The 44,546-nt window shown below is 67.2% G+C and carries 22 protein-coding genes and 1 pseudogene; 7 read left to right on the top strand and 16 right to left on the bottom strand.

Annotated elements, in window-relative coordinates; all coding sequences use genetic code 11:
* Positions 1–508: pseudogene (locus Q0627_RS14785) on the bottom strand (excinuclease ABC subunit A); the annotation flags it as partial.
* 93 nt (positions 509–601) lie between these two features.
* Between Q0627_RS14785 and Q0627_RS14780 the strand changes: the two are divergent.
* Positions 602–1,315 carry an MBL fold metallo-hydrolase gene (locus Q0627_RS14780; protein WP_298811025.1) on the top strand — a complete coding sequence of 238 codons (714 nt, stop codon included), beginning with the start codon at positions 602–604 and terminating at the stop codon, positions 1,313–1,315.
* A gap of 48 nt (positions 1,316–1,363) precedes the next feature.
* Positions 1,364–3,709 carry an ATP-binding domain-containing protein gene (locus tag Q0627_RS14775; RefSeq protein WP_291014117.1) on the top strand — a complete coding sequence of 782 codons (2,346 nt, stop codon included), beginning with the start codon at positions 1,364–1,366 and terminating at the stop codon, positions 3,707–3,709.
* Between the two features lie 12 nt (positions 3,710–3,721).
* On the opposite strand, the gene Q0627_RS14770 is transcribed toward Q0627_RS14775, so the two are convergent.
* Together Q0627_RS14770 and uvrB are read right to left on the bottom strand one after the other, a co-directional pair.
* On the bottom strand, positions 3,722–4,162 hold the full coding sequence (locus tag Q0627_RS14770; protein ID WP_291014115.1) for a universal stress protein: 441 nt from the start codon (positions 4,160–4,162) through the stop codon (positions 3,722–3,724).
* A gap of 238 nt (positions 4,163–4,400) precedes the next feature.
* Positions 4,401–6,557 carry an excinuclease ABC subunit UvrB gene (gene uvrB / locus Q0627_RS14765; RefSeq protein ID WP_291014113.1) on the bottom strand — a complete coding sequence of 719 codons (2,157 nt, stop codon included), beginning with the start codon at positions 6,555–6,557 and terminating at the stop codon, positions 4,401–4,403.
* 75 nt (positions 6,558–6,632) lie between these two features.
* On the opposite strand from uvrB, the gene Q0627_RS14760 reads away from it, so the two are divergent.
* Positions 6,633–7,163: a DUF402 domain-containing protein gene (locus Q0627_RS14760; RefSeq protein WP_298811020.1), complete on the top strand. Its 531-nt coding sequence runs from the start codon at positions 6,633–6,635 to the stop codon at positions 7,161–7,163.
* Positions 7,164–7,176: 13 nt separating this feature from the next.
* On the opposite strand, the gene coaE is transcribed toward Q0627_RS14760, so the two are convergent.
* Both coaE and rpsA read right to left on the bottom strand, forming a co-directional pair.
* On the bottom strand, positions 7,177–8,073 hold the full coding sequence (gene coaE, locus Q0627_RS14755; RefSeq protein WP_291014107.1) for a dephospho-CoA kinase: 897 nt from the start codon (positions 8,071–8,073) through the stop codon (positions 7,177–7,179).
* Between the two features lie 118 nt (positions 8,074–8,191).
* Complete coding sequence (gene rpsA, locus Q0627_RS14750) at positions 8,192–9,670, bottom strand: 30S ribosomal protein S1 (RefSeq protein WP_298811018.1); 1,479 nt, start codon at positions 9,668–9,670, stop codon at positions 8,192–8,194.
* Positions 9,671–9,905: 235 nt separating this feature from the next.
* Here rpsA and Q0627_RS14745 point away from each other — a divergent pair, with 235 nt between their 5' ends.
* Positions 9,906–10,730, top strand: a complete 825-nt coding sequence (locus Q0627_RS14745; protein WP_298811016.1) for a class I SAM-dependent methyltransferase — start codon at positions 9,906–9,908, stop codon at positions 10,728–10,730.
* Positions 10,731–10,734: 4 nt separating this feature from the next.
* On the opposite strand, the gene Q0627_RS14740 is transcribed toward Q0627_RS14745, so the two are convergent.
* Positions 10,735–11,598, bottom strand: coding sequence for a glycosyltransferase family 2 protein (locus Q0627_RS14740; RefSeq protein ID WP_298811013.1), 864 nt, complete (start codon positions 11,596–11,598; stop codon positions 10,735–10,737).
* Positions 11,595–29,297: a non-ribosomal peptide synthetase gene (locus tag Q0627_RS14735; RefSeq protein WP_298811010.1), complete on the bottom strand. Its 17,703-nt coding sequence runs from the start codon at positions 29,295–29,297 to the stop codon at positions 11,595–11,597. The genes Q0627_RS14740 and Q0627_RS14735 overlap by 4 nt, the downstream gene beginning before the upstream one ends.
* A 286-nt stretch (positions 29,298–29,583) precedes the next feature.
* Here Q0627_RS14735 and Q0627_RS14730 point away from each other — a divergent pair, with 286 nt between their 5' ends.
* The 3 genes from Q0627_RS14730 to Q0627_RS14720 are packed head-to-tail and all read left to right on the top strand — an operon-like array spanning position 29,584 to position 32,353.
* On the top strand, positions 29,584–30,585 hold the full coding sequence (locus Q0627_RS14730; protein WP_291016076.1) for an ATP-binding cassette domain-containing protein: 1,002 nt from the start codon (positions 29,584–29,586) through the stop codon (positions 30,583–30,585).
* Complete coding sequence (locus tag Q0627_RS14725; RefSeq protein ID WP_298811007.1) at positions 30,582–31,430, top strand: ABC transporter permease; 849 nt, start codon at positions 30,582–30,584, stop codon at positions 31,428–31,430. The genes Q0627_RS14730 and Q0627_RS14725 overlap by 4 nt, the downstream gene beginning before the upstream one ends.
* Positions 31,427–32,353 carry an ABC transporter permease gene (locus tag Q0627_RS14720; RefSeq protein WP_291016073.1) on the top strand — a complete coding sequence of 309 codons (927 nt, stop codon included), beginning with the start codon at positions 31,427–31,429 and terminating at the stop codon, positions 32,351–32,353. Before Q0627_RS14725 ends, Q0627_RS14720 begins: the two co-directional genes overlap by 4 nt.
* 62 nt (positions 32,354–32,415) lie before the next feature.
* Here Q0627_RS14720 and Q0627_RS14715 read toward each other — a convergent pair whose 3' ends face one another.
* The 9 genes from Q0627_RS14715 to polA all read right to left on the bottom strand — a co-directional run.
* A complete protein-coding gene (locus Q0627_RS14715; protein WP_291016072.1) occupies positions 32,416–33,342 on the bottom strand; it encodes a glycosyltransferase family 2 protein in 927 nt (308 codons plus the stop codon).
* 8 nt (positions 33,343–33,350) lie between these two features.
* Positions 33,351–34,298, bottom strand: a complete 948-nt coding sequence (locus Q0627_RS14710) for a glycosyltransferase (RefSeq protein ID WP_291016071.1) — start codon at positions 34,296–34,298, stop codon at positions 33,351–33,353.
* Positions 34,295–36,898 carry an alpha/beta fold hydrolase gene (locus Q0627_RS14705; protein ID WP_298811003.1) on the bottom strand — a complete coding sequence of 868 codons (2,604 nt, stop codon included), beginning with the start codon at positions 36,896–36,898 and terminating at the stop codon, positions 34,295–34,297. Before Q0627_RS14705 ends, Q0627_RS14710 begins: the two co-directional genes overlap by 4 nt.
* Positions 36,899–36,921: 23 nt before the next feature.
* Positions 36,922–37,947, bottom strand: a complete 1,026-nt coding sequence (locus Q0627_RS14700; RefSeq protein WP_298811000.1) for an alpha/beta hydrolase family protein — start codon at positions 37,945–37,947, stop codon at positions 36,922–36,924.
* Positions 37,948–38,035: 88 nt separating this feature from the next.
* Positions 38,036–38,788 carry an amino acid ABC transporter ATP-binding protein gene (locus Q0627_RS14695; RefSeq protein ID WP_298811030.1) on the bottom strand — a complete coding sequence of 251 codons (753 nt, stop codon included), beginning with the start codon at positions 38,786–38,788 and terminating at the stop codon, positions 38,036–38,038.
* Positions 38,789–38,805: 17 nt separating this feature from the next.
* Complete coding sequence (locus Q0627_RS14690; RefSeq protein WP_298811028.1) at positions 38,806–39,732, bottom strand: amino acid ABC transporter permease; 927 nt, start codon at positions 39,730–39,732, stop codon at positions 38,806–38,808.
* Between the two features lie 54 nt (positions 39,733–39,786).
* Positions 39,787–40,671: an ABC transporter substrate-binding protein gene (locus Q0627_RS14685; protein WP_291010980.1), complete on the bottom strand. Its 885-nt coding sequence runs from the start codon at positions 40,669–40,671 to the stop codon at positions 39,787–39,789.
* Between the two features lie 162 nt (positions 40,672–40,833).
* Positions 40,834–41,943 (bottom strand): isocitrate/isopropylmalate dehydrogenase family protein, encoded by a 1,110-nt coding sequence (locus Q0627_RS14680; RefSeq protein ID WP_298810994.1) that lies wholly within the window; start codon positions 41,941–41,943, stop codon positions 40,834–40,836.
* Positions 41,943–44,546: DNA polymerase I (gene polA, locus Q0627_RS14675; RefSeq protein WP_298810991.1), on the bottom strand; the 2,604-nt coding region annotated here is incomplete at its 5' end. The genes Q0627_RS14680 and polA, both read right to left, overlap by 1 nt.

Raw genomic sequence — 44,546 nt, 5'->3', positions numbered from 1 at the left:
GTTCGGCGAACAGGTCGACGAACTCGCCCTTGCGGGTGCGCACCACCGGCGCGAGTACCTGGAACCGGGTGCCTTCACCCATCTCCAGCACCTGGTCGACGATCTGCTGCGGGGTCTGTTTGGCGATCAGTTCGCCGCATTCGGGGCAGTGCGCCTTACCCGCCCGCGCGTACAGCAGACGCAGGTAGTCGTACACCTCGGTAATGGTGCCGACAGTGGAGCGGGGGTTGCGATTGGTGGACTTCTGGTCGATCGACACCGCCGGCGACAGACCCTCGATGAAGTCGACGTCGGGTTTGTCCATCTGCCCGAGGAACTGCCGGGCATAGGCCGACAACGATTCGACGTAGCGGCGCTGGCCTTCGGCGAAGATCGTGTCGAACGCGAGCGACGACTTGCCCGACCCGGACAGCCCGGTGAAGACGATCAGGCTCTCGCGTGGCAAATCCACGTCGATTCCGCGCAGGTTGTGCTCGCGCGCCCCGCGAACGATCAGACGGTCAACCACTGGCACTTCCTCAACTCACTAGGCGAACAGACGTGCGATCGGCTCTCCACTGTACCCCGCATCGGGTGCTGCTCCGCGGGATAACCTGACCACATGAGCACGCAGCCCACAGCCATCTCCGACACATACACCGGTGACCTGTCACAATCACCCGATCCGCAACGGCGCACGCTGGATTCGGCGACGATCGTGAAGTTGTCCGTCGGCCCGATGGACAACAACGTGTACATCGTGACCAGCCGCGCGACCGGCGACCAACTCATCATCGACGCCGCCAACGACGCGGACCGGATTCTCGCGACGGTGGCCGCCACCGGCGGGCGCCCCGCGCTGCTGTTCACGACGCATCACCACTTCGATCACTGGCAGGCATTGACCGAAGTCGCGGCTGCCCTGAAGGTGCCGACAGCGGCGGGTCGTCTCGACGCGGCCGAGCTTCCCGTCACCCCCGACCGCCTCGTTGACGACGGCGACCGGATCGTCGTGGGCGACCTCACCTTGGATGCTATCCACCTGGTGGGGCATACCCCTGGATCGATCGCGCTGGCGCTGACCGACGGCGATCGGGGTGAGCGCAGCGACGGGGGCGGTGACACCGTGCACCTGTTCACCGGCGACTGCCTGTTCCCCGGCGGGGTCGGCAAGACCTGGAAGGACGGTGACTTCGAGATTCTCCTGGAGGACGTGTCCGAGAAACTGTTCGGCCGCTACGGCGACAACACCGTGATCTACCCGGGGCACGGCAAGGACACCACGCTGGGAGCCGAAAGGCCGCACCTGGACGAGTGGCGCGAGCGTGGCTGGTAGGAACTCGTCTCGCCGGGGTACGGCCGATTCGCGGGTAAACTGGATCGAATGTGCGTCTCAGATGGGCCCGGATCAGCGGTGACCACCCAGCACGACGATCTCGGCACAGCCGACGGTTCTGACTCAGGGGTGATCTCTGTGTCGCCCGTCGCAGTGGAGCAGGAGCATCTCGACCTGACGTATGCGCGTCTGGACCGGATGCGTGCCACGACCAACCGGCGGCTCGCGGCAGCCCTGCGGGAGGATGGCGACTCCCCTCAGGCATTGTCCGAACGTGAGTCGTACGAACGCCTGTACACCGAGGATCTCACCAAATTCGATGCGGCCGAACACAATCTGTATTTTGGCCGACTTGATCTCGATGACGGCGAGATCCGGCGTATCGGGCGCATCGGCATCCTCGATGACGACGACGCCGACAGCACCCTGCTGCTCGATTGGCGCGCTCCCCTCTCGCGCCCGTTCTATCTCGCCACCCCGGCAGCCCCCGAATCGGTGGAGATGCGGCGCCACATCCGGACTCGCAACCGCACGGTACGGGCTGTCAACGACGAGTACCTGACCGGCGATCGCGCCGGCGCTGATCCCTCGTCGCACGGTGATGTGGTCAACGAGTCGGCATTGGTCGCCGCACTCAACGCCGCCCGCACCGGCGAGATGACCGACATCGTCGAAACGATCCAGCGCGAGCAGGACATCATCATCCGGTCGACGCACCGCGGTGTGACCGTCATCCAGGGCGGCCCGGGAACGGGCAAGACGGCGGTGGCATTGCACCGTGCCGCGTACCTGCTGTACACGCATCGGGACACTTTGTCGCGCAGCGGAATCCTGATCGTCGGACCCAACGACGACTTCCTCGAGTACATCGGTCAGGTGCTGCCGTCGCTGGGCGAGTCGGGGGTTCTGCTGTCGACGATCGGCGACTTGTTCCCGGCGGTGAGCGCGGGGGCCACCGACAGCCGCGAGGCCATGGCGGTCAAGGGCAATCTGCGCATGGTGGACGTGATCAAACGGACGGTGCGCTCCTACCAGTCCCTGCCATCGAGTCCGGTGCCGGTCACGTTCGACACCTACGAGGTGCAGATCACTTCGGATCTGGTGAAAACGGCCCGCGCCAAGGCCCGTGGCTCCCGCAAGGCACACAATCAGGCGCAGCGGATCTTCGTGCGGGCCGGGCTCGACGGCCTCGCACACGCCCACGCGCGAACGATCGGCGCCAGCCTGATCGACGGTTCGCAGCTCCTGAGTCCCGGCGACATCTCCGACATCCGGGACGAGATGGCACAGGACCCCGATATTCGGAGGGAACTGCTGCGCTTCTGGCCGACGCTGTCGCCCCTCGATGTCTTGCGCGATCTGTACGGCGATCCGGCCGCGATCCGTCGGGCCTCCCCCGGCTGGTCCGACTTCGACCGCGATGCCCTCCACCGCACCACCGCGGCACGACCCGAGGGCGCCGACCTGTCCCCTGCCGACGTCCCGCTGCTCGACGAGATCGCCGAGCTCATCGGTTTCGGCACCGAGGACGACGAGCGAGAGCAGCAGGCCCGTTGGCGCAGGCAGCTCGCCGAGGCTCAGGAGGCGCTCGACATCCTGACCGGCTCGGCACCGCAGGACCTCGAGGACGACCTCGATCCCGAGATTCTGATGGCCTACGACCTGATCGACGCCGAACAACTCGCACAGCGCCAGACCCGGCGCCGCAATCTCACCACCGCCGAACGCGCCGTCGGCGACCGGCAGTGGGCGTTCGGTCATGTGATCGTCGACGAGGCGCAGGAGTTGTCGGCGATGGCGTGGCGGATGCTGATGCGGCGGATTCCCAACCGCTGGATGACGATCATCGGGGACACCGCCCAGACCGGCGATCTCGCCGGCACCCGATCGTGGCAGGACGTGCTGGAACCGTACGTGGCCAAGCGGTGGCAGCTGCGTGAGCTGACGGTCAACTATCGCACTCCCGCCGAGATCACGCGCTACGCCAATCGCGTTCTGCACCACATCAATCCGGAACACTCGCCGCCGACATCGTTGCGCAGCAACGGAATAGAGCCGTATGCGGTCATGGGCTCGCCGCTGGCCGCGGCGGTCGTCGGGGCGCTGGGCGACTGGCCGGGCCTGACCGCGGTCATCGCACCCGACGACGAATGCGCCCCCATCATCGCCGCGCTCGACACCGGTGTCGCGGCAACCGCCGATGTGCGGGTGCTGACGGTGACGACGTGCAAGGGCCTCGAGTTCGACAATGTGGTGGTCGTCGAACCTGCGGCGATCCTGCGGCAGTCCCCACGCGGTCACAGCGACCTCTACGTGGCTCTCACCCGCGCAACACAGCGGCTCGTCGTTGTGCACGACGAGCCGCTGTGTGAAGAACTGTCAGATCTGCCCTGAGACGGGCAGAGCCTACGTGGTGTGGACGATCAGGACGTCCGAGGCCGACTTACGCGCGACGTCGGCGGGAACCGAACCCAGCAGACGTCCGGCGATCGAGTTGAGTCCGCGGTTGCCCACAACCAGCAGGTCGGCCGAGACATCGGTGACCAGTTGCAGCAGAGCGTCGACCGGGGCGCCCTTGACCGGACGCAACACCACGTTGACGGCGCCGGCCTTGGCGGCACGTTCCTTGGCCGTCCGCAGCACCTCTTCAGTGGGCGTGGAGCCCTGGATCTGGTAGGCCTCGTCCTTCAAGATGTCGGCAGCCTCGCCCGGTCCCCGGTCATTGGGAAGGTACGCGCATGCGATGACGAGTTTGCCGTCCCCGGCCAAAGCACCCGCACGTTCCACCGCCCTCAGCGACGACTCAGAACCGTCGGTGCCGACGACGATCGTTTGGTATGCGCTCATCCATATCCTCCATAGCTCGGCTTGTCGCCATAGGTCGATTATCACCGGCCGGTCGACCGGCTGGAGTGCCAGGTGGATATGCCCGCCTGACGAACCCCTTGATTCGCGACAGTAGCGGGAGGGTAACAGTTTTGTCGCCGATTCGTGGCGATCAGCACATCGGCACGCCGATAGTCATCCAGAACGGACCATGTGTCCGCTGACTCCCGGACCACCATGGCATGACTTGCCGGGGACACTACCGGATACCGGCCGCGTCCATACCCCGAAGTTCCTTCTTCAGGTCGGCGATCTCGTCGCGTAGCCGGCCTGCCAGTTCGAACTGCAGGTCACGGGCCGCACTCATCATCTGTTCGGTGAGCTGGCCGACGAGATCGGCCAACTCGGCACGCGGCATCGCCGACGTGTCACGCTTCTCGATCACCCCGGCGCTGCCCTTCGCTTTGGAGACCTCGCCCTGGGCACGACGGCCCCGGCTCGCGTTACGGCCCGAACCGCCGACCGCCACCGTGTCCTCGGCCTCCCGGTACACCTGATCGAGAATGTCGGCGATCTTCTTACGCAGCGGCTGCGGGTCGATGCCGTGTTCGGTGTTGTAGGCGATCTGCTTCTCGCGGCGCCGCTCTGTCTCCTCGATGGCATTGCGCATCGAGTCGGTGATCTTGTCGGCGTACATGTGCACCTGCCCGGACACGTTGCGGGCGGCGCGGCCGATCGTCTGGATCAGCGAGGTGGTGCTGCGCAGGAATCCCTCCTTGTCGGCGTCGAGGATCGCCACCAGCGACACCTCCGGCAGGTCGAGGCCCTCGCGGAGCAGGTTGATGCCCACCAGCACGTCGTACTCGCCGGTGCGCAGCTGACGCAGCAACTCGACACGGCGTAGCGTGTCGACCTCCGAATGCAGGTAGCGCACCCGGATACCGAGTTCGAGCAGATAGTCGGTCAGATCCTCGGACATCTTCTTGGTGAGCGTGGTGACCAGCACCCGTTCGTCACGTTCGGTGCGCACCCGGATCTCGTGGATCAGGTCGTCGATCTGCCCCTTGGTCGGTTTGACGATCACCTCGGGATCGACCAGGCCCGTGGGCCGGATCACCTGCTCGACGAACTCGCCCTGGGACTGTCCGAGCTCGTACGCCCCCGGCGTGGCCGACAGGTAGACGGTCTGCCCGATCCGGTCGACGAACTCGTCCCAGGTGAGCGGCCGGTTGTCGACGGCCGACGGCAGCCGGAATCCGTAGTCGACGAGGTTGCGTTTGCGGGACATGTCGCCCTCGTACATCGCGCCGATCTGCGGCACCGTCACATGCGACTCATCGATCACCAACAGGAAGTCGTCGGGGAAGTAGTCGATGAGCGTGGCCGGCGCGCTACCGGCCGGACGGCCGTCGATGTGCCGCGAGTAGTTCTCGATGCCCGAGCAGAATCCCACCTGCCGCATCATTTCCAGGTCGTAGCTGGTGCGCATCCGAAGTCGTTGTGCCTCAAGCAGTTTACCCTTGGCCTCCAGATCGGCGAGGCGCTGCTCAAGCTCCTCCTCGATGCCGGCCATCGCCTTCTCCATCCGCTCCGGTCCCGCAACGTAGTGCGTGGCCGGGAAGATCCGCAGCGAATCCACCTCCCGCACGACATCTCCCGTGAGCGGATGCAGGTAGTAGAGCGCCTCCACTTCGTCACCGAAGAACTCGATGCGCACCGCGAGTTCCTCGTACGACGGGATGATCTCGACGGTGTCGCCGCGGACCCGGAAGCCGCCACGCGTGAACGACATGTCGTTGCGCGTGTACTGCACGTCCACCAGCAGCCGCAGCAGCGCGTCACGGTCGACGTCCTGCCCCACCGACAGCTCGACGGACCGGTCCAGATAGGACTGCGGTGTACCCAGACCGTAGATGCACGAGACCGACGCGACCACCACCACGTCACGCCGCGAAAGCAGATTGGACGTGGCCGAATGCCGCAGCCGCTCCACGTCGTCGTTGATCGAGGAGTCCTTCTCGATATAGGTATCGGTCTGCGCGATGTACGCCTCGGGTTGGTAGTAGTCGTAGTACGAGACGAAGTACTCGACGGCGTTGCCCGGTAACATCTCACGCAGTTCGTTGGCCAGCTGCGCGGCCAAGGTCTTGTTCGGTGCCATCACCAGGGTGGGCCGCTGGACCCGTTCGATGAGCCAGGCGGTGGTAGCCGATTTACCTGTACCCGTCGCACCGAGCAGCACGATGTCCTTCTCCCCGGCCTTCAGCCGCCGTTCGAGATCGTCGATCGCCTGTGGCTGGTCGCCCGCCGGCTCGTACTCGCTGACCACCTCGAAGTCCCCGCCGGTGCGGGCGATGTCGCCGACGGGCCGGAACTCGGAATGCGCGATCACCGGATGTTCTGCTGCAAACGCCATAGCGCCAGGGTAAACCCGATCTAGGACAGGTTCGTTCCTCAGCAGTCGTCAGACCCGCCCGATAGGGTTTCGACCATGACCGACGCAGTGCACCCGCCCAAGTACGAGGTCTTCGACGTCCCCGCGATGACCAACACCGACAACAAGGGCTTTGTGCGTCCGGTGCAGGAGTACCGCGAGACTTCGTACGGCCTGTACATGTCGCGGACGGCCGACCACGCCAAGTTCAATCACATGCAGACGTGGCTGCTCCCTGCGCTGGGATTGCGCGCCAACATCTTTCACTTCACCGAGGGACACCGGCCGGGGCAGCGTCTCTATATCGATGTCGGCCGGTTCCGCGGTCCCGACGACGCCGGTCGCTGGCATGCCACCGACTGGTATCTGGACCTGGTCGACGTGCCGCCGCGGCCGCTCGAGCTGATCGACGTCGACGAGTTGTTCGACGCCTGTTCGGCCGGCCTGCTCAGTACCGCGGATGCGCAGGAGGCGGTGTTCGTGGCGACTCGCGCGCTGGTGGGTGCGGCCGACCACGATCACCGCGTTCAGGACTGGCTCGACGCGCAGGTCGGTGAACCTCTGACCTGGCTCGATTTCGAGCGCTGACCGGCTATCGGGCCTACGTGGTGACGCTCACCGCTGCGGGCCGACCGGCATCGGCCGAGATGAACTGTCCCGGCGCCGCGGCGGCGAAGCCACCGGCCGGCAAGGCCCGGGCAATCGCCAGCGCTGCGTCGTCGTCTCGGGCGACCACGTGCACAGACGTCACCGGGTCGCTCGATCGCACCTCGACCGTCGTCGCGTTGGCGCCGCACAGTGCCCACAGCCGGTTGGTCAGGCGCGAGCTGAGCGATGCCTGGTCGGGATCCTGCGCGACCAGCGCCGGGTCCGGCGTCACGACCTGCCCCAGTCGCACCGCGGCTTCGAGCGGGACCAGCCGCTCATCCCACAGCCGCGCCGCCGCGTCGGCGAGTTGCTCCGGTGTACCCGAGTTGTCGAGCCAGGCGTCGGCGACCGCGCGCCGTTGATCGTCGGTGGCCTGGGCGGCGATCCGGGCGCGCGCATCGGCCTCGTCGAGGCCGCGGGAGGTGGTGAGCCGGTGGACGCGCAGTTCTTCGTCGGCCCCGACGATCACCACGAAATGGAAGAACGGTGCCGAATGATTCTCAACGAGCAGTGGGATGTCTTGCACCACAATCGCATCCGTGGGCGCAGCATCGAGGAGCGCCTGGGTGCGCGCGCCGATCAGCGGGTGGGTGATGGCGTTGAGCTTCTGCCGCTGCTCGTCGTCGGAGAACGCCTTCGCCGCGAGCGCAGGCCGGTCGAGCGATCCGTCGGCGGCCAGGATCTCCTGCCCGAAGGCGTCCACCAGTTGGCGCAGGCCTTCCGATCCCGGTTCCACCACCTCGCGGGCGATCTTGTCGGCATCGATAAGGTACGCGCCCCGGTCGGTGAACGTCTTGGCAACGGTCGACTTGCCCGCGCCGATGCCCCCGGTCAATCCCACTCTGATCACGCCGTCCAGTCTGGCAGACCGGTATGTCCGCGATCACAGTGGTACGTGTCGGTACGCCGATGACAACAGCGCCCCGGCTCGTGGTGAGCCGGGGCGCTGTTGCTATGCGGTGATGCGATCAGGCGTTGCCCGAGAGCTTCTCGCGCAGTGCGGCGAGCTGCTCGTCGCTCGCCAGCGAACCGCCCGACGATGCGCCGGTCGAGGACGACGACGATCCGCCACGGTTGCCACCCTCAGAGGAGGACGACGAGTAGTCCGACGGTGCGGCAGCGGCCTCGGCGGCTGCGGCGGCGAACTTCTCCATCTGGGTGGTGTGCATCTTGTGGCGACGCTCGGCCTCGGCGTAGCGGGCTTCCCATTCCTTCTGCTGGGTTTCGAAGCCTTCGAGCCATTCGTTGGTCTCGGCGTCGAAGCCCTCGGGGAAGATGTAGTTGCCCTGCTCGTCGTAGCTGTCGGCCATGCCGTACTTCGACGGGTCGAACTCTTCGGTGTAGTCCTCGTTGGCCTGCTTGAGGCTCAGCGAGATCCTGCGACGCTCCAGGTCGATGTCGATGACCTTGACCATGGCGTCGTCACCGACGGCGACAACCTGATCCGGCACCTCGACGTGACGCTCGGCCAGCTCGGAGATGTGGACCAGACCCTCGATGCCCTCGTCGACGCGGACGAACGCACCGAACGGCACCAGCTTGGTGACCTTGCCGGGCACGATCTGACCGATGGCGTGGGTGCGGGCGAACTGACGCCACGGGTCTTCCTGGGTGGCCTTGAGCGACAGCGACACGCGCTCGCGGTCCAGGTCGACGTCGAGGACCTCGACGGTGACCTCGTCGCCCACGGCGACAACCTCGGACGGGTGGTCGATGTGCTTCCAGGACAGCTCGGAGACGTGCACCAGGCCGTCGACGCCGCCGAGATCGACGAATGCGCCGAAGTTGACGATCGAGGACACGACGCCCTTGCGGACCTGGCCCTTCTGCAGCTGGTGCAGGAACTCGCTGCGGACCTCGGACTGGGTCTGCTCGAGCCAGGCACGACGCGACAGGACCACGTTGTTGCGGTTCTTGTCGAGCTCGATGATCTTGGCCTCGATCTCCTTGCCGATGTACGGCTGGAGGTCGCGGACGCGACGCATCTCCACCAGCGAGGCGGGGAGGAAGCCACGCAGGCCGATGTCGAGGATCAGGCCGCCCTTGACGACCTCGATGACGGTGCCCTTGACGGCCTCGTCCTTCTCCTTGAGCTCCTCGATGGTGCCCCAGGCCCGCTCGTACTGAGCGCGCTTCTTGGACAGGATCAGGCGGCCTTCTTTGTCCTCCTTGGTGAGGACCAGCGCCTCGACCTCGTCACCGACGTTGACGACCTCGGAGGGATCGACGTCGTGCTTGATCGACAGTTCGCGGGACGGGATGACGCCTTCGGTCTTGTAACCGATGTCGAGCAGAACCTCGTCGCGGTCCACCTTGACGATGGTGCCTTCCACGATGTCGCCATCGTTGAAGTACTTGATCGTGGAGTCGATGGCGGCGAGGAAGTCCTCGGCCGAGCCGATATCGTTGACGGCTACTTGCGGCGAGGAAATCGTGGGGGACGACATATGTTGAGTTGCTCCGGACAGGGTTGTAGTAGGTACTGAAATGTCTGATTGTCGCTCACAGTGACCCGCGTCCGGCCGCCACGGAGTCGGGCAGAACCGGGTGCGAAAACACTCCGAACCACGCGCAAAATCGTACGCGCGCGCAATCAAGGCTACTCCAGGCGCGTTGTGCTGGGCAAATGAGCTGCGCACCCACCGCGACCGGCATGTGCACGCGCCCTACACTGGGCGTGCCATGAGTCCTGATCAACCGCACCTGCCGCGCCCGTTGGCCGATATCGACTCGACGGTCAGCGAACACGCGTCCCGCTGGTGGTGGGACCACGACGCCGACGACTACCACGACGAACACGGTGATTTCCTGGGCGCGGCCCGCCCGGGCGGCGAGTTCCGGTGGTGCCCGGAAGGACTCACCGAAGCCGAGGCCGGGTTGCTCGGACCGGTGGAGGGCAGGTCGGTCCTGGAGGTGGGCTGTGGTTCAGCGCCGTGCGCCCGATGGCTGACCGCCCGGGGAGCCCATGTGATCGGACTCGACCTGTCGCGAGAGATGCTGCGGCACGGCCTCAATGCGATCGCCGGCGACGACGCGCCCACGCCCCTCGTCCAGGCGACCGCCGAGTCGCTACCGTTCGCCGACGCCTCGTTCGACGTCGCGTTCTCCTCGTTCGGCGCGATACCCTTCGTCGCCGATTCGGCGCTCGCAATGGGCGAGGTGGCGCGCGTCCTGCGGCCCGGCGGGCGGTGGGTGTTCTCGGTCAATCATCCGATGCGGTGGATGTTTCCCGACGACCCCGGCCCGGCCGGACTCACGGTATCCATTCCGTACTTCAGCCGCACCCCGTACCGCGAGACCGACGACGACGGCAACGTCACCTACGTCGAACACCACCGCACGATCGGTGACCGCGTACGCGAGATCGTCGGGGCGGGACTGATCCTCGACGACATCATCGAACCCGAATGGCCGGACGGTTTCGAGGAAACGTGGGGCCAGTGGAGTCCGTTGCGCGGCAGCTACTTTCCCGGAACGGCGATCTTCTGCTCACACAAGCCGGGTTGAATCGTCACAGGTAGACGACACGGTATTTGACGCTTCCCCACAGCCTGCCGACGAGATTGCCGGTGATCCAGACCCATTCGCCGCGACGGCGCCGCGACCACGCCCACGGCCACACCGGCAACAGCACGAGTACGACCCCGGCATGGATCGACGTCCACCACCACTGTCTGCCCGGCGCACCGTATTGCTTGGCGACCCGCGCCTCCTCGCGTCCGTACTCGACCACCTGATTCCACGACTCGCGCATTCCGGTGCGGTACCGGTAGGCGACCATCGCCTCGGGTGCCCAGCCGAATCGGTACCCGGATGTCTGTATGCGCCAGCAGAACTCGACGTCGCCGCCGGCCGTCGGATAGGTCTCGTCCCAGCCCCCGACGGCGTCGAACACCGACCGCCGCACACCCAGGTTGCAGCCGAAGGTGATGGGCAGGAACCTACCGAGGACCTCAGGTTCACGCGGATCGCCCAGCGCCCGCCATGATGCGACGACCGGATCGTTGAGACTGTCCCGTTCCAGTGGTCCGCCGACGATATCGGCATCGGCGGCGGCCCGGGACATCGCCGACAACCAGCCCGGATGGACCGCGTCGTCCTGATCGCAATAGACGATGAAGTCGTAGGCGGCGGCACGGGTGCCGACATTCCTCGCATGGGAGGTTCCGGCCACGTCCGACGAGTCGATCCACCGCAGTGCCAGCCGCTCGCGATACCTATGGCCGTCGATATGCTCCCGGAGCGCGGCACTGCCCTCGTTGTCGCTGACGATCACCTCGAACTCACCGGTGAAGTCCTGAGCGGCGAGCGCAGCCAATTGGTCGTCGAGCACGGGCAGTCCCGCGTAGTAGGCGATGACGACGGAGATGTTCACCGCAACAGTGCTCGCAGTTCCCCGACGGTGGGCCCGCCGGTCGCCGTCTCCCCCGTTGCCGCGGCGAGGACCGCGAGTAGTCCGCGGACCACCGAATCCGCGCTCGTGCGGGAGTGCAGCGCGACGGGGTACAGCAGCGTGCCCCGCATTCCCACGGGGATCAGGCCATCGCGCAGTTCGACAATGGTGAACTCCAGTTCGTGTTTGGCTTCGTTGCCGGGGATCGTCTCGCGCCGCACACGTACCGTGCCGAGGTCGATCTCGGCGCCATCGGCCTCGTCGACGGTCGCCTCCTGCAGGATCAGGGTGGCCGGGAAGATCGGGTCGCCGGAGCATCCGGCGGCGTCCTTCTCGATGCCCGCGGCCTCGAGCAGGTCGGGGACGGAGATGTCGGGGTGCGCAAGCCCGGCGAGCAACTGCGCGCCGACTTCGCCGACCAGGTCGGCGAATGTACGGGAATCCGCCGCGTCCAGGAGCATCGGCAGATCTTCGGAGAAGTTGCCGATGACCTCGGCGAGCGCGGTGCGTGCCCGGTTCGCATTGGCAGTGGCGACCCGCACCTGCGGATCTCCGGCCCGGTGCGCCAATACGACGGCAAATGCCGCCTGAAGCACCGCGAACGCTCCCACGCCCGAGGACCGCGCGAAATCGTCTATCGCAGTGTGCAGTTCGGAGTCGATACCGAACTCAATGACGCCGGCGTCGGCATCCCATCGGGGCCGGGCATCACCTGCGACCGCGTTGCGCCGGTGCCGCGCCGCGGCATCCGCGCCGTCGATATCCAGCCGGTTCGTCCAATACGACAGTTGCCGCGTGAACTCGGGTGTGCGATGTCCAGGAGTTCCGAGCATCTCCCGTTTCCAGCGCGCGTAGTCGGCGTAGCGGACGGCCGGAACCGGCAGCTGCGGCACCGTGCCCGCGGACCTGGCAGTGAACGCGGTGAGCACGTCCCGGGCGAACGGCATCGTCGATCCGCCGTCCAGGTTCAGGTGCGAGACCGTCAGCACCAGAATGTGTGCGTCGTCCCCGATACGCAGCAGCCGCAGCCGGATCGGCAGGTCCGCGGTGACATCGGGTGGGGTCCAGGCGAGTTCAGAAAGTACCGATACCAGCGCGTCGTCGGCGACCGACGCCGGGCGCAGGCATGCTTCCACGTGCGACCGGATCGACTCCACGGACCGAACGAGCATCACCGCACCGTCGGCGTCCTGCCGATAACCGGTACGTAGCGCCTCGTGCCGGTCCAGAACATCGAGCACCGCGGCGGTCAACGCCGCCGGATCGAGGTCGCCGGTGAAACGGATGGCGAAAGGCACGTTCCAGCCGCTCGGGGCACCCGCCTGAATCGAGTCCCAGATGCGGCGTTGCGCCGGGGCGAGCGGGATGGGCCCGGTCAGCTCATCAGAACCCCGTACCAGCACCGGACCGTCCGAAATCGGCGGCTGCTCCGCCAGCCGGCGGGCGAGGTCGGCGATGTCGACACTGTCGAACAGCAGTCGAACGGGTACCCGCCGGCCGGATTCGTCCTCCAACCGGGACGCCACCCGGGTGGCCGACAGTGAGTTGCCGCCGACGTCGAAAAAGCTGTCGTTCCTGCCGACCCGCGGTGCGCCGGTCACGTCGGCGATGATCTCCGCGACGCGGAGTTCGATACCCGGGCGCGGTGCCTCATAGCCACTCCTCGCGAGGGCCGGAGCGGGCAATCGGCCGCGGTCGACCTTTCCGTTGGTGTTGTACGGAAACTCTTCCAGGACATGAATTTCCGGGCGCATATAGTCGGGAAGGCGATGTGCGATCCGGCTGCCGACGGCGTCCGCGAGGCCCGTGTCCGGGAGGCCGGTGTCCGGATCGGGGCCGGTGGCGGTGGCGGTGATGAATCCGATCAGCCTGTCCGACGCGGTGGTGACCACGGCGTCGGCGACTCCGTCGCATTGCCGCAGCACGGCCTCGATCTCGCCGGGCTCGATCCGGAACCCGCGGATCTTGAGCTGGTGATCGGTGCGCCCGAGATAGCTGATGTTGCCGTCACGCATCCGGCGCACCAGATCTCCGGTGCGGTACATACGCGATCCGTCGACGGGGTCGGCCACGAAGGTGATCGACGTCCGGGCGGCATTGCCCCGATAGCCGCGGGCCAGCTGGACACCTCCGAGATACAGCTCACCGGCGACGCCGTCCGGGACGGGCCGTAGTCGGGCGTCGAGAACCCGGGCCACCACGGAAGGCTGCGCGGTACCGATCGGCACCCGGTCGTACTCGTGGTCGTCGCGCACCTCGTATCCGGTCGCGCTGACCGCCGCCTCGGTGGGCCCGTACAGGTTGTGCAGCACCGCGGAAGAGCCGGTGGCCCGCAGCCGGACGACGGTCTCGGCGGGAAGCTCCTCACCGATGCACAGGATGGCCCGCAGCGATCCGGGCAGGGGCCCGCGCACGGCGTCGAGCAACATCGCGAGCGCCGACGGCACCGTCGCCAGCATGCTCACCTCGTGTCGCACGATGATGTCGAGCAGTGCCCGGCCATCGCGTTCAGCCCCCGGCTCGGCGACGACGATCCGTGCGCCGGTGCGCAGCGGCCACCAGTACTCCCACACCGACACGTCGAATCCGGCCGGGATCTTCAGGACCACCGTGTCGCCCGCGCCCATCGGGTATCGATCCTGCATCCAGCGAAGTTGCTCGGTGACGGCGCCGATGGACACGTCGACGCCTTTGGGTACGCCGGTCGAACCCGAGGTGAACAGGACGTAGGCGGAGTTGTCCGGACGGCTGCGCCGGGTGTTCACCCACGTAGGGGCCGTCGGGAGGGCGGTGAGGTCGAGATACGGCCGGTCACCGGCCGGCGCCGGGCCCACACCCAGGACGAGCGCCGGATCCGCGGCGTTCAGGATCAGGGTGGCGCGTTCACCGGCGGTCAGGTCGACCGGGACATAGGCCGCCCCGACGGTCGCGACGGCGTACAGCGCGAGGACCTGGTACAGGCTGCGGGGTGCGGTGACCGCCACCCGGTCGTCCGGGCCGACGCCGTGACCGGCGATCAGCGCGGCCAGGTCGGTGACGCGACGGACCAGCTCCCGGTAGCTGAGAACCTCGCCGGATGTGACCACCGCGTCGGCGTCCGGTGTGCGCAGCGCCTGTGCGTAGAAGCCGTCGGTCAGGCCTGGCTCGGTGTGCCGTGCCGGTGGTGCGCTCGCCGACAGCCTGTCGAGCTCTGCGGGTGCGAGTAGCGGCAGGTCACCGACCGGGCGGCCGGGGAACTCTACGAGGGCGCCGAGCAACCGCACGTAGCGTTCGCTCAGCTCCACCGCGGTCGATTCGTCGAACAAGTCGGACGCGTAACCAAGCTGACCCGTCACACCGGCGGAACCGCCCTCCGCATCCCGGTTCTCGGCCAGAGTGAGGTGCAGGTCGAACTCGGCGATCTGTTGGTCATCGTCGATCACCTCCACCTCCGCGCCCGGCAGGGTCATACCGATCGGTCCGAGGTTCTGGAACGAGAACGCCACCTGGAAGACGGGGTGATGAGCGGTGCTGCGGGGCAGGTCCAGGGTCTCTACGATCCGGTCGAACGGGATCTCCGAATGGGCGAAGCCATGCAAAGCGGCGGACCGCGCCTGGGCGAGCGCCTGTTCTCCGGTCGCGGCGGGGTCGATCACCGTGCGCAGGGCGAGCATATTGACGAACATGCCGACCACCGCGTCGAGCCGGGATTGGTCGCGGCCGGCGATGTGCGTGCCGATCACCACGTCACGGTTGTCACCGATCCTGCCCAGCAACACCGCGAGTGCGGTGTGCGTGACCATGAACGGGGTGAGGCCGCGGTGCGCCGCGAAGTCGGTGACCCGCGACCACAGTCCGTCGTCGATGCGGAAGTCGATCCGGCCCCCTCTGCCGCTCGGATCGGCGGGCCGTGGTCTATCGGTGGGCAGGTCGACGACCGGCGGCGCACCGGTGAGCCGCTCACGCCACTGCGCCAATTCGGTGGCGGCGGGCCCGTCAGGGTCATCGAGGCGGGCTCGCTGCCAGATCGCGAAGTCCGCGTACTGCACCGGATCCGGGGTACGGTCGGGCTCGCCACCCGAGCGCAGCGCGGCGTAGTCGGCGGCGAGTTGCGCGGCGAGGGTCACCACCGACAGACCGTCGGCGCAGATGTGATGCAGCACGAGCACGAACACGTATGACCTGTGATCACCGCCCGGCCGATCGCGTTCCCGCAGCAGCACGGCTCGGACGGGAACCTCGGCGGTGACATCGAAAGCGACAGCGGCCACCGACCTGACGGCCTCGTCCGGCGAGGCCTGGTCGACGTCGGTCACGATGAGTTCCACGCCCGCATCCGCAACCGGGTGGATCTTCTGGAACGGGCCCTGCGGGGAGTCCGGGTAGCTGGTACGCAGTACCTCGTGCCGAGCGACGAGGGTCCGCAGGGCGGCACCGAACGCCGCCACGTCGAGATCACCGGTGATGCGCAGGACCAGCGGGATGTTCTCGGTGAGCGCGCTCGGGTCGAATCGGTTGAGAAACCACATCCGCTGCTGCGCGGGTGAGAGCGGGATCCGGTCCGGTCGCGGCAGTTCCCCGGGCTCGGGGCCGTTCTGCACGGCCGCGTTCTCGAGCAGGGTGGCCAGTCCCATGGCCGTCGGGGCGTCGAACAAGTCGGGCACCGACAGTTCGCGCCCGGCCCGGGACCGGATGCGGGCGACCGCCGATGCCGCTGACAGCGAGGTACCGCCGGCATCGAAGAAGTTGTCGCGCACACCGACTCGATCTCGGTGCAGCACCTCGCAGAACACCTCGACGACGAGCTGTTGCATCGCTGATTCCGGTGCGGCATAACCGGATTCACCGAATATCGGTACGGGTAGCGCACGTTGGTCGACTTTCCCGGCGGTGGTGAGCGGGATGGCGCCGAGCACCATGATCGACGACGGCACTGCGTAGCCGGGCAGCCTGCCGCGCAGGCCGATTCGTAGCCCGTCCACATCGAACGTGTCCGCCCCGGAATCTGCCGGCACCACGTACGCGACCAGGGCGGTGGTTCCGTCGGGGCCGGTCGCCGAGGTGACCACGGCACCACCGATACGGGCATTCGCCCGCAGGATCGCCTCAATCTCACCGGTTTCGACGCGATGTCCGCGGATCTTGAGCTGCCGGTCGGCCCGGCCCTGATGCGTCAGTGCCGGGACGCCGCGGTGGTCGGTCACCGCACGCACCAGATCGCCGGTCCGGTACCGCCGCGAGCCGGGCGGTCCGTCGGGATCGGCGACGAAGGTGGCCGCGGTGAGCGCGGGTCTGTCGTGGTAGCCGCGGGCCAGGCCCGGACCGGCCACATAGAGTTCACCGTCGACGCCGGGCGGCAGTCCGGTGAGGACGTCGTCGAGCACCCGAATGCGGGCTCCGGTGACACCCGGACCGATCAGCATCGGCGTGGTGTCGACCTCGGTGAGCGGCCCCGCGAGCGTGGCCATGACGGTGGTCTCGGTTGGGCCGAAGGCATTGAAGAACCTCTTGCCCAACGTGATCCAGCGTCGGGCAGTGGCCGGTGCGCAGGCGTCACCGCCCACGATGAGCGTGCTGAGCGCAGGCAGCGGATCGGGTTCGGGCGGTGCCGGAGTGATCGTTTCCAGCACGCCGGGTGTCAGGAAGGCGTGCGTGACCGATTCCTCGCGCAGCAGTGCGGTGAGGTCGTCGGAGCCGTACAGCGTCGTGGGCGCGACGACGGTGGTGGCTCCTGCGTCGGCGGCGAGCAGGATCTCCAGCATCGCCGCGTCGAAGCTCGGTGAGGCGAAATGCAGCACCCTACTGTCGGCGTCCACGCGATAGCGGCGTTGTTCGGCGACGAACGAGGCGACGCCCCGATGGGTTACGGCAACGGCTTTCGGGATGCCCGTCGACCCGGATGTGTAGATGAGATAGGCCAGCTGATCGATATGCCGGCTCCCGTTCGGCACAAAGGATTCGTGCGGCTCGTGATCGGCCGGTGCGGACAGATCCGGAGCGTCGGCGTCGATCGCGGCGTTCAGGAGCACTGCGTCGACTCCGGTCAGCCGTGCCCTGTCGTGGCTCGTGGTGACGATGACCCCGGCCCCCGAGTCGCCGATCATGAACGCGATCCGGTCGGCCGGATAGGCGGGGTCGATGGGCACGAAAGCGGCTCCGGTCGTGGCCACCGCCCGCATGGCGGCCACCGATTCCGGCGAGCGGCCGATACACAGCGCCACAACCGTTTCCGGCCCGGCGCCGCGGGCCCGCAACACTCGGGCGAGCCGGGCACTGTATCCGGTGACCGTGTCGTGGTCCCACCGCGTCCACCGGCCGGTCCGGTCGTATCCGGCCAGCCGGTAGCCGGGGGTGGCCAGCACGTCGTCGAGAAAGCGCGGCGCGACGGGCGGCGGACCCGACAACGCGGCCATCGTCGCATGTTCGGCATCGGTCAGCAGGTCCAGTTCACGCAGCGCCACATCCGGATTCGCGACCACAACATGCAGCACGTGGTCGAGTCCGGCGAGCAATGCCGCAGCCGTCGCGGCGCGATAGGCCTCCGGCCGGTGCACGACCGTGAGTTCTGCTCCGCCGCCCGCGGTGGGTGTGACGGCGAACTCGAGATCGAATCTGGCGACCGGCAGGTCGATCCGCACGGCAGCTTCCGTAAGCGCCGCGGCGCCGCCGGTGGTCACCGGATGCTCGTCGGCGTCGACGGTGAGGGTGACCGCAATGAGCGGATGCCGCGACCCGTCCCGGCCGATCCCCAGGTGGTCGATCACCTCTTCCACGTCGACAGCCGAATGGTCGAGGCCATCGAGGATCGTCTCCCGTGAGCGCACGACCAGGTCGCCGAAACCGCGCTGCGGATCCACATCCGAGCGCAACGCGACCATGCTGACGAACATGCCGACCAGACCGACGACGTCACCGTCGGAGCGGCCCGCGACCGGTGTGCCGACGATGATGTCCCGGCCGGCTCCTGATCTGCTGAGGGTGACTGCGAGCGCGGCGTGGACGACTGCGAACCGGGTGGTGTTGTACCGCACGGCGATCCGGTCGATCTCGCGCAGCAGTGCCGGGTCCACCGGTATCCGATGCAGTTCGGCCGCACCGCCGGAGCCGTCCCGCGCCGGGGCCGCATCGGACGGTGCGTCCCCGAGGGCCGCGCGCCAGTACGCCAGGTGTCCGGCGAGTTCGGATGACGGATCGTCGGCACTGCCGAGCCGTACCGACCTGGCGAGCACATGGTCGGCGTATTGCACAGGCAGCGGCGGCCGGTCGGGTGCTGTTCCGGCCGCCCGTGCCGTGTAGGCGAGGTTCAGGTCACCGGCCAGCACGCGCAGCGACCATCCGTCGGCGGCGATGTGATGGATCGCCAGCACCACGTCGGTGAACTCGCCGGACGGCCGGATCGCCACGCGCAGCGGAAGATCCGCGGTGAGGTCGAGGGGCCGATCGAGCGCGGCGCGCACACACTCGTCGATATCTGGATCGTCGTGGCCCGCGGCAACCTCATCCATTACGATCACCACCCGGTCGAGGTCGCCGGGTACCACGTCACGGACTACCTGGACCGGACCGTCGCCGGTTTCCGGGTAGCTGGTACGCAGGATCTCGTGCCGGTCGATGACATCCCCGATCGCCGCCGGCAGCACCGCCGGATCGAGACGTCCGGGAATCCGGAGCGGTGCGACGATCATGAACGCACTCGATGACGGCGAGATGCGGTTGTGCAACCACATCTGCTGTTGCGCAGCCGACAGGGGCAGATGGCCGGAGCGATCGGTATGCGCCCGTTCACCGAGCGATGACCGTTCCCATTCTGCGACAAGGCCATCGACCATGGCCGCCATCGCCTCAGGAGTACGCGCGTCGAAGACGGCCCGCACCGGCAACCGGACACCGAAACTCGTGTGGATGGCGGCGACGACCTTCATCGCGATCAGCGAGTTGCCGCCCATGTCGAAGAAGTCGTCTCCGCGGCCGACCCGGTCACCGAGCAGTGGCCGGATGATGTCGAGTATCACCGTCTCGGTCGGGGTACGCCCGTCGGTGCCGCTGCCACCACGTCGGGAGATCTCCCCGGCAGCAGGCGCCGGCAGTGCCCGCCGGTCGACCTTGCCGCTGGTGGTCACCGGAATCTCGGTCAGCACCACCACATGCGCCGGCACCATGTGATCGGGAAGATGCCGTGCCACGTGCCGGCGGATGTCCGGCGCGGACGCGGAGCCACTGTCGTCGCCGCGGGCGTCCTCGTCGACGACCACATACGCGACGAGTTGCTGCCCGGCGACCGGATCGTCGTGAACGAGAACCACCGCTGCGGCCAGATCGGGATATGCCAGAAGCACCGCCTCGATCTCGCCGCTCTCGACCCGCTGCCCGCGGATCTTGACCTGGAAGTCACTGCGTCCTATGTAGTCGAGGGCCAACTCACCGTCAGGCATCTGGCGCCAGGTAACCAGGTCACCCGTGCGGTAAAGACGCCGGCCCACATCCCACGGCGACGCGACAAATCGGCAGGCGGTCAGCGCCGGACTTCCGTGATACCCACGGGCGAGCTGGACTCCGCCGAGGTACAACTCGCCGACGACGCCTGCCGCCACCGGCCGCAGCCTGCTGTCCAGGACGTACACCTCGTTTCCGGCGGTGGGCCGTCCGATGGGGATCGACCGTCCCCCGGCCTCCCCCGCACCGACCTGATGAGCGGTGACGTCGACGGCGGCTTCGGTCGGTCCGTACAGGTTGTGCACCGCGGCCAGAGTCCGGCGCAGTGTCTCCCCGCCCGTCCGCGCGGCCAGCGCCTCACCGCTGGTGAACACCAGACGCAGCGATTCCAGGTCGCTGTCGGGGATGGGCGCGGCAAGGAACGCGTCGAGCATGGTGGGAACGAAGTGGACGACCGAGACGGCGTGTTCGCGGATGATCTGCGCGATCGCCGCCGGGTCGCGGTGCGCGCCGGGTGCGGCGAGTACGACGGAGGCTCCGGAGATGAAGGGCCAGAACAGTTCCCACACCGAAACGTCGAAAGTGATCGGCGTCTTCTGCAGGACCGTGTGGGTATGGCCGATCGGGTATTTCTGCTGCATCCAGCACAGGCGGTTGACGATGGCCTCGTGGCTGACGCTGACCGCTTTGGGGGTACCGGTGGAACCGGAAGTGAACAGGACGTACGCCGGATGTGCGGGCAGCAGTGGGGTCCGCCGGTCGTGGTCGTCGACCACCGCGTCGGAGCGGGCGGCGTGCCGGTCGCCCGGTTCGAACAGCCTGTCGGCGTATCCCGGTGGCAGCAGTTCTGCCGTGGCGGCCGTGGGGATAACGGGGGCGGGAGCGGCGGGGGGGAGCATGCCGGCGGGCCGGAGGGGCGGCTGATCCGGTTCGAGCGGCACGTAGGCGCGGCCCGCCGACACGACGGCGTGAATCGCCACGAGCATGTCGATCGAACGCGCGACGGCGACCGCGACCGTAGACTCCGGCCCGACGCCGCGGTCGATCAGCGCCCGCGCTGTACGCGCGACCCGGCGCCGGAACTCGGCCGCGCCGATCCCGCCTGAATCGTCCCTGACAACCGCGGCCCGGCCGAGCGATGCGTTGGCCGCGAGGAGTTCGGGCAACGTCGCCTGACAACGGTTGATGACCGGCTGCGGACCATGGGACAGCCGTGACAGGAGTACGTCCATCTCCTCGGCCGGCACGATATCGATGTCGTGCACACGTGTTCGCAGTCCGGTGGTGAGCGCGTGCAGCACATGCCGCAGCATTCCGGGGAACCGGGCGACGGTCCGGTGGTCGAAGATGTCGGTGGCGTAGGTGAGGCGACCGCGTATAGCCCCCGCACCCGGTTGGTCAGTGTCCGTTTGATCCGTGTCCGGTTGGCCGGCTTCCCGCACAGCGTCGTTCGCCCCGCCGGTGCCGACGGGCAGGTCGATCGTCAGATGCAGATCGAAGCGAGCCACCGGTAGGTCGATCTCGACAGGTGCCACGGTGAGTCCGTCGACCGTCATCGGGCCGGGTGCCGGGTCGCCCGCGGCCAGCATCACCTGAAAGACCGGATGATGGGCGCCACCGGGGTCGGCTTCGTACCGGGCTGCGATATCGTCGAAGGGAACCTCGGAATTGTCTTGTGCGGCTGTGTCGCTCATACGGACAGCGTCGATGAACTGATCGATGCGCGCATCGGGGTCGACGTCGGTGCGCAACACGACGGTTTCGACGAACATGCCGACGACCTCGTCGAGCAGTGCGCTCGGCCGTCCGGACACCGGTGTGCCGATCACGATGTCGCGCGTATCGGACAGGCGCGAGAGCATGATGGCGAAAGCTGCGTGGATCATATGGAACAGCGTGGCGTTCCGGGCCCGGGCGTAGGCCGAGGCCGCCGCCACCAGCTCGGGTTCGATCTCGAATGCGATGGTCGCACCTATGCCGGTGGGGTGCGCCCGGCGTGGCCGGTCGAGCGGCAGCGGGAGCGGCCCTGGAAGTGCTGCGAGCGTACGGTCCCAGAACGCGTACTGACCGGCGATACTCGGGTGGGCCTCATCGAGCAAGGCCGCTCGCCACATCGCGTAGTCGGCGTAGTGGATGGGCAACGGCTCGGCCCGATCGAGTTCGGCGGGATCAGACGCGGCCGGGCCGAGTCCGGCGCCTTCGGGGCGACGCTGTTCGCGGGCGGCAAGATAGCCGGCGATGAGGTCGGTGAACAGCAGCCGGATCGACCAGCCGTCGGCGACGATGTGGTGCACCACGATCACCACGACATGCCGGTCCGCCGCTTCGGTGATCACGTGAATCCGCAGCGGGATCGCGCTGCCGAGGTCGAATCCGCGGGCGGCGATGTCGGCGAGAAGTTCAACCATCTCACTGTCTGCGAGTACACGGGCCGGGGTCGGTGCCATCTCGACGGGCAGAGTGATATCGGCTCCGGCAAGCGCGTCGTCGGCTCCGAGGATCAGCTGGTGCGGCATACCGCCGGTGACCGGGTAGATCGTGCGCAGGCTTTCGTGCCGATCGAGCAGGTGTCGCAGCGCAACGGCGAACGCCGTCTGGTCGAGGTGCCCGTCGATCCGTAGTGCCAGCGGCAGGTTGTAGACGCCGGTTCCGGGGTCGAGCTGGTCGAGCAGCCACATCCGTAACTGCTGACGCGACAGCGGAATTCGATCCGGGCGGGGCCATGTGGTCAGGCGCGGCCTGCCGCTGAGCGAGGCCTCCTCGAGCCGGGCGGCCAGTTGGCCGATCTCCGGGAAGTCCAGGACCGTCCGTACAGGTACCGACACTCCGAAGGCGTCCTCGATGCGAGCCGACAGTCGGGCGGCGATCAGCGAGTTTCCCCCGCGATCGAAGAAGTCGTCGGTCACCCCGAGCGGCGTACCGGCTGCCGAAGCGTGGCCGGGATCGGGTATCGCGCCGGGCAGCAGATCTCCGAGCAGACCGATCAGAGCGCGTTCGGTGCCGGTGCGAGGTGCTCGGTACTCGCGCCGGGTCCGCGGCGGTGTGGGGAGCGCGGCGCGGTCGACCTTGCCGTGGATGCCGCGGGGCAGTTCGGACAGGGTCAGGCTCACGGCCGGGATCATGTAGGCGGGCAGGTGGGCTGCCAGGTCCTCCAGGACCGCGCCGCCGTCCCAGCCGGGTTCGGCGGAGTCGGGCACCAGGTACGCCACCAATACTTCTTCGTGCGCCGCGACGACGGCCGAGGCGACTCTGGGGTCGGCGGCCAAGGCCGCTTCGATCTCCCCCAGCTCGATCCGCTGGCCCCGGATCTTTACCTGGAAGTCGTTGCGCCCCAAGAACTCCAGTTGCCCGTTGGAGCCGACGCGGGCGGTGTCGCCGGTGCGGTAGAGCCGTCGGCCACCACCGGACGGGTCGGCGACGAAGCGGGCGGCGGTCAGGTCCGGGCGGCCATGATAAGCCCTCGCCAATTGAACGCCACCCAGATACAGCTCACCCGCCACACCGTCGGGTACACGGTGTAGGCGGGAGTCGAGAACGACGGCGGCCGAATCGTCGGCGGGCGTGCCGATGGCCACCGTGGACCCTGCTCGCGCGGTCCCGTTCCTCGTATCCCTATCTCTGGTGCCCCCGTCCCTGGTGTCCGTCTCCCACTCGTGGCAGGTGATGCCGACGGCCGCCTCGGTGGGGCCGTACAGGTTGAACACACGGGCACCGAGGACCTCGGCCGCACGCCTGGCGGTTGCCGGATTGAGGGCCTCTCCGATGCACAGGACCCTACCCAGCGGGTGTGCGAGCGAACCGGCGTCGGCGATCGCGTCGAGGTGTGCGTCGAGCAACGAGGGGACGAAATGGGCGGCGGTCACTCCTGCACGGGCCATGAGTGCGGCCAGGTAGCGTGGGTCGCGGTCGCCACCGGGCTCGGCAACGGCCAGCCGTGCCCCACTGATCAACGGCCAGAACAGCTCCCACACCGACAGATCGAATGTCAGGTTGGTCCTGAGTACGAGGGTATCGCCGGTACCGATCGGGAAAGTGGCTGCCTTCCAGCATAATTGGGAAGCGATGGCGCCGTGGGAGACTGCCACACCCTTGGGTGCGCCGGTGGATCCGGACGTGTAGATGATGTACGCGGTGTTGGCCGGCCGCGTCACCGCTGCGATGACCTCGTCGGCGTCCAGCTCGGCCGGTACTTCACCGGAGATGATGTCGTACAACGTGATACCGCCACGTGGAAGTCCGTCGGGAACTCCCCCGGCGACGAGCAGCAGCGCCGGATCGACCGACTCCAGGACCAGCCTGTTCCGTTCGGCCGGCGCACCGGGATCGACGGGCACGTAGGCACCCCCGGCGACGAGGACCGCCAGCACGGCCTCGATGAGCTCAGCGGAACGTTCGATGGCCACCGCCACCCTGACCTCCGGGCCCACCCCGGCGGCGATCAGCCTGCCCGCCAACCGATTCACCCGAACCGACAGTTGCCGGTAGGTGATCACCGACCGGGCTCCGTCGACCCACAGCGCCTCCGCGTCGGCATACCGGGTGAACGCCCGCTCCAGCAATCCGGTCAGCGTTCCGGCCGGACGCCCGCTCACCGCCCCCATCAGTTCGGATGTCGCGGCCGCGGAATCGACGCGCAGATCGCCGACCGGAGTGTCGGCGTCGCCGAGCGCTCCGGTCAGCAGCGCCGTCCACAGGTCATGCCAACGCTCAATGGTGCTGTGGTCGAAGAGGTCCCGGTCGTAGTCCCAGCGCACAGCGATCGCGTCGGCCTCGCCGTTGTCGACGAGGGTCAAGTGCAGATCCGACTTGGCGACGCCGAGTTCGGGTTCGATGACCTCGACGTCGACACCGTCGAGGGTGAAGTGTCCGAGACTGATGTTCTGATAGGAGAAGCCGACCTGGAACAGCGGATGGTAGGCGGCCGAACGGCGCGGCTTCATCAGGTCGACGAGTCTGTCGAACGGGATGTCGGCGTTCTCGAAGGCTCCGAGATCGGCGTCACGCACCGTCTGCAGTACCTGAGCGAAGGTGTGGTCGGAGCGGATTTCGGTGCGCAACACCAGGGTTCCGGCGAACATGCCGACCAGCCCGGCAAGATCACGATGCCCGCGCCCGGCGACCGGTGTGCCGACCGCGATGTCGGCCGACCCGGATAACCGGGCGAGCAGCACGGCCAGCACAGCGTGCGCCACCATGAAAGCGGTGACGCCGTGGGCGGCGGCCACCGCCCGCACCCGCGCCACCTGATCGGGCGCAACCTCGGCCGTCAGGTGTCCCCCGTTGTCGGCCGCGGTGGCGGCCGGGCGCGGCCGGTCGGTCGGTAAGGCGAGCAGATCGGGCAGACCTTGCAATCGGATGCGCCAATACTCAAGTTGCACAGCCGATACCGACGCCGGGTCGGACTCACTGCCCATGAGTTCGTGATGCCAGCGGGTGTAGTCGCGATAGGTCACCGGCAGCGGCTGCCATTCGGGTGCGCTTGCGTGGCACCGGGCACTGTAAGCCCGCGCCAGATCGAGGGCCAAGGGCGCCGACGACGAGCCGTCGGCGGCGATGTGGTGAACCACGCACACCAGGACGTGGTCGGCGTCGTCGACCCTGAGCAACGTCAGTGCCAGCGGAACCTGTTCGGACACATCGAATCCGGTCGCGGCGAGGTCGCCGATCCGGGTCAGGACGTCCTCGGCCGCGACGGGCCGGGGATTGCGGACCGGATCGGTCAGATGGGTGATCCGATCGAGCGGCAATACCTGCTGGATCGGCCCCTCCGGGCTGTCCGGATATACCGTGCGCAACGTCTCGTGCCGGTCGAGGACGTCGACGAGTGCGTCCGAGAGCGCGGCCACGTCCAGGGTCCCGCGCAGCCGCAGTGCGAACGGGATATGGAAGATCGTCGACTCGGTATCGAACCGGTTGACGATCCACATCCGCTTCTGCTGCGGCGAGACCGGCACGATGTTGCCGTCAGAAGTGCTGTGCCGCAACATGGGTAACCGACCGGGGCCCCCGGCGGCATCCTCCATCGCCGCGCTGTCCGCCGCCACTGCACTCGCGTCGTCGAGACGGCGGGCGAGGGTCGCGACCGTGGGCGACTCGAACACCCAGCGCACCGGGATATCGATTCCGAACTCGTGGCCGAGTTCGGCCACCAGCCGGGTCGCGGCCAGCGAATCCCCGCCGAGGGCGAAGAAGTCGTCGTCACGGCCGGCGCGCTCGGCCCGCGCACATGCGGCGAACGCCGCCGCCACACGCTCCTCGGCCGGTGTGCCGGGGGGCGAGTAGGGCCCCGAACGCAGCACCGGTACGGGCAACTCCTCGCGGTTGATCTTGCCCGACGAGGTGAGCGGCAGGGCATCGAGATGCATGATCGCCGCCGGCACCATGTGCGCGGGCAGCAGTGTGTGGAGCCGTTCACGGATCTCGGCGGGGTCGGCGGTTCCGGTGAAGTACCCGACAAGCACGGTACGAAGGTCCGTGGCCGCCGATGTGGCGGGTCCGGGCGCGGTCTGCGGTTCGGTGATCGCGGTCTCGACGCCGTCGATCGAGGTGATCGCGGCGTCGATCTCGCCCAGTTCGACTCGGAAACCGCGGATCTTGATCTGCCTGTCGGCCCGGCCGCGGTAGACCAGTTGCCGGTTCTCGTTCCAGCACACGAGATCACCGGTGCGGTACAGCCGCGCCCCGGGCGGACCATAGGGATCGGCGACAAACCTTGCGGCAGTGAGTGATTCGCGCCGGTGATAGCCGCGGGCCAGGCCCACTCCGCCGAGATACAGCTCACCGGTGGCCCCCACCGGCACCGGAAGCAGCCGTCGATCGAGAACGACGACCGTGGTGCCGGTGATCGGAGTGCCGATCGGCACCTCACCACCGGGCTCAAGCGGACCTGCCAGCGTGACCATCACCGTCGACTCGGTGGGACCGTAGGCGTTGAACATCCGGCGGCCCGATGCCCAGCGCGCCACCAGATCGGGCGGGCACGCCTCGCCGCCGACGATGATGGTTCCGAGATCGGGCAGGCCGTCGGTCACCGCGGGATCGGCGTGAGGCACCGACGCCAGCGCGGCCGGTGTCAGGAACAGGTGGGTGATGCGCTCAGCCCGCAGCATCCGGCCCAGTTCGATGCCCCCGTACACATCGGGCGGTACGACGACCAGCGTCGCGCCCGAGGCGAAGGCCAGCAGCAGTTCGAGGATCGCGGCGTCGAAGCTCGGGGAGGCAAAATGCACGGTGCGCGCACCCGGCCCCACCCCGTACCGCGCGTTCTGTTCGGCGGCGAACGAGGACAGCCCGCGATGGGAGATCGCCACACCCTTGGGCCGGCCGGTCGATCCAGAGGTGTAGATCAGGTAGGCCACGTCATCGACGGTCAGTCTTCTCGGACGGTCGGCGTCGGTGACCGGTTCCGGCGTGGCGGCGCGGTATCCGGCGATCAGCGCCGGGTCGTCCAAGCGTAGCCACGTGATGGCAGGGGACGACGACGGCAACTCGGCGAAACGATCATCACCCGCGTGACCGGCGACCCCGAATTCGGCGCCGCTGTCCTCCAGCAGATAGGCGATTCGATCGTCGGGCAGTGCGGGATCGATCGGTACGAATGTGGCACCTGTGGCGAACACGGCCAGCGTCGTGGTCACCGAATTCACGCCCCGCGGCAGGAGCACCGCAACCTGACGGCCGGGGCCGATCCCATGGGAAAGGAGCACGCGCGCCAGCCGGTGCACGCGCTGGGCGAGTTCGTCGTAGCGCAGGGTGGTTTCGCCGTCGATGAGCGCCGTGACGTCCGGGTGGGTGGCCCGGACCCGGGCGAGCAGATCGGGCACGGGCTCTGCGACGGCCGCGAGCGGTCCGCGAGCGGGTACCAGCCGGGAACGACTGTCGGGGTCGAGGACGTCGAGCCTGGCGATACGAGCACCGGCCGGAGCCCCGGCCAGTGCCGCCAGAACGGTACACAGTCGCCGGTGGTGGCCGTCGAGGTCGTCCGCCGAGTAAGCATCGGCGTTGGCCTCGATGTCGATTCTCAGATCGCCGCCGCCGGTATAGACGGTAAACGCCAGATCGTCGATCGGTCCGGTGCTCAGGACGTAGCTGCGGCCCGTGCTGTGCCCCAGCGTGGTCTCGCCCCGGAACATCATGATGTTGACGACGGGCCCGAAGAAGCCGCGGTCCGCGACCGCCCCGTCCGACTGCCGTGTCATGTCCTCGAACCGGAACCGCTGATGCCGCAACGCCCCGCTGAGTTCGGCGGCGACCTGCGCCAGGTATTCCGCGACAGTCGTGTGCTCACCGATCTTCGCCCGGATCGGCACCACGTTCGACACCATTCCGCCCGACCTGCGCAGCAGGGCGTTGGTGCGCGCGGACACCGGCAGGCTCAGTGCCACGTCGTCGTGGCCGCTCATCCGGGACAGATAGAGGGCGGTCGCAGCGGTCGCCACCGCCGCGACGGTGACATTGTTGTCGGCGCAGAAGGCGCTCACCGCGTCGAGAAGCCGCTGATCGAGGTCGCCGCCGACGCTCCGCGACCGGGTGGGCGCTCCGGCTCCCGGGTTACCGAGCCGGATCGGTGCGGGCAGGTCGGCAAGCCGGCCGGCCCAGTGTTCGCGGTCCCGCTCGAACCGGGTCGACGACCGGTAGGCGAGGTCGTCGGCATATAGGTCGGCCAGACTGCCCGCACGCGACGGCTGTACCTCGATGCCGAGGATCCGTCCGGTGTAGACCTGTGCCACCCGTTCGGTGAAAGCCGTGGAGCCGTAGCCGTCGAGCAGGATGTGATGGACCCGCGAGTACCAGAACCAGCGCCGGTCGGCGATGCGCAGGGTGACCGATACGAGCAGGCGGTCGGCGAACAGGTCGAGCGGCCCACGGAACTCGTCGTCCATCCAGGCGCGGGCGGCGGCCTCGGGATCGGACTCGGTGCGCAGATCCAGGTCGATGAACTCGACGCGCGCCTCGTCATCGATCGCCTGGAACGGAGCGCCGGTGGGATTGTCACCGTCCGCGACGATGCTCGCCGGTACCAGCCTCACCATGCCCGTCCCGAACTCGCGGGCGACCTGTCGGCCGGCGTCGGTGAGTAGATACGTGTCCAGCTCACCGCTGACGTCGACATACTGGGCGATCGAGAACGCCGTACCAGGGGCGAGTTGCTGGGCGAACCAGATGCTGCGCTGTGCCGCCGACAACGGGACGTATCGGTCGGCGGCTGGTGCCAGGCCGTCCGGCTCCCCACCGGCCTGCAACTGTGCACCGCGCTCGTAGACGGTCAAGGTAGTTCCGTTATCCCAACTGTTGTTGTGTCAGGTCGATTCGTGTGAAGCGCGGACCGGGACGACCCCCGTACGGTCATGCACTTCAGGACACGATAGGTTAGCACAGCCTTACCTAGAATCCTGTATGCGATAGTAGCGTCACCGAGTATCCCCGGACAGACCTGACCCAAACGTACGGACCAGCCCGAAAGACTTAGGACATCCCGGCGCACCGCGGCCGCAGTGCCACCGCGGCCTATCACGCGCCACTGCAATCGGACACGACAGAAGAATGGAACGCCCCATGACCGCCCCACCCGAGTCCGGCACCTCGCCCGACGACCCCGTCCCCGAGGTCACGGTACGCGTGTCTGGTCTGAGCAAACGGTTCGATGAGGTCGAGGCGCTCCGCGATATCTCCTTCACCGTCCCGAAGGGCAGCGTGCTCGGCATCCTCGGCCCCAACGGTGCGGGCAAATCGACCCTGGTGTCCACACTGGGAACCCTCACCACACCCGATTCGGGAAGCGCGACCATCGTCGGACACGACCTGATCACCGACCCCGCCGGCGTGCGGGCCTCGATATCGATGACCGGCCAGTACGCCGCGCTCGATGAGACCCTCAGCGGTCGCGAGAACCTGATCTTCTTCGGCCGGATGCGGGGCCTGCGCCGCCGAAGTGCCCAGGAGCGAGCCGACTACCTGCTGGAGAAGTTCGGCCTTGTCGCTGCGGGGCAGCGCCTGGTGCGGACCTACTCCGGCGGGATGCGCCGCCGACTCGACATCGCCTGCGGTCTCGTCGTCAAACCCGAGGTGGTGTTCCTGGACGAGCCGACGACCGGCCTGGATCCGCGCAGTCGCCAGGCGGTGTGGACGATGGTCGCGGCGCTGCGCACAGACGGTATCACCACGCTGCTGACCACCCAGTATCTCGAAGAGGCCGACCAGCTTTCCGACAACATCATCGTGATCGACCGGGGCCGGGTGGTCGCCGAGGGAACCGCCGCGGAATTGAAGGACAAGGTCGGGGGCACGTACTGCGAGGCGGTGCCGGCCGACGAATCACTCGCGCCCGCGCTGTGCGACGTGCTCACCGAGCGGTTCGGCCCCGGCCACCGCTGTACGGTCAGCGCCACCGCCACCGTGACCCTCACCGCTCCGGACCGCGTGGACACCATGGGGCGGGTGATAGACGCCGCCCACGAGGCAGGTATCGAGCTGGCCGATGTGGGATTGCGCACACCATCACTTGACGACGTCTTTCTCAGTCTGACCGGGGACGCCGCTGCCGACGGTGACCGATGACCGTTCGATCCACCGCCACCGCGGTCACGGGTGAACGCCTGGACTGGCCCGACTGCGGCGACCGATCACTGTGGCAACCAGGGAGTGTGTTCCTGCGTCAATGGCGCACCATGACCGCCCGGTCGCTGCGCTCGGCCAGGGTCGGGGGTGAGTTTCTGGCCGCCGTCACGATGCCGTTGGTGTTTGCGCTCGGCTTCTACCTGCCTCTACGGCTGGTCATGGCAGACCACGGCATCGACTACGCGCAGTTCCTGATGCCGATCATCGTGCTGCAGACCGCCGCGTTCACGGCCGTCGCCGCAGCACAACGGGCCACGCTGGACAAGATGCGCGGCATGACTCGCAGATTGTCGGCAATGCCGGTCCACGCTCTAGTCCCGGTATCGGCCCGGATGAGTACCGCGGCGGTCCGGTCTATGGTGTCCATCTGCGCCGCTCTGCTGTTCGGATATCTCCTCGGATTCTCGTTCAACGGTGGCGCACTCGACACGATCGCGTTCGTCGGGTTCAGTCTGCTGGTCGGGCTGCTGCTGGCGCTGGGTGCCGACTGTCTCGGGATGACCGCTCACGGCGTCGAATCCACCTCACAGTTGCTCGTCCTGCCCCAGCTCGTCCTGGGCCTGGTGTCGACAGGCTTCGTGCCCGAGTCGGGATTTCCCGAATGGGCCCGGCCGTTCGCCCGCAATCAGCCTGTGTCACATTTCTCATCGACGATGCGCGAGCTCGCCGACGGGAATCCCACACTGCAGACCGCGCTCCCCGCGCTCATCTGGCTGGCAGGTCTGGCCCTCGTGTTCCTCTTGTGGGCCCACCACATTCAAACCCACAGACGGAATTATCTATGACCCGCACACGTCTGATCCGTCGCCGCAACGACAAGGCGCGTAGAAGAGCCACCGACAGCACACGCATGCCGTTCGGTAGCGAGGTGGCCGACGTCGTCACCTACGAGTCACCGCTGAATTTCCCGACGCGTGACCGGTGGAGACCCGAGCCGACCGTTCAGGATCTGTCGCACGACTCGGTGTTGCAGGCGCAGCGGATCCTGCTCAAGTGGTCCAGAGATCCCGTGACACTGCTGCAGTCGCTGCTGTTCCCCGCGTTGACGGTGCTGCTGTTCTGGCTGGTTCTCGACAGCTCGGTCAGCGAGCATTCCGGAACATCCAACACCTTCGGCATGGTGCCGATGGTCGCACTGGTCGGTGCCATGTCGGGTTCGTCCATCAGCGCTCTCGGTTTGCGGCGCGAACAAACCACCGGGCTGCTGAGCAAGATGTGGACGCTACCGACACACCGTGCCTCGGCGATGACCGGCAGGCTCCTCGCCGAATCCGTCCGCATCGTCATCACCGTGAGTGCCGTCCTGCTGGTGGGTATGGTTATCGGCTTCCGTATCCACAGCGGTCTGCCGGGCTACCTGGGCATCATCGCAGTGGCCACGGGATTCGGCCTCTCGTTCTCGATGATGATCACCGCGCTCGCGCTGATGAGCCGCGATTCGCATATCGTCGAATGGACGGCCATCGGTACGCAACTGGCGATGTTCTTCAACACCGGGTTCGTACCCGCCGACTCATACCCGGCCTGGTTGCGACCCGCTATCGAGTATCAACCGATGAGCTGCACCATCGACACGATCCGTGCCCTGGCCACCGAAGGTCCGGTGGCGCGCCCGATGCTGCTGACGCTGGCTTGGTCGGCGGCGTTGCTGATCGTCTTCACCGGCCCGACGCTCGTCGGCTACCGGCGTGCCGCGACCTTGAACTGAGCGCACCACCAGGTCGGGTATCAGTGGTGTGCTCGCCACCGGCCGACCGCGTATGCGGTCGGTCAGGCGTAGAAGCAACGGTGGCGGATGCTGCCCCGGATGCGGCCGAGCCGGTTGCCCGCGTGGAAAAGCCAGTGACCGGTGGGCACGCGGGTCAGGACGGTCGGCAGCAGCGGATTACGCACGAGCACGTACAACACCAGATCAACCGTTACGTACCACTTGTCGCGCGGCATACCGTAGTGCCGGTAGTCGGAGTACAGGTGCGCGTGGCCTTCCCCGCACATCACCGACTGAGACCAGATGCCACGCAATGTATCCCGAAGACGATAGGCGACGAGAGCCTTAGGTGCGTGTCCGAGTACTCCGCCGGCAAGCTGAATACGGATGGCCAGGTCCGCATCCTCGGCACCCCGGTTGTAACTGGTATCGAATCCGCCGACCTTGTCGAACATCTGCCGCCAGATACCGAAACTGCAGGTGGGTGGCACCCGCAGATATCCGGGAATCTCGTACGGGGTCTCCGACGGTAGCATCGGTCGCCAGGACTGCACGAGTCGCGAATTGAGGGAGTGGGTTTCCACCGCTCCGCCCACCGCCTCGCTGTACGCGGCAACGGCCGTCAGCTCGCGCAACCACTCCGGGTACACGCGGTCATCAGCATCGCAAAAGGCAATGAAGTCACCGGCCGCGACGCGAACACCCTCGTTGCGCGCATAGGCGGCGCCGGGAAATCCCGAGGCGTCGACCCACCGAAGACGGATACGGTCGGCCAGCGGATGATCGTCGAGGTGGCCACGCAGCGAGTCGGTCGAGCCGTTGTCAGCGACGATGACCTCGAACGGGCCCAGATAGTCCTGGTTGGCCAACGCAGACAGTTGTTCATCGATCACGTCGACTCCGTTGCGTACCGGAATCACGACCGACACCAGCGACGGCACACCGAGGTCCCGTCGGGATCGACGTTCGGCGGGCGGCGGTCCGACCATGCGGCGCCTCACAGACGCTCCGACCGACGTAGCGTACGTTCGGGCACCTTGCCGATGTCACCAGATATTGCCGCCCACACCCCCACAGCTGACATGTACATCTGGGCACACCGATCGGAGCCGACGGCCATCGACCGGGCCCGATGCGCAGTGTCCTTCATCACCGACACGGCGCACCACAGCGGTTCCGTGCGAGCGTACCGCCGGTAGAGGACAAGCCTGTTGCGGGTGATGTAGTAATGCCGGAACGGCGCATGTTCGGAGAACCCGATCGAGGCATCTTGTCCGCGGCCACGCAGCAACCAGCGCAGCGGGCGAGGTGGCGTCCAGGAGGTGCGTGTTCCCAGCCGGTGCACGATCCGGGTACCGGGCACCACGAGCGCGTGGACACCGTGGGCACGTGCCCGCAGATAAAACTCGGTCTCGACGCAGTCGATGAACAGCGACTCATCGAACAGCCCTACCTTGTCGAACACCCCGCGTGGAATCATCAGTCCCGACTGGATCGGTTCAAAGGCCAGCGTCAGCCCCTTCTCGGCGAACCAGAAGGGCGCGACATCGTCATTGATCACGCTCGGTGAAGCAACTGCGTCTACGATGCCGACCGATCTCGCGAGTTCCAGATGGGCCACGGCGCGGTCGACGTACCCGTCGCCGATTCGGGTGTCCTGATCAAGAGTCAGTACGATATCGGCACCGGACCGCAGTGCCTCGCATACACCGGTGTTCAGCGCGTGTGCGATACCCGAATTCTCGGGCGACTCGATCACCGTGACACCCGCGTCGGCACATGACTCCAGTACCTCAGCGACCCGGCCGTCGCCGCCACGCAGTCGCGATGGTGACCCGTCGTCGACGACGATCACCGAATCCACTTGGGAGTCAGCATATTCCACTACCGACATCAGTTCCGGACCCGGTTCGAAAGCGGCGATCACCGCCGCGACAGTGGTCACCGGCCACGTCCATCTGATCCGCTGAACTGTTCGAGCACGGCGTTGACCGCCGCAGCCACCTCCGTCACCCTTGGCGTCCGCATCATGGCGTGGTGGTCGCCCGTGACCCGGACGACGTCGAGAGTACCCACCAGCTTCTCCCAGTCGGCCTGATCGTCCGTGTTCGATGATGACGCGACCAGGACGGCCGATCCACGGTACGCGGCGGGCCGGTGGCGCCTGATCATCCGCCTGCTCAGATCCCAAAACACCGACCAGTGCGTCACCGTCGGAAGCCGGATCAGGCCGGCTGTCGTCACCAGGAAACCCATGAGCAGCTTACTCCACCGTGCAGTGAGCCGCTCGGACAGCGTGCGTGGCCCGGCCGGTTCGGTGTCATCACCGAACCGATCAGGTGCGGCGGACCGATCCGGTGTGGACCGCACGACGGTGGACCGGCGCGCGATGGAGAATCGCCTCCGCGGCGCACCGCTCCGGATCCTGGCCACGAGTTCGGGCTCGAACAGCGGATCGATCAGAATCACCGCCTCACAGTCGTGCCCGTTGCCCGCCAGCGTCGCCGCTGCTTCGAGTGCCACGAAACCGCCGAACGAGTAGCCGCCCACACGGAACGGACCGTGCGGTGCGACTTCTGTGATGTCGGCGATCACCCGCCGGGCGGCTGCGCGAATCGTGTGGTCCGCCCGGCCTTTTCGTTCGAGCCCGTGCGACTGCAGTCCGTAAACGGGATAGTCGCCGGACAACTCCCGGACCAGGGGCAGCAAACTCACCGCGGGTGCGCCGGCACCGGAAACAAGGAACAGCGGCACCCCCGTCCCCCCGCGCAGGAGGGTGATCGTTCCGGCCCCGGCCCCTTCGGAACGCACACGCCGCCGGCTCGCGTTGTCGAGAAGCCTGCCGAGCCCGACGATGGTGGGTTCGCGCGCGAACTCGGCGGTCGAGATGTCCACGAACCAACGCTCGCTCACCTGTTTGAGCAGCGCGGCAGCAGCCAGCGAGTCTCCGCCGAGGGAAATGAAGTCCTCTGCGCGGCCGACCTCGTCGAGCGCGAGTACGTCGAGCCACAAGATTTCCAGGTTTGCTTCTGTGAGTCCGCGCATCGGTTCGATGACCCGCGCAGGCGGTCGCGGAAGCGCTCCCCTGTCGACCTTGCCCCGCTCGTTTCTCGGCAACTCGGCGAGTACCACCACGTCGCGGGGAATCATCCACGGCGCCAACGATGCGGACAGCGCCTGGCGGATCTCGGACGGCGACGGCGACCACTTGTCCGGATCGACGGCGACGTGGGCGGTGAGTCGCCCCGCCGCACGATCGGCGGTGACCACGACGTCCGTGGCCCACGGCAGTGCCCGGATGGCCGCCTCCACCTCGGCCGGCTCCACCAGATAGCCGCGCACCTTGATCGCGTCGTCGCGGCGGCCGAGCAGATACAGCTGGCCGTCGTCGTCGAAGCGGCCGAGGTCGCCGGTTCGGTACCTGCGCCGACCATTGCCCAGTGCGGTGAACTTCGCAGCCGTCTGGTCCGGATCGTTGAAGTAGCCGAGCGCCAGGTGGGCCGATTCGACGACCACCTCTCCGACTGTCCCCGGTGGGAGGTCGCGGCCGTCTTCACCGACGATCCGCACGTGCTTGTCCGTGGCCGGCCGACCGACGGGAATGACGCCCGACGGGACTTCGCGTTGCGCCGGAAAGCGATTGAACGCCAGGTTGCCCGTTTCCGAGGATCCCGACCAACTGCAGAACACCCCCGCCGGCATCAGCGTCCGGCGAAGCGTCGCCACATCGTCGCTGTGGACCGGTTCGCCGCACGTCGACAACAACCGGACCGTATCGACCGCGCCGGCCGCCGTCATGTCCGCCAGCCACGAGCGCAGGAGTGACGGCGTGCTGTGGACCGTGGTGGCGGCTTGCTCGACGAGCCATGTGCGCAGGTCCGTGGTCCCCCGGCGCCGCACATCCCAGAGCATCATCGTCGCGCCGTTGAGCAGGGTCATCACCAGACACTCGAAACCGGCGCCGTAGCTGAGCGGCAGCAGCACCGCGGCACGATCCTGCGGGGCCAGCTCGAGGAAATCCCGTCCGTCGACGGCCTGGTTGACCCACGCACGCTGGGCGTAGAGGACCCCTTTGGGTTTACCTGTGGAGCCGGAGGTGAAGATCAGTATCGACGGATCATCGGGACCGGGCTCGGGCCCCTCGACGCCCGGATCCGGAAGTTCGGTGATCTCGGCCGGACTCAGCCTTCGCGCACCCGACAGCCGCAGGATGTGGTCGCGACGTTCGTCGGGGAGGAACGGGTCGAGCAGGATCACCGGATGCCCGGTGCACAACACGGCCAGCACCGAGATGACCGATGCCACATCGGATTCGACTTCCACGGCGATCGGCACGCGGGCATCGTCGACCGCGGCGGCTATGGCCCGGGCCCGCCGATCGGATTCGGCCAGCAGGTGTGCGTAGGTGATCGACTCGTCGGGTGTGCGGACCGCCACCGCCTGACCGCGGTGAGCCGCCATCGCCCGCCAGTGCGCAGCGGTTGTCCGCGCCTGTGCTGTGCTCACGGCATTCTCGCCGCGGGAGTCGGTGGTGTCGAGGCTCATGTGATGGGACTCCCCACGCTCGTTCAGCGACGCAGCGCCGCGTCGAGGGTGGGCCACGACCGGTGCAGTTCGTCCTGCCAGTAGCCCCACGAATGGGTGCCGTTGCCCGACAGGTGGACGGTCGCCGGGATCCGCAGCGACCGGAGCCGCGCGGCCATCGACGTGGTGCAGGTGTGTGCCGCGGCCTCCAACGCCCCGCCCACCACCACCTGCTCGCCGAGCGACGGCGCTCCCGGCGCTTGCAGTCCCGGCTTGTCGTACTTGCCGGCCATGCCGTTGCCGCTCGACAGGTACAGCGTCTGCCCCCGAAGTTTGGCCGCGTTGATGTACGGGTCGTACTTGGTCCACAGCGGCGATCCGAACGGCCCCCACATGTTGTCGACGTTGGCCTTGTTGGCGATGTACACGGTGCCGCGGATGACCGAATAGCCGTCGAGGGTGCTGGTCCGCGCGCAACCGCTGTAGGCGGCGACGCCCTTGTACAGCTTCGGCTCGGCGATCGCGAGATTGAGCACCGAGGTAGCCGACATCGACATCCCGCCGATCACGTTCACGCCACTGGTCCGCAAGGACCTGTCGACAGCGCGGGGCAGTTCGGTGGTCAGGAACGTCTTCCACATCGGCTTGCCGATCACCGGGTCGCGGGCGATCCAGTCGGTGTAATAGCTGCCGATCCCCTTCTGCGGGATCACCACATTGACGTTCTTGTCGGCGAAGAACTTCACCGCGTCAGTCTGCGCAAGCCAGTTGGCCCCGTCCTCACCACCGCCCGCACCGTTGAGCAGGTAGAACGTCGGCGCTCCGAGTGCGGCATCCTTGGGCCGGATGATCATCAGAGGTATCTCTGCGTTCATCGCGGCCGAGTAGGCGGTGGCCTCCCACAGGTTGTCGCGCAGGTTGCGCAACGAATGCAGTTGGCCGTCGTCCCGAGGGGCGGCACCCGCTGCCGGGGAGACGAACGAGGTTGCGGCGAGTAACGCGATCAGGACGGCGAACAGCACGGTTACCGGTAGCCGGACGGCACGAGAGATGGACCACACAACAGGCATAGTAAGGGCAGCCTACACTCGTGGCCGGGGGCTCGACCGCGCGGCCGCCCCCGCACCCCGACACATTCGTGCCTGTCGTACGCCCGCCCTAGAGCAGCTTGGACAGGAACCCCTTGGTCCGTTCGTGCTGCGGATCGGCCAGCACCTCACGCGGATTGCCGCTTTCGACGACCACGCCACCATCCATGAACACCAGTTGGTCGGCCACTTCGCGGGCGAAACCCATCTCATGGGTGACTACCAGCATCGTCATGCCGGTGGCCGCGAGCTCGCGCATCACGCCGAGTACCTCACCGACGAGTTCGGGGTCCAGTGCCGACGTCGGCTCGTCGAACAGCATCAGCTTGGGGTCCATCGCCAGCGCACGGGCGATGGCCACGCGCTGCTGCTGGCCGCCGGATAACTGGGCCGGATAGGTATCGGCCTTGCCCGCCAGTCCGACCCGGTCGAGCAGATAGCGGGCCCGTTCCAGCGCCTCGGACTTGCTCTTGCGTTTGACCCGGATGGGCGCCTCGATCACGTTCTCCAGGGCGGTGCGGTGTGGGAACAGGTTGAAGTGCTGAAACACCATGCCGATGTCGCGGCGCTGTTTGGCCGCGTCCTTGGAACTCATCTCGTACAGCTTGCCGTGCCGCTCGCGGTAGCCGATGAGATCGCCGTCGACGTACAGCCGGCCCGCGTTGACCACCTCCAGGTGGTTGACGCACCGCAGGAAGGTGGATTTGCCCGAGCCCGACGGCCCGATCAGGCACATCACCTCACCGCGCTTGACCTCCAGCGAGATGCCCTTGAGCACCTTGAGCGACCCGAAGTTCTTGCACACCTGGTCGGCGAGCACCATCGGTTGTTCGGTCTGGGTCACGCCGGATCTCCTGTCTGGGTCTGTGCGTCGTCCACCTGCGCGGCGGCCAGGGCCTTGAGCTGGCGGGCGGTCAGCTGCCTGCTCGCGCCCTTCGCGTAGTACCGCTCCAGATAGAACTGCCCGACCATCAGGATGCTGGTCACCAGCAGATACCAGGTCGAGGCGACCAGCAGCAGCGGTATGGGTTCGAAAATGACACCGGCGATGTCCTTCTGTGCGCCGTACAGCTCGAGGCTGAACGGCACTGCCGTCACCAGGCTGGTGGTCTTGAGCATGCTGATCACCTCGTTGCCCGTCGGCGGGATGATCACCCGCATCGCCTGCGGCAACACGGTGCGCGTCATCGTCTGCGTCCACGACATGCCCAGCGCCACCGACGCCTCGGTCTGCCCCTCCCCGACCGACTGCACTCCGGCGCGCACGATCTCGGCCATGTACGCCGACTCGTTGAGCGCCAGGCCGATGATCGCGAAGGTGAACGCGGCGTTGAGTTCCTGGATCTCGAAGTGCGCGAACTGCACCACGAACGGGATACCAAGGTCGAGTTGCTTGTAGATCGACGGGAACAGCCCCCAGAACACCAACTGCACATACACCGGGGTACCGCGGAAGATCCACAGATACACCCACGCCGTCGAACGCAGCACCCGGTTCGGGGACAACCGCATCACAGCCAGCACCACACCGAAGACGATGGCGATCGCCATCGACAGCACGGTCAGCGCGAGGGTGTACCCGACGCCTTCGAGGATGCGGGTGTCGAACAGGTAGTCGCCGTAGGTGCCCCACGCGTAGGCGTCGTTGGTGGCCGCGCCGTAGACGAACAGCGCGGCGAGCACGAGGATGACCGTCGCGGCCGCCCACTGCCCCGGATGGCGCAGGGGGACGGCCTTGATCGGATCGGGTTCGGTGCCGAGGGCGATCGGACCGGTGCCGGGCTGTTCGGCGCCCGGCCCTTTCTCGAAGTCAGCCACGGCTCAGTTGATCGCGCCGTTGATGAGGGACTTTTCGATGAGACCCGCCTCAACACCCCAGTGGGTGGCGATCTCCTTGAACTGACCGTTGTCGATCAGGTACTGAACGGCCTTCTGCAACGCGGGTGCCAGCGGGGTTCCCTTCGCAACGGGATAGCCGTACGGCGCCGAGTCGAAGATCTCGCCGGCGGGTTCGATCTTGCCCTTGGACTTCTTGATCGCGTACGCGGTCACCGGCGAGTCTGCGGACATCGCGTCGACCTTGCCCAGGACCAGCGCGTTGGTGGCCTCGTCCTGCGAGTCGTACTTCTGGATCGCGATCGCGGGCTTGCCGGCCTTGGTGCAGGCTTCACTCTTAGCGGGCACCTCGTCGGTGGCCTCGAACGTGTCGGCCTGAACGGCGACCTTCTTGCCGCAGGCGTTGCTCGGGTCGACGGACTTGCCGCTCTGCTGGGCCCACTGGACTCCCGCGCTGTAGTAGGTCACGAAGTCGACCTGCTTCTCACGTTCCTTGGTGTCGGTGAACGACGACATACCCATATCGAACGTTCCTGCTTGGACCGCGGGAATGATCTTGGCGAAGTCGGCCTCGCGGTATTCGGCGCTGACGCCGAGGACCTTGGCGACGGCGTTGACCACGTCGACGTCGAATCCGATGATCTTGCCGCCTGGACCTTTGAACTCGTTGGGCGAGTACGGGATGTTCACGCCGACCACGAGCTTGCCGGCCTTGGAGACCTTCTCGGGCAGGCCCGCAGCGATGTCGTCGACCTTGGCGACATCGACGCTGATCGGGCCGATGTCGGTGCCCGTGCCGTCGGACTCGTCGTCATTGGAGCATCCGGCGACGACGGTCATGGCCGCGGCCGCCGCGGCGACGAGCCCCATCAGGCGGACTGCATGTGTGCGGTTCGATCGGTGAAAACGCATCCCAATTCCCTTCGCGGCCCGCGCTGTCTCCGGGCACTACCCATTCCGGCGACACGCTCGCGCCACCTGAGGGAAAACTTAATTCATCAGAGCGACCCGTACCGGGCAGTAACGCGAGATTTACGAATCTGCGATGTTGGCGAGCACCTTCTCCGTGAATACCGCGGTCGTCGCCGTACCCCCGAGATCGCGGGTGCTCACCCTTGCGCCGAGGGTCGCCGCGACCGCAGCGTCGATACGTCCGGCCGCCTCGAGCACGTCGGATCTACCGGTGCGACCGGCGTACCAGCGCAGCAGCATCGCCGTGGACCCGATGATCGCCACCGGGTTCGCGATTCCCTGTCCGGCGATGTCGGGGGCCGCCCCGTGCGCCGCCTGCGCCATCGCCTGACGCGACGAACAGTTCACCGACGCCGCGATGCCGAGCGAACCGGCGAGTTCGCCGGCCAGATCGGACAGGATGTCGCCGAACAGGTTCTCGGTAACCACGACGTCGAAGTCCGCCGGCCGGCGCACCAGCATCGCGGCCATCGCGTCGACGTGGAAGTCATCGACACGCACGTCCGGGTATTCGGCGGCCACCTCCCTGCACACGTCGCGGAACAGTCCGGTGGTCAACCGGAGCACGTTGGCCTTGTGCACGATGGTGACGTGCCGTGACCGGCCGCGCGCGGCACGGCACGCCTCGTGCGCGATGCGCTCGGTGGCCGCGCGCGTGATCACGCCCACCGACAGCGCGATGTCGGGAGTGGGCATGAACTCCCCGCTGCCGACGGCCATGTTGCGGTCGGCGTACAGGCCTTCGGAGTTCTCCCGCGCGATCAGGATGTCGATGCCGGGTGCGGTGGCGGCGACCCCGGGCAGTGCCCGCGAAGGGCGCAGATTGGCGAACAGGTCGAACTGTTTGCGGATCACGCCGCCCGGGGTGAGGTCGGCGGCGAACCCACCCGGGTAGGCGGCCGAGTCGTGCGGGCCGAGGACCCACAGGTCCATCCCCGACAAGGCGTCGAGCGTCTGGTCGGGGATGGGTGTGCCGTGGGTGTCAATGGCTGCGGCCCCGAAAGGCAGTTCCCGCCAATCGATTCCGAATCCCGATCGGGCGGCGGCCGCGTCGGCGACGGCCACCGCGGCGGGAACGATCTCCGGCCCGATGCCGTCGCCGTGCATCACCCCGATCCGTAGCCGCTCATCCGAAGACACTGTCGCTCTGGGCGATTCGGTGCTGCTCATCAGTGGGCCGCGTCGTCCCACGACCGGCCGAAGCCCACCGACACCTCCAGCGGTACCGAGAGGGTGATCGCCGATCCCATTTCCTCGCGCACCAGCTTCTCGGCGGCGTCGCGTTCCCCGGCAGCCACCTCGACCACCAGTTCGTCGTGCACCTGCAGCAGCATCCGCGACGACAACCCTTCTGCCGCAAGACGTTTGTGGACGTTGATCATCGCGACCTTGATGATGTCGGCGGCGGTGCCCTGAATTGGCGCGTTGAGTGCCATCCGTTCGGCCGACTGTCTGCGCTGCCAGTTGTCGCTGTTGAGGTCGGGCAGATACCTGCGGCGCCCGAAAAGCGTTGCGGTGTACTCGTTGGTGCGGGCCTCGTCGACCACGTGCCGCAGATAGTCGCGGACTCCGCCGAACCGGGCGAAGTACTGATCCATCTGCTCCTTGGCCTCGTCGCGGCTGATCTTGAGCTGAGCCGCGAGGCCGAAAGCGCTGAGGCCGTAGGCGAGTCCGTACGACATGGCCTTGACCCGGTGCCGCATCTCGGTGGTCACCTCGTCGATAGGCACCCCGAACGCCCGCGAGCCGACGAAGTTGTGCAGGTCCTCACCGGTGTTGAACGCCTCGATCAGACCCTCGTCGCCCGACAGGTGCGCCATGATCCGCATCTCGATCTGGCTGTAGTCGGCCGTCATCAATGTCTCGAATTCGGTTCCGCCGCCCGCGGTTCCGACGACGAAGCCGTTGCGGATCTGTCTGCCGGCCTGGGTGCGGACCGGGATGTTCTGCAGGTTCGGGTCGGTCGAGGACAACCGTCCGGTGGCCGCGACCGTCTGGTTGAAGGTGGTGTGGATGCGATCGTCGTCGGCGACCGACTTGAGCAGTCCGTCGACAGTGACGCGCAGCCGGGTGGCGTCACGGTGTTCGAGCAGGTGCGCGAGGAACGGGTGCTCGGTCTTCTCGTACAGGCCCTGCAATGCATCGGCGTCGGTGGTGTAACCGGTCTTGGTCTTCTTCGTCTTGGGCATGTCGAGCTTGTCGAACAGCACCGTCTGCAACTGTTTGGGCGAGCCCAGGTTGATCTGCTCCCCGATCACCTCGTAAGCGGCGTCGGCGGCCGTACGCACCCTATCGGCGAACTGCTGTTCCAGTTCATGAAAGTGCTTGGTGTCCACTGCGATTCCGGCCGCCTCCAGGTCGGCGAGGACGAACGTCAGCGGCAGTTCCATGTCGGTGAGCAGTGACCGCGAATCGATCCGGTCCAGTTCGGTGTCCAGCGCGTCGGCCAGCTCGGCCACCGCGCGGGCCTCCAGCATCTGATGCTCGGACGCCTTGGCGTCCTCCTCGCCTTCGGCGTCCAGCAGCGACAACTGGCCGTCGCCGTCGGGCCCGTCTGCCTTGAGTTCACGGCGCAGGTAGCGCAATGACAGGTCGTCAAGATCGAAACTGCGCTGGCCGGGTCGTACCAAATATGCGGCGAGCGCTGTGTCGCTGGTGACCCCGCGCAGGGTCCAGCCCCGCACCCGCAGGGCATGGATCGCCCATTTGGCGTCGTGGCACGCCTTGGCCATGGTCTCATCGGCGAGCCAGTCCGCGAGCGCCTGCTCGTCGGCCTGCGCGATCACCGGGATCGCGATATACGCCGACGCACCGTCGGCAGCCGCGATGGCGATCGCCGCCGGATCTGCGTCGACGACCCGCTTCGGTGCCGACACCGCGATCCCGGTGCGTCCGGTACGGGCATGGGCGTCGAGCCAGGCGCCGACCTCGCCCTCGCCGAGAATCGAACCGTCGAGGTCGAATCCGGCCTCGGCCTCCGGTTCCACCGACGACAGCGTGTTGAACAGCCGGTCGCGCAATACCCGGAACTCAAGTTCGTCGAAGAGCGCGTGGATGCGTTCCCGGTCCCAGCCGACGAGTGCCAGTTCGTCAGGACCGGCCGGCAACTGCATATCGCGGACGAGCTGCGTCAGGTGCCGATTGGTCTGTACCGACGCGAGATTGGCGCGCAGCGAGTCGCCTACCTTGCCCTTGATCTCGTCAACATGGTCGACCAGCTCGTTCAGCGAACCGTACTGGCGGATCCACTTGGCCGCGGTCTTGTCGCCGACGCCGGGCACTCCGGGCAGGTTGTCGCTGTTATCACCGCGCAGCGCGGCTATGTCCGGATACTGGGCCGGGGTGACGCCGTACTTGGCCTCTACCTCTTCGGGAGTGAACCGGGTCAGCTCCGACACGCCGCGCTTGGGGTAGAGAACGGTGACCGCGTCATCGACCAGTTGCAGTGAATCACGGTCACCGGTGACCACCAGTACGTCGAAGCCGCGTCCTTCGGCCTGGGTGGCCAGGGTGGCGATGATGTCGTCTGCCTCGTACCCCTCGATCGCCATCACCGGGATACCCAGCGCGCCCAGCACGTCCTTGGTCAGTTCGACCTGTCCACCGAACTCCTCCGGTGACTTGGCGCGCTGCGCCTTGTAGTCGGGAAACAACTCGGACCGGAATGTCTTGCGCGAGACGTCGAACGCGGCTGCGACATGCGTCGGCGCCTCGTCACGCAGCAGGTTGATGAGCATCGAGGTGAAGCCGTACACCGCGTTGGTGGTCTGCCC

This window comes from uncultured Gordonia sp. (assembly GCF_937858515.1).
Classification (GTDB): Bacteria; Actinomycetota; Actinomycetes; order Mycobacteriales; family Mycobacteriaceae; genus Gordonia.
This window is presented reverse-complemented; position numbering and strand designations above follow the sequence as displayed.

Bases quoted from the DNA above. Each gene is read 5' to 3' on its own strand.
- Q0627_RS14780 (WP_298811025.1), top strand. From the start codon at position 602: ATGAGCACGCAGCCCACAGCCATCTCCGACACATACACCGGTGACCTG.
- Q0627_RS14775 (WP_291014117.1), top strand. From the start codon at position 1,364: ATGTGCGTCTCAGATGGGCCCGGATCAGCGGTGACCACCCAGCACGAC.
- Q0627_RS14770 (WP_291014115.1), bottom strand. From the start codon at position 4,162: ATGAGCGCATACCAAACGATCGTCGTCGGCACCGACGGTTCTGAGTCG.
- uvrB (WP_291014113.1), bottom strand. From the start codon at position 6,557: ATGGCGTTTGCAGCAGAACATCCGGTGATCGCGCATTCCGAGTTCCGG.
- Q0627_RS14760 (WP_298811020.1), top strand. From the start codon at position 6,633: ATGACCGACGCAGTGCACCCGCCCAAGTACGAGGTCTTCGACGTCCCC.
- rpsA (WP_298811018.1), bottom strand. From the start codon at position 9,670: ATGTCGTCCCCCACGATTTCCTCGCCGCAAGTAGCCGTCAACGATATC.
- Q0627_RS14745 (WP_298811016.1), top strand. From the start codon at position 9,906: ATGAGTCCTGATCAACCGCACCTGCCGCGCCCGTTGGCCGATATCGAC.
- Q0627_RS14730 (WP_291016076.1), top strand. From the start codon at position 29,584: ATGACCGCCCCACCCGAGTCCGGCACCTCGCCCGACGACCCCGTCCCC.
- Q0627_RS14725 (WP_298811007.1), top strand. From the start codon at position 30,582: ATGACCGTTCGATCCACCGCCACCGCGGTCACGGGTGAACGCCTGGAC.
- Q0627_RS14720 (WP_291016073.1), top strand. From the start codon at position 31,427: ATGACCCGCACACGTCTGATCCGTCGCCGCAACGACAAGGCGCGTAGA.
- Q0627_RS14715 (WP_291016072.1), bottom strand. From the start codon at position 33,342: ATGGTCGGACCGCCGCCCGCCGAACGTCGATCCCGACGGGACCTCGGT.
- Q0627_RS14705 (WP_298811003.1), bottom strand. From the start codon at position 36,898: ATGAGCCTCGACACCACCGACTCCCGCGGCGAGAATGCCGTGAGCACA.
- Q0627_RS14700 (WP_298811000.1), bottom strand. From the start codon at position 37,947: ATGCCTGTTGTGTGGTCCATCTCTCGTGCCGTCCGGCTACCGGTAACC.
- Q0627_RS14695 (WP_298811030.1), bottom strand. From the start codon at position 38,788: ATGGTGCTCGCCGACCAGGTGTGCAAGAACTTCGGGTCGCTCAAGGTG.
- Q0627_RS14685 (WP_291010980.1), bottom strand. From the start codon at position 40,671: ATGGGGCTCGTCGCCGCGGCGGCCGCGGCCATGACCGTCGTCGCCGGA.
- Q0627_RS14680 (WP_298810994.1), bottom strand. From the start codon at position 41,943: ATGAGCAGCACCGAATCGCCCAGAGCGACAGTGTCTTCGGATGAGCGG.